This is a genomic window from Micrococcus lacusdianchii (assembly GCF_023155805.1).
Lineage (GTDB): Bacteria > Actinomycetota > Actinomycetes > Actinomycetales > Micrococcaceae > Micrococcus > Micrococcus lacusdianchii.
Map to the genome: position 1 here is coordinate 141,841 of NZ_JAKNUW010000002.1, position 57,671 is coordinate 199,511.

Here is a 57,671-nt window from a genome sequence, read left to right on the forward strand (position 1 = left end):
TCGCCGTCCTCGGCGATCCGCACGGTGGCGCCGGCCACGGGCAGGCCCACGGTGCCGATCCGGTGCGCGCCCGGGATGTTCACGGTGGCGGGGGCGGTGGTCTCCGTCAGGCCGTACCCCTCGACGATCGGCACGCCCATGCCGCGGAACACGTGCATGAGCTCGGGGGAGAGCGCCGAGGCGCCGGAGATGCAGTACCGGACCTGGCCGCCCAGGGCCTCGCGCACCTTGCGGTAGACCAGCCGGTCGAACAGCGCCCGACGCGCGGTGAGCGCCACGGAGGGGCCGGGCCCCTCCCCGTGCTCCCGGGCCTGCACGGCCTCGGACCACTCGACGGCCGTGGCCCGGGCGGCCCGGTAGATGCGGCCGGTGCCGGCCTTCTCGGCCTTGGCGGCAATCCCGGACTCGACCTTCTCGAACACGCGCGGCACGGCCAGCAGCCACGTGGGGCGGAAGGAGCCCAGGTCCTTGAGCAGGGTGGCGGTGGAGGGGGCGTGCGCCACCTGGAGGCGGCCGTAGAGGCAGATCACCTGCACCGCGTGAGCCAGCACGTGCGCCAGGGGCAGGAAGATCAGGGTGCGGGAGGGCTCCGCGTGGCCGTGGCCCACCACCTCGGCGGCGAACGTCAGGACGTTGATGCACGCGCCGACGAAGTTCCCATGGGTGATGATCGCGCCCTTGGGCTGACCGGTGGTGCCGGAGGTGTAGACGATCGAGGCGGGGTCGGCGAGGGTGGCGGCGGCCCGGGCGGCCTCCAGCTCCTCGTCCGGGACGTCCCGCCCCTCGCGGACCAGCTCGTCGAGGCCCTCGGGGGTCATGGGGAAGGTGTCCACCGTGCACGAGGCCAGCGCCGCCGCCTCGCGGGTGCGCGCGTCCAGGGCGGGGGTGCCGACGCCGGCCAGCACCGCGCCCGAGTCCCCGAGGATGTGCGCCACCTGGTGGGCGGAGGAGGTCTCGTAGATGGGCACGGACACCGCGCCGGCGAACCACACGGCCTGATCCAGGACCGCCCACTCGTAGCTGGTGGCCGCGAACAGGGCCACCCGGTCCCCGCGGTCCACGCCACGGGCCATCAGCCCCTTGGCCACGGCGCGCACCTGGTCCAGGAACGCGTCGAACCGGACGTCCAGCCAGGCGCCGGCTCCGTTGCGCAGCGCGTACACGGGGGCATCGGGGGCCTCGGCCGCGGAGGCGAGGATGAGGTCGGTGACGTTGGTCTCGGCCGGGGGCATGCCGACGGCGTCCGTGGACGCCTCGGTGGTGGGGGTCTCTTGGTGCACGGGGTCGAGCCTAGCGACCCCGGCGGGTGGGGTGCGGCATCTGCGTCAGATCCAGCTGTGGAACCACATCCGCAGGCTCCACCAGGAGGAGGGGATCTGCTCGCCGAGCCACACGGGCAGGAAGAACAGGGAGACGCCTGTGGCGACGGCGAGATAGGCGGCCACGAGCACGCCGCCCCGCCGCGGGCCGGGCCGGTGCCCGCGGCGCAGCAGCAGGGAGAGGGCCAGCACGATCATCAGGATCAGGAACGGCTCGTAGGCCACCGTGTAGAAGAAGAACATCGTGCGCTCGGGCCAGCGGAACCACACGACCTGGCCGGCCACGTAGGCGGCCAGCAGGGCGCCGGCGCGCCAGTCCCGGTGGCGCACCAGCACCGCCAGGCACACGAGCACCGCGATCAGGCCCGTCCACCAGAGGAAGGGGTTGGCGATGTCCGTGATGGCCGCGGAGCACGCCTGGGCGGCGTCCGTGGGGCAGCCGTTCTCCCCGGGCTCGCCGCCCTCGTAGTAGTAGCTCACGGGCCGGCCCATGAAGGGCCACGTCCAGGGGCTGGAGCCGTACTCGTGGGGGCTGGTGAGCCCCTCGTGGAAGCGGAAGGACTCCTGGTGGTAGTGGACCAGTGAGCGCAGCGGTCCGGGGATCAGGGCCTCGAGCGGGCCCTCGGGCGGGTTGTCCGCGTGCCACTGCCGGTAGTAGCCGTCCTCGGAGCGGAACCAGCCGGTCCATGAGGCCAGCCACACGGCCGTGCCGGTGCCCACCACCGCCACGAAGGCGGGCAGGCCGTCCTTCACGACGCCGGCGCGGAGCCAGTCCCGGATGCCCGCGGTGCGGCGGGCCTCCATGTCCCACAGCACGGTGAGCAGCCCGAACACGGCCATGAAGGCCAGGCCGGAGAGCTTCACGGCGCAGGCCGCGCCCAGCAGGGCGCCCGCCACGATCCGCCAGGGCCGCCACCCCAGCCACGGGCCGGAGGCGAGGGGGTCGGCGGAGCGGGTGCCGGCGTCGTGCGCGGAGACCTGCGTGGCCAGGCGCCGGGCCAGTACCCGCCGGCCGTGGTCCCGGTCCAGCAGGAGCGCTCCGAACGCGGCCAGGACGAACACGGACAGGAAGATGTCCAGCAGGCCGATCCGGGACATCACCAGGTGGTGGCCCTCCACGGCCAGCAGCAGACCGGCCAGGGCGCCGAGCGCCACGGAGCGGAACATCCGCTGCGCCACGAGCGTCACCAGGAGGACGGACACGGTGCCCGCCACCGCCGCGCTGAACCGCCAGCCCAGGCCGTTGTCCGGGCCGAACGCCAGCATGCCCAGTCCGATCAGCCACTTGCCCAGCGGCGGGTGGACCACATAGGCCGCCTCGTCCAGGGGCTGCGCCTCGCCGCGGGCGAAGGCGGCGTCCACGTCCTCGTCCCAGCGGCGCTCGTAGCCGGAGAGCAGCAGGGAGTAGGCGTCCTTGGGGTAGTAGGTCTCGTCGAAGATCAGCCGGTCCGGGAAGGACAGGTTGGTGAACCGCATGACGGCGGCCAGCACCGTGATCAGCAACGGCACCAGCCAGTGCGCGTGCGTGCGGACCGTGCGCTCCACGCCCAGTCGGGCACGCAGGGCGGCCTCGCCGAAGGGGTGCGCGGTCTCGGCCGCGGTCACGTCCCGGACGTCCGGGGAGGGGCGGGTGACGAGGGCGGAGGCGGACACGCGCCCATGCTACGGGCCGGGGCGGTGGGTCTCTTCAGGCGCCGAGTGGCAGTCGACTCCGCACTCCGGCGGGCAAGCGGTCGGCCACTGCGAGGATGCGCTCCTTGTGGGGGCGCAGCCGGTACTTCACCGCGCTCATGGCATCGGTGCGGATCTCTCGACGGCGACGCGCGGCTCCGGCGAGCGGGCTGCGGGTGCGCACGTGGTACTTGTCCAGCAGCGCCTCGGGGACCAGCTCCTGGCCGACGCCGAACCGGTCCGCGAATCGGGCCACGCCGAGCTCCTTGTCCGGGTAGCCCGTGAAGTGCATGACGAACGCGTCCGAGAGGTTGTGCTCGTAGTAGTGCCCTCGCGAGTTCAGCTCGTGGTGCCCGACGATCCGCACGAGGTCCTCATGGCCGCCGGTGCGGATGGCCCACCACATCTGGTCCTGGTCGCCGTTCGTGAACAGGCCGTCGCGGTCCTCATCCCACCAGGCGCGCACCGTGGCGAGGTCAGCCGTGGCCATGGCCTCCACCAACGCCCGCCCGACGCCCGAGTTGTGGATGAGCATGACGCCCGTGTTGATGCGGGACCAAAACCCGTTGGGCTCCAGGGGCCCCTCGGCAATGACCAGGTCCTGCCCGTCCTTCTCGGCCGCTGCCACCAGATCCGTGATGTTGCTGGCTTCGAAGTCCGTGAAGTAGGCGTCGTCGTCCATCCACACCAGCCACTCGTAGTGGGGGAGGAGGCGGCGGATGATGGAGACTTTGTAGTCGAACTTGGTGGCGATGTGCGGGTCGATCCCCGTCTCCACGCGGTAGTCCAGGCCGTGCTCGCGGGCGTAGATCGCATGGTTGACGTAGAAGCGGAGGCGGATCTCGTCACCGCCGGAGACGATGCCGATGCGAGGGACGGTGGTCATGGGGCGATCCTTCCACACGGTTGATTGAGACGTTCGGACTAGGGTCGGCCCATGAGCTTCACGGAGAAGGAGAAGGGTGCTGTTGGTCGTGAGGGATGCATCGTCCTGGCCGCCACGCCCATCGGCAACCTCGGCGACGCCACCGCGCGGCTGAGGGAGCTGCTGGCCACCGCGGACGTGATCGCCGCGGAGGACACCCGCACCACCCGCCGGCTCTGCCAGGCGCTCGGGGTGGTCCCGACCGGGCGCATGATGGCGCACCACGAGCACAATGAGGCCGCCTCCGCGCAGGGCCTGCTGGACCAGGTGCGGGCCGGCGCCACCGTGGTGATGGTCTCCGACGCCGGCATGCCCGCCGTCTCCGACCCCGGCCATCGCCTGGTGGCCGCGGCTGTGGAGGCCGGCCTGCCCGTCACGTGCGCGCCGGGCGCCAGCGCCGTGACCACCGCGCTCGCCCTGTCCGGACTCCCCACAGCCCGCTTCGCCTTCGACGGGTTCCTGCCCCGCAAGGACGGCGAGCGTCGCCGCCGCCTCGAGGAGATCCGCACCGAGGCGCGCACGGTGGTCTACTTCGAGTCCCCGCAGCGCACGGCGGCCGCGATCGCGGCCGTGGCCGAGGTGCTGGGCGAGGGGCGCCCGGCCTGCGTGGCCCGGGAGCTGACCAAGCTGCACGAGGAGGTCGTCCGTGGCACGGCCGGTGAGCTCGCCGCGTGGGCCGCCGAGCGGGAGGCGGGGGAGGGGATCCGCGGCGAGGTGGTCCTCCTGGTGGGTCCGGCCCGCGCGGAGGACGTCGTCCCGACGTCGGACGCGGACGTGGTGGCGGAGGTCGCCGCGCTCACGGAGTCCGGCACCCGGCTGAAGGAGGCGGTGGCGACGGTAGCCGCTGCGCACGGGCTGCGCAGCCGGGAGCTGTACCAGACCGTGCTCGACGCGCGGCGGGGGTGACACCCATCCCGCGGGCCGGACTGGCCGCTGACGTCGCCCATGCAAAGCAACCGCCTGCAACCGAAGGCTGCAGGCGGCGCGGCAAGTGGATAAGAAGCTGTATCTGCTCTCTCTATGCAGACATCCTGGGTGTGGACTGAAAAGTCCGGCCCAGTGCGGCCGAGGTGGAGGCTGACAAGCCAGTCCAAGGCCGTCCTCTGAGTGTACTACGCAGGTGCAGCAGGTGGGGAGAGGGGGCCCCGTCCTTGCGGCACGACTGCTCCTCGCAGCTCTCGGAGGGAGACCTCGTGAGACGTCTGGATCGAGAGATTGGGCTGCCTCACGTCGTCCAGCGTGGCGAGCCCGAAGGCGGCGGCCACATGCTTGGCCAATTGCCCCTTGGGGTTCTGCTTGGCGTTGAAGGCGGCGAGGCCACCGTCCGCGACCGTCTTCCGGTAGAAGAAGACGGCTGACGCGAGGAGGTCGGCGACCTGCAGGGGCGGGCAGGTCTGGGAGTCGAGACTCACACCCGTCAAGAAGCGCTTGTTCCCGAACCGCCCGTTCAGCTGATTGATGAGAGTTCCTCCGTAGTCGACCCCGGCAGGAACAGAGATGCCATCCGTCAGGACTGTGGCCAGCTCTCGGCGAGTCACCATCCCCCTCAGCAGACGGTCCGCGGCGAAGAGGTGGCCGCGCCACGTCTCGGAGCCCTCCCACGGGTCGAAATGACTCTTGTCCAGGACGAACACGCCGAACTCGCACCCTATGTCGACGGCCGCGGTCATCACATCGCGGAACACCACCACGTTGTTCTTGGTGGCACCGGCAAACTTGATCTCCTTCAGGTTGTTCCGGTGGTGCCGGTCCAAGACCTCGAGGATCTTCCTGCTGAGCTGATCCGGCCGATCCGTCTTGACTGCGGCGGTCACGAAGTGGGTGCCCAGGCTTCCCTTGGATCCCGCCTCGTCGACGAAGTAGACGGTGCCGCGCACGTCTGGCGGGAGAGTGATGTTCCTTCCCATGTGACCCTTCCACGAGTTCTGTGGGGTCCAGCGTAGGCCTCATGGCCACAGTCATTCGGTGGCTCGGCGAGGCTCGTTCACGAGGGCGGGCCCACTCGAGACCGCAGGCCCGCCCCTCGCTAGGATCCGGATCAGGTCCGGCGTCCACCCGCGCCGGAATACGGCGCCGCTGCGCCCCGTTCCTTGTTCATGGAGGGCGGCGTCGGAGCCGCCCCTCGCTCCACCGATTCGAAAGAGGTGCCCCATGACCGTGACCGACGAGCGCGAGAAGGCCCTGCTGGACTCCGTCCCCACCGGCCTGCTGATCGACGGCGAGTGGCGTGACGCCTCCTCGGGGAAGACCTTCGACGTGAAGGACCCGGCCACCGGCAAGGTCCTGGCGAGCCTCCAGGACGCGAACTCGGACGACGCGATGGCCGCGTTCGATGCGGCGTGCGCCGCGCAGGCGGACTGGGCCCGCACCCCCGCCAAGGAGCGCGCGGACATCCTGCGCCGCGCCTACGACATAATCAACGAGCGCGCCGAGGACTTCGCCCTGCTCATGACCCTCGAGATGGGCAAGCCCCTGGCCGAGGCCTGCGGCGAGGTCGCCTACGGCAACGGCTTCCTGCGCTGGTTCTCCGAGGAGGCCGTGCGCCACTACGGCCGCACGCTGATCATGCCCGAGGGTGCGCTGCGCATGCAGGTGCACCACAAGCCGGTGGGCCCCTGCCTGCTGATCACCCCCTGGAACTTCCCGCTGGCGATGGCCACCCGCAAGGTGGGCCCCGCCGTCGCCGCCGGCTGCACCATGGTGCTGAAGGCCGCGAAGCTCACCCCGCTGACCACGCAGCTCTTCGCGCAGGTCATGCAGGAGGCGGGCCTGCCGAAGGGTGTGCTGAACGTGGTGGCCGGCTCCTCCGCCTCGGCCATCTCCGGGCCGATCATGCAGGACACCCGGCTGCGCAAGGTCTCCTTCACGGGCTCCACCCCGGTGGGCGTGAAGCTCATGAAGGATGCCGCGGACAACGTCCTGCGCACCTCCATGGAGCTCGGCGGCAACGCCCCGCTGATCGTGTTCGAGGACGCGGACCTGGACAAGGCCGTGGAGGGCGCGTTCGCGGCCAAGCTGCGCAACATGGGCGAAGCCTGCACCGCAGCGAACCGCTTCCTGGTGCACGAGTCCGTGGTGGACGAGTTCACGCAGAAGTTCGTGGCCAAGCTGGAGGCCCTCAAGCCGCTGCGCGGCACGGACCCGGAGTCCACCCTCGGCCCGATCGTGGATGAGGGCGCCCGCGACGACATCCACGAGCTGGTCACCCGTGCCGTGGAGGCCGGCGGCGAGATCCTCACCGGCGGCGAGAAGATCGAGGGCGAGGGCTACTTCTACGCCCCCACCGCCCTGAAGGTGCAGAAGGGCAACCCGATCCTGCAGGAGGAGATCTTCGGTCCCGTGGCACCGATCGTCACCTTCTCCACGGAGCAGGAGGCCATCGAGATGGCCAACGACACCGTGTACGGCCTCGCCTCCTACGTGTTCACCGAGGACGCCGCCCGCATGTACCGCGTGGCCGAGCAGATCGACTTCGGCATCATGGGCGCCAACGTGGGCGTGGTCTCCAACCCGGCCGCGCCGTTCGGCGGCGTCAAGCAGTCCGGTCTGGGCCGCGAGGGCGGCGCCGAGGGCATCGAGGAGTACACCACGGTGCAGTACGTCGGCATCCCCGACCCCTTCGCCGGGCAGAAGGCCTGATCCCGCCGGGCGGCTCAGTGCCCGGTCCCGACGACGCCGGTCCCGTCACCTTGCGAGGCGACGGGGCCGGCGTCGTCCGTAGAGTGGGGGCCATGCCCGATCACGCGCCGACCCCCGATCCGTCCGTGCCCGAGGACTACCGGACCCCTCACGCACCCTCCGTCGCCAAGGACGGCGGTCCCCGGCGGGACACCCGCGAGGAGAAGACCGGGAAGAAGCGTCGCTTGGAGTACCCGCCGGCGCCCGAACCGCTGCCTGTGCCCGTGATGGACAACCACACGCACCTGGACTTCCGGGACGGGCTGGTCCACGTGGACGTGCACCAGGCCATGGACGCCGCCGAGGCTGTGGGCGTGGTGGGAGCGGTGCAGGTGGCATGCGATGTGGAGTCCGCCCGCTTCACCGTCCAGGCGATCGAGGCCGAGCCGCGCCTGCTCGGGGCCATCGCCCTGCACCCCAACGACGCCGCCCGCCTCACCGCCCGCGGGGAGTTCGAGGAGGCGTTCGCGGTGATCGAGGAGCTTGCCGCGCACCCTCGGGTGAGAGCGGTGGGAGAGACCGGGCTGGACTACTTCCGCACCCGTGAGGAGGAGGGCCATGCCGCGCAGCAGGAGTCCTTCCGGCGCCACATCCGCCTGGCCCGCGCGCTGGGCAAGGCGCTGCAGATACACGACCGGGACGCCCACGAGGACGTGGTCCGCATCCTCCTGGAGGAGAAGGCGGCAGGCGGCCTGCCCCCGCACGTGGTGTTCCACTGCTTCTCCGGCGGCCCCGACCTGGCCCGCACCTGCGCCGAGCACGGGTGGCATGCCTCCTTCGCCGGGCCGGTGACCTTCAAGGCCAACGACGGGCTCCGGGAAGCCCTCCGGCTGCTGCCGCAGGAGCTGATCCTGGTGGAGACGGACGCGCCGTTCCTCACGCCCCACCCGCACCGAGGCCGACCCAACGCGCCGTACCTCATCCCGCTCACCCTGCGCGCCATGGCGGAGGCCCGAGGGGAGGACGTGGCGGATCTGGCCGGTGCCGTCGCTGCGAGCACCCGCACGGTGTACGGGGAGTTCTGACGCCGGTCCTCGGAGCGGACCCCGCCCGTAGCGTGTCCGACCCGCCGGTAGACTCCCCGGCATGGTCCCGCCCCCCGACGCCGCCGCCACCGCGCCCCTGTTGAGCGCCGCCGACGTGCGCCGCCTCGCGGCCGAGCTGGACCTGCGCCCCACCAAGCAGTGGGGCCAGAACTTCGTGATCGACCCCAACACCATCCGCCGGATCGTGGCGGCCGCCGAGCTGGGGCCGGAGGAGCACGTCCTGGAGATCGGTCCCGGTCTGGGCTCGCTGACGCTGGGGCTGCTGGACGCCGCAGCCGCCGTCACGGCCGTGGAGATCGACCCGGTCACGGCCGCCCGTCTGCCCCGCACGGCGCAGGAGTTCCGGCCTGAGCGCGCCGCGGATCTGGCGGTCCTCCATGCGGACGCCCTCGCCCTGTCTGAAGAGCAGATCGACGGTGTCCGCCCGGCCGCGGCCGCCACCGGCCCCACCGCGCTGGTGGCCAATCTGCCCTACAACGTGGCCGTGCCCGTCCTGCTCCACGCCCTCGCGGAGCTGCCGGGCCTGCGCCACGGCCTGGTCATGGTGCAGGAGGAGGTCGCGGACCGGCTGGCCGCCCCACCCGGGTCCCGCACCTACGGGGTGCCCTCGGCGAAGGCCGCCTGGTACGCGGACGTCCGGAAGGCCGGCGTGATCGGCACCCAGGTGTTCTGGCCCGCCCCGCGCATCCACTCCGGCCTGGTGGCGTTCAGCCGCCGCGAACCTCCGCTGGGCTCGGTGGCACGGGCGGACGTGTTCGCCGCCGTGGACGCGGCCTTCGCCCAGCGGCGCAAGACGCTGCGCGCCGCCCTGGCCACGTGGGCGGGCTCACCCGCGCTCGCGGAGGAAGCGCTCGTGGCCGCAGGCGTGGACCCGAAGGCCCGGGGGGAGTCCCTGGACATCGCCGCGTTCGCGCGGATCGCGGCCCACCGCCCCGACGCAGACCGGCGGCAGGGGGCCTGCCCATGACCACGCCCGCCTCCGTGTCCGTCCGGCACGTGACCGCCACCGCCCCCGGCAAGGTCAACCTCTCCCTCCGGGTGGGGCCGCCGCGCCCGGACGGCTACCACCCGGTGGCCAGCGTGTACCTGGCCGTGAGCCTCCGGGAGACCGTCACCGCCACGGCCCGCCCGGACGGCCGGATCACCGTGTGCCCCAGCGCCCGCCAGGTCAGCCTGGTGGACACCGCGGACGTCCCGTGGGACGAGCGGAACATCGCCCACCGTGCGGCCGTGCACCTCCGCGCCCACCTGGGCCTGGACCCGGAGACCCACGGCGTGGACCTCGAGGTGGCCAAGCAGGTCCCCGTGGCCGGCGGCATGGGCGGCGGATCGGCGGACGCGGCCGCCGCCCTGATGGCCTGCGCCGCCCTGTGGGACACCGGCCTCACGCGTGCCCGCCTCGCGGAGATCGCCGAGCCCCTCGGGGCGGACGTGCCGTTCGCCGTGCTCGGCGGCGCCGCCGTCGGGCTCGGCACAGGCGCCCAGCTCACCCCCGTGGCGGCCCGCCGGCCGGTCCACCTGGTCCTCCTGCCCGCCGACGCCGGCCTCTCCACCCCCGTGGTGTTCCGCACCCTGGACGAGCTGCGGGCCGCCGGCCGCGCCCCCGACGGCCAGGAGATCCCCGCGGTGGACGAGGACGTGGTCCGCGCCCTCACCCGGGCGGATCCGCTGGCCCTGGCCACCGCCATGGAGAACGACCTCCAGGCCCCCGCGGTCGCGCTGTTCCCCGAGCTCTCCGACGTCATGGACGTGGCCATGGACGAGGGCGCGCTGCGCGCCATGGTCTCCGGCTCCGGCCCCACCCTGCTCCTGGCCGCCCACAGCGAGCAGGACGCCCTGCGGCTGGCCACGGCGGTGGAAGAGCGCACCGGCGTGGCGGCCCTGCCCGTGCACGGTCCCGTGCCCGGTGCCCACGTCCTCTGATCCGCCGGTCCCACCACGCCCCCGCCCTCCGCTCCTCCCGCTCGCCCCGCCCGTCTCGAAAGGCCCCTCCTCATGGCCCACCTGCTCGGCGCCGAGAACATCGGCATCTCCTTCGGCACCCGGACCGTCCTGGAGGGGCTGTCCCTCGGCGTGGACGAGGGGGATCGGATCGGCCTGGTGGGCCGGAACGGGGACGGCAAGTCCACCCTCATGCGCATCCTCGCCGGTCTGCAGGAGCCGGACACCGGCCGGGTGACCCGCCGCGGCGGCGTGCGGGTGGGCGTGCTGGACCAGCGGGACGTGCTGGACCCGGAGGACACGGTGCGCCGTGCCGTGGTGGGGGACGTGGACGACCACGTCTGGGCCTCGGATCCGAGGATCCGGGACGTGCTGGGCGGCCTGCTCTCCGGCATGGACCTCGAGCAGGAGGTCTCCGGCCTCTCCGGAGGCCAGCGCCGCCGCGTGGCGCTGGCCCGCCTCCTGGCGGGCGACGACGACGTCCTGTTCCTCGACGAGCCCACCAACCACCTGGACGTGGAGGGCGTGGCGTGGCTGGCGCGCCACCTGCAGCAGCGCTGGCGGCCCACGGACGGCGGCCTCGTGGTGGTCACGCACGACCGCTGGTTCCTCGACGCGGTCTGCACCCGCACGTGGGAGGTGCACGACGCCACCGTGGACCCGTTCGACGGCGGCTACGCGGCCTGGATCCTGGCCCGCGCCGAGCGCGCCCGCCAGGCGCAGGTCATGGAGCAGAAGCGCCAGCAGCTCATGAAGAAGGAGCTGGCCTGGCTGCGCCGCGGCGCCCCGGCCCGCACCTCGAAGCCGAAGTTCCGGATCGAGGCGGCCAACGCGATCATCGCGGACGTCCCCGAGCCGCGCGACACCGTCGCCCTGGCCAAGACCGCCACGGCCCGCCTGGGCAAGGACGTGATCGACCTCGAGGACGTGAGCCTCGCCCTGGGGGACAGGCAGATCCTCGACGACGTCACCCTGCGCCTGGCCCCGGGCGAGCGCCTCGGCGTGGTGGGCGTCAACGGCGCGGGGAAGTCCACGCTGCTGCGCCTGCTGGACGGCCGGCTCACCCCGGACTCGGGCCGCATGAAGCGCGGCAAGACGGTGGTCTCCGCCACCCTCACGCAGGACGTGAAGGAGATCGACGACGTCGCCCACCTGCGCGTGGCCGAGGTCATGGCACGGGAGGGCTCCGCGTTCCAGGTGGGGGACCGGGAGATGTCCCCGGGGCAGCTGCTGGAGATGCTCGGGTTCGGGACCTCCCGGCAGTGGACCCAGGTGTCCGAGCTCTCCGGCGGTGAGCGCCGGCGCCTCCAGCTGCTGCGGCTGCTGGTGGGGGAGCCCAACGTCCTCATGCTGGACGAGCCCACCAACGACCTGGACACGGACACCCTCGCGGCGGTCGAGGACGTCCTGGACGGCTGGCCGGGCACCCTGATCGTCGTCTCCCACGACCGCTACCTGCTCGAGCGCGTCACGGACCACCAGGTGGCCCTGCTCGGGGACGGGAAGGTCCGGGGCCTGCCCGGCGGCGTGGAGCAGTACCTCGAGCTGCGCGCCGCCATGGACGCCGGCACCGGCGCGGCCCCGCGGCCGCCGCGCGGCCGCAACGATGTGGAGGGCACCTGCCGGGGCATGGGCGGCGGGGTCGAGGACGCCCCGGAGGTGTCCGAGGCGGAGCGCCGGCAGGCCCGGAAGGACATGGCGCGCCTGGAGCGTCAGATGGAGCGTCTGCGGGAACGCCGTGAGGGTCTCGAGACCCGCATGGCCGAGCTGGGCCAGGCGCAGCGGTTCGACGATCTGGGCCGGGTCAACGCCGAGCTGGCGGAGGTGGACGCCGAGCTGGAGGGTCTCGAGGAGGAGTGGCTCGCGGCCGCCGAGATCGACGCATGACCGGCGGCCCGACCCGGGATGGGACCCCGCACCCCGGGAGCGGAAGCGGTGAGGGACACGTAATGTGGACATCACATGGGCGCGGAGGGGACCGCCCAGGACCATGAGGAGTGAGATGACCCAGGACGTCACCACGAACCCGACCCGGCGGCACCGCCGAGGGTCGTCCGTGCGCGCCCGCATCCTGGGCCGCCCGTGGGAGCAGGGACTGCCCCGGCTCGTCCTGCTGACGGACGTGCTCGCGGTGCTGCTGGCCACGTTCCTCTCCGCCGAGCTGCGGTTCGGCGGCTTCTCGATCGCCCAGATCCCCGGCCTGGAGTTCGTGGACTACGGCCTGATCAGCGTGGTGCTCAGCGCCGCGTGGGTGATCGCCCTCGGGGTGGACGGCTCCCGGGACATCCGCATCCTCGGGGTGGGGTCGGAGGAGTACAAGCGGGTCCTGCGGGGCACGCTCTACCTGTTCGGCTTCGTGGCCATCCTGTCCTACGCGGTCGCCTTCGAGGTGGCGCGCGGCTACATCGGGCTGGCGCTCCCGCTCGGCGTGGTGCTGATCGTGCTGGGGCGGTTCCTGGTGCGCGGCTGGGTGGCCCGCCGCCGGCACCGCGGGGACTTCCGCCGCCGGCTGCTGCTCGTGGGCGGCCCGAAGGCCGTGAAGTACATCCACGAGTCCCTCGAGTCGGAGGCGGGCGCCGGCTACGAGCCCGTGGCCGCCGTGCTGCCGGGCTACCGGCCCCGCGAGGAGGGCTGGCTCTCCGTGCCCGTCGCCACGGACGTGGAGACCGTCCAGGAGCTCGCCGCCCACGTGGACCGCATGGACATCGAGGCCGTGGTGATCACCTCCGGGCACCCCTTTGTCCCGGAGGAGGTCCGGCGCCTCGGCTGGGACCTGCAGGAGCGGGGGGTCTCGCTGATCATGGCTCCGGCGCTGGTGGACGTGGCAGGCCCCCGTCTGCACACGCAGCCCCTGGCCGGTCTGCCGCTGCTACACCTGTCCACCCCTCGCCTGTCCCGGTCCAAGGCGTTCCTCAAGCGCAGCTTCGACCTCGTCTCCGCCGGGATCGGGATCGTGCTGATCTCCCCGCTGCTGCTGGCCGTGGCGGTCGCCGTGAAGACCACCAGCCCCGGGCCCGTCCTGTTCAAGCAGGAGCGCATCGGCCTGCACGGCGAGCCCTTCACCATGCTCAAGTTCCGCTCCATGGTGGTGGATGCGGAGGAGATCAAGGCCCAGCTCGTCTCGGATCGCGGGGAGGACGACGTCCTGTTCAAGATGAAGGACGACCCCCGCGTGACGAAGGTGGGCTCCTTCATCCGCCGCACGAGCATCGACGAGCTGCCCCAGCTCGTCAACGTGCTGCGCGGGGACATGTCCCTGGTGGGCCCGCGTCCGCACCTGCCCCACGAGGTGGCCCAGTACGGCGAGTACGTGCACCGCCGGTTCCTGGTCCAGCCCGGCATCACGGGGCTGTGGCAGGTCTCCGGGCGGTCGGACCTCTCCTGGGAGGACGCCGTGCGCCTGGACCTGTACTACGTGGAGAACTGGTCCCTCCTGGGGGACCTCGTGATCCTCGGCCGCACCGTGAAGGCCGTGGCCGCCTCGGACGGCGCCTACTGACGGTCTCGGCCGTGTGGGAGGATGGACCGTCGCCGAGCCCGCGCCCGGGCTCGCGGCGCTCCGCCCTGGTGTAACGGCAGCACGCCGGCCTTTGGAGCCGTGCAGTCTAGGTTCGAATCCTAGGGGCGGAACGGACACGCCCTCCCGTGTGCCCTCCGCCCGCTTCCCCAGACCGCCCAGGAGCCCGCCCATGACGCAGCCCACCGCCCGTCCCTCCGCCGTGATCGTGCTGGCCGCCGGCCAGGGCACCCGCATGAAGTCCACGACGCCGAAGATCATGCACGCGATCGGCGGGCGCTCCCTGGTGGGCCACGCGCTGGCCGCCGCGTGGTCCCTGGACCCGGAGCACCTCGTGGCCGTGGTGCGGCACGAGCGGGACCGGGTGGCCGAGCACATCGAGGCCGTGGCGCAGGACCTGGGCATCACCTGCCTGGCGATCGCGGACCAGGACGAGGTGCCGGGCACCGGCCGTGCCGTGGAGCTGGGCCTCGCCGCGCTCCCGGAGGACCTGGAGGGCACCGTGGTGGTGACCTACGGCGACGTGCCGCTGCTGACCCCGCAGACCCTGGCCGGCCTGGTGGCCGCGCACGAGGCGGACGGCAACGCCGTCACCGTGCTCACCGCCACCCTCGAGGACGCCACCGGCTACGGCCGGATCGTGCGGGACGCCGAGGGCCTCGTGGAGCGCATCATGGAGCACAAGGACGCCCTGGCCCACGCCGCGTCCACGGGCGACTCCTCCTTCGTGGAGATCGCCGAGGTCAACTCCGGCATCTACGCCTTCGACGCCGCCCTGCTGCGCCGCACCCTGCCGCAGCTGTCCACGGACAACGTGCAGGGGGAGAAGTACCTCACCGACGTGCTGGGCATGGCCCGCGCCGAGGGCGGCCGGGTGGCCTCCGTGGGCACCGCGGACGTGTGGGAGGTCGAGGGCGCCAACGACCGCCGTCAGCTCTCCGACCTGGGCCGCCAGCTCAACGACCGCGTCCTGCGCGGCTGGATGAAGGAGGGCGTGACCGTCGTCGACCCCGCCTCCACGTGGGTGGACGTCACCGTGACCCTCGCCTCGGACGTCACCCTCAAGCCCGGCACCCAGCTGCACGGGTCCACCGAGGTGGCCACGGGCGCCGCGATCGGCCCGGACTCCACGCTGACGGACACCACGGTGGGGGAGGGCGCCGTCGTGAAGCGCACGGACGCCACGGAGGCCGTGATCGGCGCCGGTGCCACCGTGGGCCCCTTCACCTACCTGCGCCCGGGCACCGTGCTCGGCGAGGAGGGCAAGATCGGCGCGTTCTACGAGACCAAGAAGGTCACCATCGGCCGCGGCGCGAAGCTCTCCCACCTGGGCTACGCCGGGGACGCGGAGATCGGCGAGTACGCCAACATCGGCTGCGGCAACATCACCGCCAACTACGACGGCGTGGACAAGCACCGCACCGTGATCGGCTCCCACGTGCGCACCGGATCGAACACCGTGTTCATCGCTCCGGTGACCGTGGGCGACGGCGCGTACACCGGGGCCGGCGCCACCGTGCGCGAGGACGTGCCGGCCGGGGCGCTGGCCCTGAACGCCGTGGACCAGCGGAACGTGGACGGCTGGGTGGTCTCCCGTCGGGCGGGCACCGCCTCCGCCGACGCCGCGCGCGCGGCCGGCGCCGTGGGGCGGGACGAGGCGCCCGGCCGGGCCGAGGGCGACGAGCGGGCCTGATCCCGCACCTAGGATGGAACGCGGTGCCGGACGGCGCCGCGCACACGAGCAGGGAACTGAGGACAGGGGACGTCATGACGGAACTGAGCCGGAGCGAGGACAAGCGACTGGTGCTGGCGGCCGGGCGGGCCCACCCGGAGCTGGCGCAGGAGATCGCGGAGTGCCTCGGCACCGAGCTGCTGCCCATGAGCGCGTACGACTTCGCCAACGGGGAGATCTACGTGCGCTCGGGGGAGTCGGTGCGCGGCAAGGACGTGTTCGTCATCCAGTCCCACCCGGCGCCGCTGAACAACCACCTCATGGAGCAGCTGATCATGGTGGACTCCATGAAGCGTGCCTCCGCCCGCCGGATCACCGTGGTGTCCCCGTTCTACCCGTACGCGCGCCAGGACAAGAAGGGCCGGGGCCGCGAGCCCATCTCCGCCCGCCTGGTGGCGGACCTGTACCACACCGCCGGTGCCTCTCGCATCATGTCCGTGGACCTGCACACCGCGCAGATCCAGGGCTTCTTCGACGGCCCGGTGGACCACCTCTTCGCCATCCCGCTGCTCGCCGACTACATCCGGGGCCGCGTGGAGGGGGAGCAGGTCACCGTGGTGTCCCCGGACACCGGCCGCGTCCGCGTGGCCGAGCAGTGGGCGGACCGCCTGGGCGGCGTGCCGCTGGCGTTCGTGCACAAGTCCCGTGACCTCACCACGCCGAACAAGGCCGAGTCCAAGACCGTGGTGGGCGACATCGAGGGCCGCGTCTGCGTGCTGATCGACGACATGATCGACACCGGTGGCACCATCTCCGGCGCCGTGCGCATCCTCAAGGAGGCCGGCGCCAAGGACGTCATCATCGCCGCCACCCACGCGGTGTTCTCGGATCCGGCCGCGCAGCGCCTCGGCGACTCGGGCGCCCGTGAGGTGGTGGTGACGAACACCCTGCCCATCCCGGAGGAGAAGCGGTTCGACAACCTCACGGTGCTCTCGATCGCCCCGCTGATCGCCCGCGCCATCCGTGAGGTGTTCGAGGACGGCTCGGTGACCAGCCTCTTCGACGGGGACGCCTGAGCCATGGCGCACACCCCGGCCGCGCGCGGCGAGGCGGACACCCCGGCGTCGTCCTCGGCCACCGCCGCTGCTGAGCGTCCCGGGCCCCGGCTGCCGTTCTGGGCCTCGGTGCTGCTCAACGTGGTGATCGCCCTGACCGTGGTGGCCGTGGTCCAGGCGTTCTGGGTCAAGGTCTACTCCGTGCCCTCCGGGTCCATGGAGGAGACCCTCCAGGTGGGGGACCGCATCCTGGTGAACCGCACCGCCTACCCGGACGGCATGGCCGAGTCCCAGAACGTGGTGGTGTTCGCCGCCAACGAGGACTGGGCCATGGACATGGGCCCGGAGGGAGCACTGGAGAACGCGGTGCGCACCTTCGGGGACGTCACCGGGATCGGCCGCTCGCACGAGCAGGCGCTGGTCAAGCGCGTGGTCGGCACCGAGGGGCAGACCGTGGAGTGCTGCTCGGCCGAAGGTGCGGTGCTCGTGGACGGCCAGCCGCTGGACGAGCCGTACATCCATCGGGACCTGCCGTTCGTGCCGGGTCAGCTGGACTGCGAGTCCACGCAGGCCCGCTCCCCGCGGTGCTTCGGGCCCGTCACGGTACCGGAGCGGTCCATGCTGGTGCTGGGGGACCACCGCTCCAACTCGGCGGACTCCGTGATCGACTGCCGCGGCGTGCCCGCCGAGACGGCCGGGGACTGCGCCCGGTTCGTCCGCGACGAGGACGTGGTGGGCGAGGTGTTCTTCACCCTGTGGCCGCCGAGCAGCTGGGGCACGCCATGAGCAGGCCCCCGCGCGGGGGTCACGGCGAGGCGAGCACACCCGCCGCGCGCATGGAGCGCACGGACTCCTCCAGGATGGCCGAGGCATCGGCCCGGACGTCGCCCTCTGCGGTGAGCTCGGCGAGCAGCCCCGCCATGGTGCGGGGCTCGTCCAGGAGCAGCCACACCGAGGGTCCCAGGCCGTCCAGGATCACGAGCTGGTGATCCATCAGGAGAGCGAGGCGGCCGTCCTCCAGTTGGATCCCGCACACAGCCGCGCGGCGTCTCACGACCATCTCGGCATCGGTCTCCGCCGTCGAGGCGGCGCTCGCCGGCGGTGTGGCCGCCAGCTCGGCCTCCTCCAGTGCGTCCCACGCAGGATCGACAGGCCGCGGCTCCTCCGCCAGCAGCATGTCCACGACCGGCTTCAGGTCCGCGGCCTCGGCGTAGACGAGCCGGCGGGCACCGCCGAGCCGGTCCAGCGTCCGGCACAGGGCGACGAGGCCGCGTCGCAGCTGGACCAAGGACGAGGTCTGGGGCACCAGATGCGTCAGCGCGTCGGCGAGGGACATCGGCTCGGAGTGCGCCGTCACCTCCGTTCCGGCATCCCGTACCCGGTCCAGGACGGCCACGCAGCGCAGGGTCGCCTCCCTGGTGGGGCCCAGCCCCAGCTCATCCGGACCCACCTGGCGTTTGGGCCGACGGCCGTCCGGCCCGAGCAGGGAGAGCGGCTTGGGGAACGGGACGATCGTCAGGTCGCCCGGATCGACGATGGCTGCCTCATCCGTCAGGTACGCGTATTCGGGGCCGAGGGTGCGGGTCGCCGTGGTCTTGCCCGTTCCGGAGGCGGCGGACAGCACGACGGCGGCGCCCGTCTCGGGATTCGCCAGGCAGGCAGCGTGGAACATCAGGTGGGTGCCGCGGCAGGACTCGATGGCACGGGCAGTGGCCCGATGGACGAGCTCCTCGTGGAACTGGTCCCACGTCATGGAGGCCAGAGCCGCCCGGTCCTGGTCCGACCTCTCGCCGTCGCATCGGATCGGCCTGCACCGCGACCACGCGTGGACGAACGAGGTCGCCTCTTCCTCCTCGAGTCCGGAGACGACGAGGTCGCCCGACCCCGCCGTGATGGCCACGGAGATCGCGCCCTTCTCGCGTAGACGGGTGAGGTGCTGCGTAGTCATCGGGACTCCTTGTGCGGGATGGTGCTCTCAGGCAACTCTAGGGACTGGAGCGGATCACCGGCGGCCCGGGCCCACCAGAGGCATCCCCTTCTCCGCCGCCGGACGGCAGGTGATATGATGCGGACGATGCCCAGGCGAGGGAGTGCACGCTCCGTGATCGACGAGGCCGCCGCGTCCGTGTGAGCCCTGCTCCGCGCGCGGCTCTCCAGACCCTTCCTGGCCACACCCGCTGCCCCGCCCGGGGAGGCGGCCGAGAGAACCAGAGGAGGACCAGATGTCTGACAAGATCAAGCTCCGCGTGACCCGCCGCACCGACTTCGGCAAGGGCGCCGCCCGCCAGGCCCGCCGTGCCGGCATGATCCCCGCGGTGGTGTACGGCCACGGCGTCGACCCCATCCACCTGCTGCTGCCGGCCCGGGAGACCACCCTGGCCGTCCGCAATCCCAACGCGCTGCTCACCGTGGTGACCGAGGCCGGCGAGGAGCACATGGTGCTCCCCAAGGACATCCAGCGCCACCCGCTCAAGCAGACCGTCGAGCACCTGGACCTCATCGAGGTCCGCCGCGGCGAGAAGGTCGTCGTGGACGTCCCGGTCGAGGTGGAGGGCGAGGTGTCCACCGAGGTGGACACCACCTACGTGCTGGACTACCCCACCGTGCCGCTCGAGGCCGAGGCCACCCACCTGCCCGAGTCCGTCACCATCTCCATCGAGGGCCGTGGCCCGGGCGAGCACGTGTACGCCACAGACGTGCAGCTGCCCGCCGGCACCGTCCTGCAGCTCGAGGACGAGATCGTCATCGCCACCGTCTCCGAGGTCGTGGAGCAGGACCTGGGCGACACCTCCACCCAGGAGGAGCAGGCCGCCGAGGGTGAGGAGACCGAGGGTGCCGAGGGCGAGGACTCCGGCGAGGCCGAGGGCTCCGAGGACTGATCGGCCATGGCGGGGACCACGCTCGTCGTCGGGCTCGGGAACCCCGGGCCGGAGTACGAGCGCACCCGCCACAACATCGGCCAGATGGTCGTGGGTGAACTCGCCTCCCGCATGGGGGGCGGGTTCACCCGCCACAAGGCCGGCGCCGTGGTGGCCACGGGCCGCCTCGGCATCGGCGGGCCGCGGGTGGTCCTGGCGATGTCCACGGGCTACATGAACACCTCCGGCCGCCCCGTCTCCGCGCTGGCGAAGTTCTACGACGTCGGTCCGCAGGACCTCGTGGTGGTCCACGACGAGCTGGACATCCCGTTCGACACCCTTCGGCTCAAGCGTGGCGGGGGAGAGGGCGGCCACAACGGGCTCAAGTCCATCACCGCCTCCCTGGGCACCAAGGACTACTTCCGCGTGCGCGCTGGCATCGGGCGCCCGCCGGGCCGCATGGACGTGGCCGACTTCGTGCTCAAGCCCTTCACGAAGGCCGAGCAGGAGCTGCTGCCCCTCCACGTGGACCGCGCCGCGGACGCGGTGGAGGTCCTCGTCGCGGACGGCCTCGAGGCGGCCCAGCAGCGCTTCAACTCCTGACGCCCGGGCGCGCAGGCCTCACGCGGGCCACACCGCCCGCGTCAGCGCCAGGGCGATCGTCTCCAGGGTCGGCGCCATGCGCCGCACCATCTCCCCGTAGCCCTCCTCGGGGCCGCGGAAGGGGTCTGCGATACACCTGACGCATGTGCTCCTCCGTGGCGCACAGGATCAGGTCGGCCGCGGCGATCGCCGCCGCGCTCATCCGCTCCGGCCGGTGCTCCCGCAGGCCGTGCACCCCCACGGCCTCGGCCTCCGCCACCAGGGCGGGCGGGACGCGCAACTTCAAGTTCGGTCGGGTCCCCACGCTCGCCGTCTCCGTGCGGCACGGGCGGCCTCGCGGGCCCGCCGCTCCCGGCGGGAGGTCGGCGGGCCGGCGTCGCCGGCGGCGGTCAGGGTCAGGCCCGGCCCCCGCGCTCGATCCACGCGGAGACCTCGCGGCCGGCGCGCGCCACGACCTTGCCCACCATCGGCTCGGCCTTCTGGGCGACCTTGGAGCCCACCAGCGGGATCTTCACCTGCAGGTCGCCGTCCACGGCGTACTCCGTGCCGGCCGGCACGGCGGCCAGGCGCAGGTTCCCCTCCGCGGTGGCCTTGGCGGCGGGCACGGTGATGGTGGTGGTGCCGGTGCGGGAGCCGTCCGTGGCGGCGGCCGACCAGCGCTCGACCTGCTCGATCCGGGCGTTGCCGCCCACGATCTTGCGGGCCATCTCGGGCAGGCGGTCCGTGGGGCCCTGCCGGACGATGGTGAGGGTCACCTCGCCGTCGCCCTCGCCGGTGCGGGAGAAGCTCTCCAGGGAGCCGCCGAGGGACTCGGCCACGGAGCGGTGGAAGTCCTCGGAGAAGAGGGCCTCGGCCACGGCGGTCGGGGGGTGCGGGATGGTCTGCTGGGCGCTGAAGGCCATGGTCACTCCTGAAGGGGACGGGCGGCACGGCGCAGGCTCGCGACGCGCCGTGCCCGAGGGCGGCGCCGGGCGTCGCGGGCGACGCGGGCCGGCCCCGGGGCACGGATCCCCAGCCTATATGCTGGAGGGCGGCCCGCCGCCGGGCCGCACCCGGGGATCGCCGGCACCGGCCCTGCCGGTCCGGGGCACCGCCCGTCGTCCGCTTCCGAAAGGCGCGTGAACCATGTCCGCACTCTGGGCCGTGGCCCTCATCATGCTCCTGAGCGGGACGGCGAAGCTCCGTTCCGGCGAGGACGTGCAGGCCACGTTCACCCGGCTCAGGGTGCCCCGCCCGTTCTCGGCCCCCGCCCTGGCGCGCGCGTTCCCCTGGCTCGAGCTGCTGCTCGCCGCCGCCCTCCTGCAGCCCTTCACCCTGCTGCGTCCCGTCGTCGGCCTGGTGGCCGTGGCCCTCTTCGCCGCCTTCCTCGCGCTCGTGGTCCGGGCCCAGGACGACGGCGTCTCGTGCGGCTGCTTCGGCGAGGCCTCGGCCGCCCCGATCTCCCGCACCACGGTGGTCCGCAACATCGTCTTCCTGGCCCTCGCCGTCCTGGCCCTGGCCGAGGGGATCGTCTCGCCGGCGGTGCACGGCGCGGGCCTGGCCTGGCAGCCGCTCACCGCCTTCGGCGCCGGGGCGTGGGCGTGGGCCCTGCTCGTGTCCGTGCTGCTCGCGACCGCCGCGTTCCTGGCCGGGCGCGAGTCCGTCCCGGCCGCACCCGACGCCGCCCCGGCGACGCCCACGCCCGAGGCCCCGGCCGCCGTCGACCCGGCCGACGGCGCCGAACCCGAACGCCACCCGTTCCCGGATGCCGTCGTGGTCGCGGACGGTGAGTACACAGGCCTGCACCGGCTGGTCGCGGACGGGGCCGTGGTGGCCCTGCGCCTGTCCACGGGGTGCGGCTCCTGCGCGCGGGTGATCGAGCGGCTGGACGAGTTCAAGGACGCGCTCGGGCCGGTCCGGCTGCGGGTCCTCATGCCCCAGCACGCCCCCGGCGCCGAGGGGGCGATCCACAGCGGCGCCGTCGACGCGTCGCTCGTGCTCGCCGACCCGGCCGGCGCCGCCTCGCAGGCCCTCGGCCTGCACTCGTTCCCCACCGCGGTGCTGCTCGGCACGGACCGGCTCACCGCCGGCGGCCCGGTGGGCGGCGTCGACGACGTCCTCGCCTTCCTCGAAGAGATCCGGGAGATCATGACCACCGAACTGCCCGCCGCCACGGACGGCTCCACCGCCACCCCGGAGGTCCGCGCATGAGCGCCCCCGAGACCACCCCCGTCCTCGCCCCGCTGCTGCCGCGCCTGCGCGCCGAACGCGCGCTCGAGGCGGCCGCCGCCTCCGCCGCTCGGCCGCTCGAGGCCCGGGGCGTCGAACTGGAGATCGGCCTGCCTGACGGTGCCCGCGCGCCCCTGCTGACCGTCCTCGCCGAGGCGCTGGCCGAGGGCCACGGCGAGCGCGCCGCCGTCCTCGTGGTCACCGCGACCACCCGCGAGGCCGAGGACCTCGTGACCGACCTGGCCGCCTGGGCCCCCGCCGGTGCCGCTGCGCTGTTCCCGTCCTGGGAGACGCTGCCCCACGAGCGACTGTCCCCGCGCTCGGACACCGTGGGTGCGCGCCTGGCCGTGCTGCGCCGCCTCGCCCACCCGGAGGAGCACGCGGAGGGTCCGCTGCGCATCGTCGTCGCCCCCGTGCGCGCCGTGCTGCAGCCCCTCGTGGCCGGGCTCGGCGAGCTGAGCCCGGTGACCCTGCGGACGGGGGAGGAGCGGGACTTCGACGGTGTGGTGGCCGCGCTCGCGGACGCCGCCTACTCGCGCGTGGACATGGTCAGCCGGCGCGGCGAGTTCGCCGTGCGCGGCGGGCTGATCGACGTGTTCCCGCCCACCGAGGACTACCCCGTGCGCATCGAGTTCTTCGGCGACGAGGTGGAGCAGATGCGCTGGTTCTCCGTGGCGGACCAGCGCTCCCTCGAGGACACCACGGAGGACGGCTCGGGCCACCCCTCCGAGCTGTACGCGCCCCCGTGCCGCGAGCTGCTCATCACAGACCACGTGCGCCGGCGCGCGAAGGAGCTGATCCCGGCCATGCCCGCCGCCGCGGACATGCTGGACCGGATCGCCGAGGGCGTGGCCGTGGAGGGCATGGAGTCCCTCTCCCCGCTGCTGGCCGAGGCCATGACGTCGCTGCCCCGCATGCTGCCCGCAGGCTCGCTGACCGTCCTCGTGGAGCCTGAGCGCCTGCGCGGCCGCGCCGACGACCTGCTGGCCACCAACGAGGAGTTCCTCCAGGCCGCGTGGGCCGGCGCCGCGCAGGGCGCGGTCGCCCCGGTGGACGTGGCCGGGGCGGACCAGTCCGCCGCGGGCGGCTTCCTCACGGTGGCCGAACTCCGCGCGGCCGCGCTCGAGCAGGACCAGGGGTTCTGGTCCGTCACCGCGCTGGTCTCGGACGCTGAGCTGCTGCCCGACGCCGCCACCCTGCGCGCCACCCTCGGCGTCCCGCAGGCCTTCTCGGGCGACATCGAGGCCATGGTCGCGCACACCCGCGTCCGGCTCGCGGAAGGGTGGCATGCCGTGGTCCTCACCGACGGCCCCGGCTCCGCCCGCCGTCTCGCCGAGCTCACCACGGAGGCCGGCCTCACGGCCTCCGTGGTGGACGGGCCCCTGCCCGCGGACCTCGCCCCGGGGCGGGTCTCCATCGCGACGGCGCCCGTCGGCTCCGGCTTCACGATCCCGGACGCGCAGATCGCCCTGATCACGGAGCACGACCTCTTCGGCCGGCACCGCACCGCGGGCACGCGCGCCCCCGGGGCGCGGCTGGCCCGGAAGCGGCGCAACGCCGTCGACCCGCTGACCCTGCAGCCCGGCGACCACGTGGTGCACTCCCAGCACGGCATCGCCCGCTTCGTGGAGCTGCAGCGTCGCAAGGTCACCGGCGGCCCGCGCACCGCCCCCGGCGCCGAGGAGTCCTACCGCGAGTACCTCGTGCTGGAGTACGCGCCCTCGAAGCGCGGCGCCCCCGGCGACCGGCTGTTCGTGCCCACCGACCAGCTCGACCTGATCTCCTCCTACGTGGGCGGGGAGACGCCGTCGCTGTCCAAGATGGGCGGCTCGGACTGGGCGCAGACCAAGTCCAAGGCCAAGCGCGCCACCCGCGAGATCGCCGGCGAGCTCATCCGCCTGTACTCGGCCCGCATGGCCTCGCGCGGCCACGCGTTCGCTCCGGACACCCCGTGGCAGGGCGAGCTGGAGGAGGCGTTCCCGTTCATCGAGACGCCGGACCAGCTGACCACCATCGAGGACGTCAAGAAGGACATGGAGGCGGCCGTCCCCATGGACCGGCTCGTCTCCGGCGACGTCGGCTTCGGCAAGACCGAGGTGGCCGTGCGCGCCGCGTTCAAGGCGGTGCAGGACGGCAAGCAGGTGGCCGTGCTCGTCCCGACGACGCTGCTCGCCCGCCAGCACCACCAGACGTTCTCCGACCGGTTCGCCGGCTTCCCCGTCAAGGTGGCCGCGCTCTCCCGGTTCCAGACCGCCAAGGAGTCCAAGGAGGTCGTCGAGGGGCTCGCGCACGGCGAGGTGGACGTGGTGATCGGCACCCACCGGCTGCTCTCCGACCAGGTGCAGTTCAAGGACCTGGGCCTGGTGGTCGTGGACGAGGAGCAGCGCTTCGGCGTCGAGCACAAGGAGGCGCTGAAGAAGATGCGCACCAACGTGGACGTGCTCGCCATGTCCGCCACGCCCATCCCGCGCACCCTCGAGATGTCCCTCACCGGCATCCGCGAGACCTCCACGCTGGCCACCGCCCCGGAGGAGCGCCACCCCGTGCTCACCTCGGTGGGCCCGTACTCGGACCAGCAGGTCACCGCGGCCATCCGCCGCGAGCTGATGCGCGAGGGCCAGGTGTTCTACGTGCACAACCGCGTCACCACCATCGACAAGGTGGCCAAGCGCATCGCCGAGCTGGTGCCGGAGGCGCGGATCGCCGTCGCCCACGGCAAGATGAGCGAGGCCCGGCTCGAGCAGATCATGGTGGACTTCTGGGAGCGGAAGTTCGACGTGCTCGTCTCCACCACGATCATCGAGACCGGCCTGGACATCGCCAACGCCAACACCCTGATCGTGGAGGACGCCCACCGCTACGGCCTCTCGCAGCTGCACCAGCTGCGCGGCCGCGTGGGCCGTGGCCGCGAGCGGGCGTACGCGTACTTCCTGTACGACCCGCAGAAGCCCCTCGGCGAGGTGGCCCTCGAGCGCCTCAAGGCCGTGGCCACCCACAACGAGCTCGGCGCGGGTATGCAGCTGGCCATGAAGGACCTTGAGATCCGCGGCGCCGGCAACCTGCTGGGCGGGGAGCAGTCCGGCCACATCGCCGGCGTGGGCTTCGACCTCTACCTGCGGATGGTGGGTGAGGCCGTGGCCGACTTCAAGGGCGAGGAGGACACCGCGCCCGCCGAGGTGAAGGTGGAGCTGCCGGTCAACGCCCACCTGCCGCACGACTACGTGCCGGGGGAGCGGCTGCGCCTGGAGATGTACCGCAACCTCGCCCAGGCCGCGGACGACGCCGCCGTGGACGCCGTGGTGGAGGAGCTCAAGGACCGGTACGGCCCGCTGCCGGAGCCGGTGGAGGCGCTCGTCGCCGTCGCCCGGTTCCGCAACCGGGCCCGGGCCGCGGGCGTCACCGAGGTGATGCTGCTGGGGCAGAACGTGAAGTTCGGCCCCGCCGCGGACCTGCCGGAGTCCCGCCAGATGCGCCTGACCCGCATGTACAAGGGCGCCCAGCTCAAGCCGGCCCTGAACGGCGTCCTCATCCCGCGTCCCAAGACCAAGCCGGTCATGGGTCAGGATCTCGTGGACGTCCCGCTGCTCGAGTGGGCGCAGCAGGTGGTGCAGGCGATCTTCGCCCCCGAGAAGCCGGCGGCGGGCTGCCAGGGGTGAGCGGGGGCCTCGGGCCGGGGAGTCCATGTCGGCTGACGGGGCGGGAGTCCCGACCGCCTGCGGGGTTCCGCCGTCAGGCGCCCGGTGCGTCGATCGCCCGCACCAGCGTGGCGACCACCGCCGAGAGAGCGGGCTCGAGCGCCTGCACCATGTGCCCGTACCCCTCCGCCGGGCCGCGGAACGGGTCCGGGAGGTCCGCCTCGGCCCGGGGGAGGCCACGCCCTGCGGCGCGGCCCGCCCGCAGAGCATCCTTCACGGCGGAGGCGCCCCCGCTCGGGGCGACGTCGGCTCCGCTGAGAAGGGCGCCGGCGTCCAGCAGGGTGGCCGAGCGGTGCAGCAGCGCGGGGGCCTCGCGGAACACCGCGTCCAGGTGCGCACCCGTCGCCGCCAGCACGAGGTTCTGCCCGCTCAGGCTCCGGGCGCTGAGCGGACGCGGCCGGTGCGCGGCCAGTCGCGCCCGCAGCTCCTCGTCCGGCGCCAGGTCCAGCAGCTCCTGCGGGACACGCAGAGCCTGGTTCGGAGCGACCCCGGCGCTGGAGACCTCCACCCGGCCGGGCCCCACCGAGTCGTCCAGCCGGGTCTGCAGCACATGATGCGCCCACGCTGAGCGGCAGATGTTGCCCGTGCACACCGTGAGGATCCGGAACACGCCGTCCTCGGGCGCAGCGGCCATGGACGGGCCGGCGGCGAACGGGGAGCGGATCGGGGGACGTGAGAACCAGGTCATGGACGGTCTCCTGCGAGGGGCGGGCTGAGGGGGAACCACTGCTGCGGCACGCCCGCCAGCGGACGGGACAGTGGGGTGGCCAGCAGGGCCAGGCCCACGGCCCAGCTCAGGCCGAGGGCCACCGTGAACTTCACCAGGTCGTCCTCCACGCCCAGGCGCATGAGCTCCATGAGCACGAGGCCGTGGAGGAGCACCACCACGGTGCCGGTGCGGGTCAGGGCGGTGATGCCCGAGCGGAGGGCGTGTCCCGTGCCGGTGCGCCGGGCCAGCGTGCGCAGCTGGCGCTCCACGAACGCCCCGAACACCAGCACCATGCCCGCGGACATCACCACCCCCACCACGGGGGTGAGCAGGAACGTGCCGAACCCGCCGAACTTGATGTTGTGCGGGGGCAGGCCCAGACGCACGGCCAGCAGACCCGCCAGGACCAGCGTGGTGCCCAACGCCGCCCGGTGGCGGCGCAGGCGGGGCACCACGTGTCGGCGGAAGGCCTCCCCGCAGAGGACGTAGAGGAGGCAGGGCAGGGCCAGGCCCACGCCGAGCGGTGTGCGGGCCAGCCCGGACTCGGGGATCACGTGGGCGAGCACCAGGCCCGTCAGGGCCACGGCCCACGCGATCCAGGAGGGCAGGCGCTCCAGCAGGCGCCGCAGCACGGTGACGACGAACAGCACGGAGATGAACCAGAACGCCCACCACGGCGGGGGCTGGTCCGCGCCGCCGTACCAGCCCGAGAGGAGCAGGGCGCGCAGGTGCTCGCCGTCGAGCTGGTCCCGCCGGTTCCACTGCAGCACCACCGCGCTCATCAGCACGGACCACAGGAGGTAGGGGACCATCAGGGCGCGGAAGCGGGCGCGCACGTCCGGGAGGACGGGGCGGCGCCGGGTCCAGAACCAACCGGTGAGGAAGAAGAACAGCGGCATCCGCCAGATCTCGAGGTACCGGCTGAACGCCAGGTCCGCGAGGTAGGCGTGGCCCAGCACCACGGCGGCGATGGACACCAGACGAAGGGCGTCCACTCCGGTGTTGCGAGTGGACGCCCTTCGCCGTGCGGCGCTCGGCCGCGGTGCGCCCGCGGGGCGCGGGGCTGTCGAGACGCTCAGTGGTGCAGGCGACCGGCCGCGTGAGAGGAGCCCACCTCGACGGGGTGCTGGGTGTGGATGGCCACGGTGTCCACGGTGTCGCTGCGGCCCAGGACGGCCTTCGGGAGGGCCATGGCCAGCGTGGCGAGCGCCAGGGCGATCAGACCGGGGAGCCACACGTTGTCGAAGGTCCACCAGCCCATGGCGTAGATCGCGCCCACGAGGGACCCGAAGGCCACCAGCCAGGCGATCAGGGAGCCCCACACGCCGCCGTGGTTCGAGTGGTCGATGGCCTTGCCGTTGCGGATCACGTCAATCTCCTCTGTGCGGGAAGCGTCCGGCGGTGCGAGCCGGCGTCAGTCGTCTCCCAGGATAGCAAGGGCGGAGCTGGCGCCGATGCGGGTGGCGCCGGCCTGGATCATGGTCAGCGCGTCCTGCCGGCTGCGCACCCCGCCGGAGGCCTTCACGCCGATCTCCGGGCCCACCGTGGCGCGCATCAGGGCCACGTGCTCGGCGGTGGCGCCGGCGGTGGAGAAGCCGGTGGAGGTCTTCACGAAGTCGGCCCCGGCGGCGACGGCCGCCTCGCAGGCCAGGACGATCGCGTTGTCGTCCAGCAGCGCCGTCTCCACGATCACCTTGACCAGGGCGCCGCCCTCGCCGGCCGGGCCCGAGGCGTGCGCGGCCTGGACCACGGCGTCGATGTCCTCCTCGAGGCGGGCGCGGTCCCCGGCGCGGGCCGCGGCGACGTCGATGACCATGTCCACCTCGTCCGCCCCGTCCGCGATGGCCTGGGTGGTCTCGAACGCCTTCACGGCCGAGGAGCTCGCCCCGAGCGGGAAGCCGATCACGGTGCAGGTCAGCACGTCCGAGCCCTCCAGGGCCGCGTGCACCTCGCGCACCCAGCGGGGGTTCACGCACACGCTCTTGACGTGTGCCTCGCGCGCCTCGGCGACGACCTTGAGGATGTCCTCGCGGGAGGCCTCCGGCTTGAGGAGGGTGTGGTCGATGTACCGGGCGAGCTCGGCGGTGGAGGGCTGCGGTGCGGAGTCGGTCATGCGCTCCAGCCTAGTGGGCCGGGCGGCGTCGGGGCCCCGGTCTCAGCCGGCGACGAGCGCGGCCACCTCCGCCTCCAGGCGCGCCAGGCGCTCGGCGGCCACGGCCGGGTCCGCGTCCCGGGTGCCCAGGTAGCACTTGAGCTTGGGCTCGGTGCCGGAGGGCCGGACCAGCACGCGGGTGCCGGAGTCCGTGGCGAACAGCAGCGCGTCCGTGGCCGGCAGCGCGGCGGAGCCGGCGGCCAGGTCCCGGCGCACGGTCACCGGCTCCCCGGCCAGGGTGGCCGGGCCGGCGGCCCGCAGCGCCGCCATGGTGTCCGTGATGATCGACAGGTCCGCCACGCGCACGGCCACCTGCGCGCTGGGCATGGCGCCCGTGACGGCGTCCGCGTCCGCGAGGGCGTCCAGCAGGGTGCGGCCCTGCGCGGCCAGGCGCGCGGCGAGCTCCGCGGCGACCAGGGCCGCGGTGATCCCGTCCTTGTCCCGCACCAGGTCCGGCGCCACGCAGTAGCCCAGGGCCTCCTCGTAGCCGAAGCCCAGGTGCGGGGCGCGGGAGATCCACTTGAAGCCGGTGAGTGTGAGGTGGTGCTCGACGCCGGCCGCCTCCGCCAGCGCCGCCAGCTGCGGGGCGGAGACCACGGAGTTGGCCGCGGAGCGGCCCTGCGCGGCCAGCCGCGGCAGCAGGTGCGCGCCCAGCAGCGTGCCCACCGCGTCCCCGGAGAGCATGCGCCAGGCGGGCGCGGCGGCGTCGTCGGGGGAGGGGACGGGCACGGCCAGGGCGAGGCGGTCGGCGTCGGGGTCGTTGGCGATCACCAGGTCCGCGCGGACCTCCGCGGCGAGGGCGAGGGCGAGGTCGATCGCCCCGGGCTCCTCCGGGTTGGGGAAGGCCACCGTGGGGAACGCCGGGTCCGGCTCGGCCTGCTCGGGGACCACGTGCACGTCCGTGAAGCCGGCCGCGGCGAGCAGCCCCGGCAGGACCTCCCCGCCCACCCCGTGCAGGGGGGTGTAGACGATCCGCAGGTCGCGGGCGGGGTCCGCCTCGTCGTCGAGCACGGACAGCGCCGCCTCGCGGTAGGCGTCCACGAGGTCCTCACCGGCGGTCTCCCAGCCGGCCTCGGCCATCGGGATGTCCGCGGTCCAGTCGTCGTGGCGGATCTGCGCGGCGATCTGCGCGTCCGCGGGGGAGACGATCTGCGCGCCGCGCCCGGCCTCGTCCGTCATCCGGCCGCCGAGGTAGACCTTGTAGCCGTTGTCCGTGGGCGGGTTGTGGGACGCGGTCACCATGACGCCGGCGTCCGCGTGCAGGTGGCGCACCGCGAAGGCCAGCACGGGCGTGGGCAGCGGGCGGGGCAGGAGCACGACCTGCGCGCCCGCGGCGGTGAGCACGGCGGCGGTGTCCCGGGCGAAGTCGGCGGAGCCGCGGCGGGCGTCGTAGCCCACCGCCACGAGCGGGGCGGCGGCGTCCGCCCTTAGCTCCGTCCACAGGTGCCGGCCCAGGCCGGCGGCGGTGCGGCGCACCACGAGCCGGTTCATGCGGGACTCGCCGGGCCCCTCCTCCGCGCGCAGCCCGGCCGTGCCGAACGCCAGCGGGCCGGCGAACCGGGACGCCACCGACGCGCGGGCCGCCTCCGCCGCCGGGCCCTCGCCGCCGGCGGCGGCCAGCTCCGCCTCCAGCACGGCGCGGTGGGCGGGGTCCGGGTCCTCGCGGGACCACCGCCGCGCGAGGTCCAGCACCTGCGGGTCGAGGGCGAGGGTCGGGCTCATGGGACTGCTCCTGGGACGGGGGCGGACGCGGGGAGGGGGCGGCGGGGCGGCGGCGACGTCGTGCGGGGTGCCCGTCGGCGTCGTCAGCCGTGGTCAGAGGCGGGCGATGACGTCCGCGAGGAGGCGGGAGATGCGGGGTCCGGCGGCCTGCCCGGCCTCCACGACCTCCTGGTGGGACAGCGGCGTCTCCTGGATGCCGGCGCCGTGGTTGGTCACCAGGGACATCCCGAACACCTCGAGGCCGGCGTGGCGGGCGGCGATCGCGTCCAGGGCGGTGGACATGCCCACCAGGTCGCCGCCGAGGGCCTTGGCCATGCGCACCTCGGCGGGCGTCTCGTACTGCGGGCCGGAGAACTGCACGTACAGGCCCTCGGTGAGGGAGGGGTCGATCTCGCGGGCGATGTCCCGGATGCGCGGGGAGTACAGGTCCGTGAGGTCCACGAACGTGGCACCGACCAGGGGAGTCGCGCCGGTGAGGTTGAGGTGGTCGGCGATCAGCACGGGGGTGCCCGGGGCGATCTCCGGGTCCAGCCCGCCGCAGCCGTTGGTCAGCACCACGGTGCGCGCGCCCGCCGCGGCGGCGGTGCGGACCGTGTGCGCCACGGCCTGGGCGTCCCGGGACTCGTAGAAGTGGGTGCGGGAGCCGAACACCAGGGCGCGCGTGTCGTCCGGCAGCTCCACGGAGCGGATGACGGCGTTGTGGCCGGGGACCTTCGGGGCGTGGAAGCCCGGCACGTCCGCCAAATCCACGCGGGCCCGCTCGGTGCCGATCAGCTCGGCCGCCTCGCCCCAGCCGGAGCCCAGGACGACGGCGATCCGGTGCTCCGCCACGCCCGTGGCCTCCGCGACCACCGCGGCGGCGGCGCGGGCCTCGGCGAATCCGGGGTGGTCCCCGCGCAGGGGCGAGGAGTCGGCATCGGACACGGCCATGGAGGTGCTCTGTTCGTTCACGCCGTCAGTGTAGGCGTGCGGCGCCGCTGGGACTTCGCGCGCCCAGCCGACACAATGGGGGGTGTGACTGACGAGAACACCACCTTCCTCCCGTCCCTGACCATCATCGGCGGCGGCCCCGGAGGCTACGAGGCCGCCATGGTGGCCGCGAAGCTCGGCGCCTCGGTGACCGTGATCGAGCGCAAGGGCCTGGGCGGTGCCGCCGTCCTGACGGACGTGGTGCCCTCCAAGACCCTGATCGCCACCGCCGACTCCATGCGCCGCGTGGACCTGGCCCGCGACCTCGGCGTGGACCTCGGCGGCGCCGAGCCGAAGGCCTCCATGGCAGAGGTGGACCGCCGGATCCTCGAGATCGCCGGCCAGCAGTCCCGGGACATCCACCGCGCCCTCGAGAGGCGCGGCGTGCGCGTGATCCTCGGCGAGGCCACCGTGACCGGCCCCCACACCGTGGCCGTCCGCTCCCACGACGACGCCGAGGGTGCCGAGCCCGAGACCATCACCTCGGACGCCATTCTCTTGGCCGTGGGCGCCAGTCCCCGCGAGCTGCCCTCCGCCCGGCCGGACGGCGAGCGCATCTTCAACTGGAAGCAGGTCTACGCTCTCCAGGAGCTGCCCGAGCACCTGATCGTGGTGGGCTCCGGCGTCACCGGCGCCGAGTTCGCCTCGGCATACAACCGCCTGGGGGCGCAGGTGACCCTGGTGTCCTCGCGGGACCACGTGCTTCCGGGCGAGGACGCCGACGCCGCAGAGCTTCTCGAGCACGTCTTCCAGAAGAACGGCCTGGACGTGGCCGCCCGGTGCCGCGCCGAGTCCGTGGAGCGCACCGAGGACGGCGTGCGCGTGCACCTGTCCGGCGACGGCGCCGCCGACCGTGCCTACATCGACGGCTCGCACGCCCTCGTGGCCGTGGGCGGCGTGCCCAACACCACCGGCCTGGGCCTGGAGGAGGCCGGCGTCGAGCTGACCGACTCCGGCCATGTCAAGGTGGACGGCGTCTCCCGCACCACCGTGCCCAGCATCTACGCGGCCGGCGACTGCACCGGCCAGCTCGCCCTGGCCTCCGTGGCTGCCATGCAGGGGCGCATCGCCGTCGCCCACCTGCTCGGTGATGCCCTCAAGCCGCTGCGCCCGCACCTGCTGGCCTCCAACATCTTCACCTCCCCGGAGATCGCCACCGTGGGAGTCACCCAGGAGCAGGTGGACTCCGGCCGCTACCAGGCGGACGTCATCCGGCTGGACTTCGCCACCAACCCGCGCGCCAAGATGCAGGGCGTGAAGGAGGGCTTCGTGAAGATCTTCGCCCGTCAGGGCTCCGGCACCGTGATCGGCGGCGTGGTGGTGGCCCCCCGCGCCTCCGAGCTGATCTACGCGGTGGCCCTGGCGGTGACCCACAAGCTCCACGTGGACGACCTCGCGGACACCTTCACCGTCTACCCGTCCATGTCCGGGTCGATCGCCGAGGCCGCCCGCCGGCTGCACGTGCGTCTCTGACCCAGAGACGACTTTCGGTCGTGAGATAGGGCCTATCTCACGACCGAAAGCGTCCATTCCCCCGATGTCACGTTCGAAAGTGCGGGCGGGGGCCCGGGCGGTGGCCGGCCGGGGTCAGCGCGCGGCGCGGCGCTCGCGGGCCGAGGTGACGGTGTCGAGGTCCGTGTGTCGGGTCTCGGGGGAGAGCGCCAGTGCGATGACGGTGATCGCCGACGCGGCGGCCAGGTAGTAGCCGACGTAGGAGACGTCGAACTCCTGCACCAGCCAGGCGGCGATGAACGGGGTCAGCGCGGCGCCGAGGATCGAGGACACGTTGTAGGCGATGCCGGAGCCGGTGTAGCGCGTGTTCGTGGGGAACAGCTCGGGCAGCACCGCGGACATCGGCCCGAAGGTCAGGCCCATGAGCGTCATGCCCGTGGCCAGGAACGCCAGCATCAGCGGCACGTTCAGCTCCGCGCCCACGCCCATGTTCTCCGGCGAGAGCCACAGGCCGAACGAGAGGCCGAACAGCACCATGAGCACCGAGATCACGATCAGGGTGGGGCGGCGGCCGAAGCGGTCCGCCAGCAGGCCGGAGACCGGCACGAACGCCGCGAAGAACAGGATGCCGACCAGCTGCAGCACGAGGAACTCGGCGTAGGGGACGCCCAGGAAGCCGTTGGCCGGCTTGCCGATCGCGTAGGAGAGGATCCACGTGGTCATCAGGTAGAAGAGCACGTAGGTGGCGTACATGACGAAGGTGCCCAGGATCAGCTCCCACCAGTTGCGGCGGAACACCTCGCCCAGCGGCGCCTTCACGCGCTGGTCACGGTCGAGGGCGCGCTGGAAGACCGGGGTCTCCTCGAGCTTGACGCGGACGTAGAGGCCCACGGCCACCATCACGATCGAGAGCAGGAACGGCAGGCGCCACACCCACGTGAGGAACGGGCCGTCGAGCACCGGGCTCGTGGAGTCGTGGTCGAAGCCGAGCACGAGCGTGAGGAACAGGCCGTTGGCCAGCAGGAAGCCGATCGGCGCGCCGAGCTGCGGCCACATGGCCGCCTGCGCGCGCTTGCCGTCCTTGGCGTACTCGGTGGCCAGGAGGGCGGCGCCGGACCACTCGCCGCCGAGCCCCAGGCCCTGGAAGAAGCGCAGCAGCGTCAGCATGGCCGGCGCCCACAGGCCGATCTGGAAGTACGTGGGCAGCAGGCCGATGAGGAACGTCGCGATGCCCATGGTCAGCAGCGAGCCGATGAGCGTGGTCTTGCGGCCCACGCGATCGCCCAGGTGGCCGAAGACGACGGCGCCCAGCGGCCGGGCGACGAACGCCGCGCCGAAGGTGGCCATGGAGGCCAGCAGGGCCGTGTTGTCGTCACCGCCCGCGAAGAAGATCAGCGGGAACACCGAGACGGCGGCCGTGGCGTAGATGTAGAAGTCGTAGAACTCGATCGAGGTGCCGATCAGCGAGGCCACGATCACGCGGAAGCGGGGCACGTCTCCGGCAGAGGAGGCCGCCGCGGGAGAGGCGGAGGGGGAGTGGGACATGCGACCTCCTGGGGGCGAGTGGACACCGCAGGCGCCGGATGCGACCACGATGTGAGACAGAGCGACCGCCAGTGTAGGAGCGTTGCCGGTGAGGGGGGTCTCGTCGTCTCCAGGCGTCCACGATGTGAGAAGGACGAGGGGTGTTCCCCACCGACCCGTGCGCGCGGGGATCCGGGCAGGACAGCGCCCCGGCGACGTTCCAGCGGTGCAGGACCGCTGGAACGTCGCCGGGGCGTTGTGTTCCGGGGCGCTGGGCCTCCGGGGCTCAGTCCTTCGACGCCTCCGCGTCCGCGATCCTGGCGATCACGGCGCCCGCCGAGACGGTCTCGCCCGGCTCCACGGACAGTCCCGAGATCACGCCCGCCTTGTGGGCCGTGAGCGGCTGCTCCATCTTCATGGCCTCCATGACCACGATCAGGTCGCCTTCGGCCACGTTCTCGCCGTTCTGCGCGGCCACCTTCACCACGGTGCCCTGCATGGGTGCAGTGAGTGCGTCCGTGCTTGCGGCGGCCGGAGCGGCGCCGGCCCTCCGCCCGCCACGGGGACGACGCCGGCCCGCGCCGGCCCGCGCGGCTGCACCCTGGAGCTGATGCATGGCCGCGCCCCACGTGGGCAGGGTGACGTCCACCCGCTTGCCGTTGACCTCGACGGTCACGGTGTGCCGTGGCTCGCGCGCCGCCGGATCGGCCGGGGTCACCGGGGTCGGGGCGATCTCATGGGCGAACTCGGTCTCGATCCAGCGGGTGTGCACCGAGAACGGCTCCTCGGAGTCCTGCAGCTCGGGGGCGAACGCCGGGTCGGCCACCACGGCACGGTGGAACGGCAGCACGGTGGGCATGCCGGCGATCTCGGCCTCCGCGAGCGCACGGGCCGCGCGCTGCAGGGCCTGGCGGCGGGTGGCGCCGGTGACGATCAGCTTGGCCACCATGGAGTCGAACGCGCCGGAGACGGTCTCACCCTCCACCACGCCGGCGTCCACGCGGACGCCGGGGCCCGAGGGCATCCGGAACATGGTCAGGGTGCCGGGGGCGGGCAGGAAGTTCCGGCCCGGATCCTCCCCGTTGAGACGGAACTCGAACGAGTGGCCGCGCACCTCGGGGTCCCCGTAGCCGAGGGCCTCGCCGCGCGCGAGCCGGAACTGCTCGCGCACCAGGTCGATGCCCGTGACCTCCTCGGTCACCGGGTGCTCCACCTGGAGGCGGGTGTTGACCTCGAGGAAGGACAGCGTGCCGTCCTGGCCCACGAGGAACTCGCAGGTGCCGGCGCCCACGTAGCCGGCGGCCTTCAGGAGGGCCCTCGAGGACTCGACCAGGCGCGCGTTCTGCTCGTCCGTCAGGAAGGGGGCGGGGGCCTCCTCCACGAGCTTCTGGTTGCGGCGCTGCAGGGAGCAGTCACGCGTGGACACGACGACGACGTCGCCGTGGGCGTCCGCGAGGCACTGGGTCTCCACATGGCGGGGGCGGTCCAGGAACCGCTCCACGAAGCACTCGCCGCGGCCGAATGCGGCGACGGCCTCACGCACCGCCGACTCGTACAGCTCGGGGATCTCCTCGCGGGTGCGGGCGACCTTGATGCCGCGGCCGCCGCCGCCGTAGGCGGCCTTGATGGCCACGGGCAGGCCGAACTCGTCCGCGAAGGCCACGACCTCGTCCGTGCCGTTGACGGGGGACGTGGTGCCGGGGGCCAGCGGGGCGCCGACCTCGGCCGCGATGCGGCGGGCGGAGACCTTGTCCCCGAGGGCGTCGATCGCCTCCGGCGGCGGGCCGATCCACACCAGGCCGGCCGCCTCCACGGCGCGGGCGAAGTCCGCGTTCTCGGACAGGAAGCCGTAGCCCGGGTGCACGGCGTCCGCGCCGGAGCGCTCGGCGGCGTCGAGGATCTTCTCCATCACCAGGTAGGAGTCCGCGGCAGTCTGCCCGCCGAGGGCCACGGCCTCATCCGCGAGCTTCACGTGCAGCGCGTCCCGGTCCGGCTCGGCGTACACGGCCACGGAGGTCAGGCCCTCATCCTGGCAGGCCCGCACCACGCGCACGGCGATCTCGCCGCGGTTGGCGATCAGCACCCGGGAGAAGCGCCGGGCCGCCCCGTCGGTGGAGGCGGGGGTGGCCTGGGGGCCGCTGCTGATGCTCATGGGTCGGGGCTCCTGAAGAGGGGGGCGGGGGGCGGCCGCCGGGGCCCGCCCATCGCGCCGTTCGGCCGACGGGGGACGGGCCGCCCGCACGGCACCGATGCTCCTCTGCACTGTACTGCGGTGGTGGACCCCCGCACAGGCATTCACGGGGTTCGGCGATGCTCACGCGACCAGGTTGGAGGTATCCCACAAGTCGGCGAACCGCAGCCCCAGCTCCGCGCACTGCACGCGCAGCACCGCCACGGACAGCCCGATCACCGCGTTCGGGTCCCCGTCCACCCACTCCACGAGCGCCGCGCCGGCACCGTCGATCGTGAACGCCCCGGCGCACAGCAGGGGCTCCCCGGTGGCCACGTAGGCGCGCACGGTGTCCTCGTCCACGTCGGCGAAGCGCACGTCCGCGCCCACGCAGGTGGACGTCTCCGCGTGCGGCACCGCGCCCTCGTCGCCGGGCATGAGCAGCCCCGCCCACTGGCCCGTGTGGAGCCGGCCGGTGCGCCCGGCCTGGGCGCGCCAGCGCTCGAGGGCCACCTCGGGCTCGTACGGCTTGCCGTGGGCCACGCCGTCCAGCTCGAACACGGAGTCGCAGCCGACCACCAGGGTGGGGCCGTCCACGCCCTCCGCGGCCGCCCGCTCGGCCACGTTCAGGCCCTTGGCCTGGGCCAGCAGCAGGGCCAGTTCGCCCGGGGTCGCCTCGGGGCGCGCCGCCCCCAGGGCTTCTTCGTCCACGTCGGACACCAGGACGCGGAAGGGGAGGCGGGCGCGCCGCAGGATCTCGGCGCGGCCCGGCGAGGCCGAGCCGAGCACCAGGGCGAGGCGTCCGAGGCAGGGGCGGGCGCCGTCGTCGGCAGGGGTCATGCGAGCGCCTCGCGCAGGGTGTCCAGGCCCATCGATCCCAGACGGAGCGCGCGTGTGTGGAAGGCCTTGAGGTCGAAGTCCTCGCCCTCGCGCGCCTCGCGCTCGGCCCGGATCTGCTCCCAGATCCGCTGGCCCACCTTGTACGCCGGCGCCTGGCCCGGCCAGCCGAGGTAGCGGGTGAACTCGAACCGGCGCTGGCCCTCGGAGAGGATCAGGTGCTTCGAGAGGAAGTCGTAGCCCCGCTCCGGGGTCCACGCGCCGCCGCCCTCCGAGGCGGGCATGTCGAAGCTGCAGTGGTAGCCGATGTCGAACACCACGCGGGCCGCGCGCATGCGCTGCATGTCCAGCATGCCCAGGTGGTCCCCGGCGTCCTCGAGGAAGCCGAACTCGTCCATCAGCCGCTCGGCGTAGAGCGCCCAGCCCTCGCCGTGGCCGGAGGTCCAGCAGAAGCTGCGGCGCCACAGGTTCAGCTCGTCCCGGGCCAGCATGGCCGTGGCGATCTGCAGGTGATGGCCGGGAACGCCCTCGTGGTACACCGTGGTGGTCTCGGCCCACGTGGTGAACTCGTCCTCGCCCGCCGGCACGGACCACCACATGCGGCCCGGGCGGGAGAAGTCCTCGGAGGGGCCGGTGTAGTAGATGCCTCCCTCCTGGGTGGGGGCGATCATGCACTCCACCCGGTCCATGGGGGCAGGGATCTCGAAGTGCTCCTTCATGGCCTCCAGCGCCTGGTCGGAGAGCCCCTGCATCCACTCCCGCAGCGCCTGCGTGCCCTTCAGCCTCCGGGCCGGGTCCGCGTCGAGGAGCGCGCGGGCCTCCTCGATCGTGGCGCCGGGCCGGATCCGCTCCGCGTCCGCCTCCTGAGCCGCAATGATCCGGGCCAGCTCCTCCTGGCCCCAGCGGTACGTCTCCTCGAGGTCCACCTCGGCGCCCAGGAACACGCGGGAGGCCAGGCGGTAGGCCTCGATCCCGACGGCGTCCTCCTGCGGGGCGTGCGGGCGCAGCTCCTTGCGCAGCGTGGCGGCGAAGTCCCGGTAGGCCTGCGCGCCGGCCTCGGCGCCCGCCCGGATGCGCGCGGCCAGCGCGGGGGTCACGGCCTCTGCCGCGCAGGCCCGCTCCACGAGCCCGGGGAAGAACCCGCCGGGAGCCCCGTGCGCCTCCGCCTGCTCCACCACGATGTCCACCTGACGCACGGCGGCCACGTGCCCGGCGTCGCGGGCGGCGAGCAGGGACTCGGTGTAGCCGGCCAGGGCCGCGGGCAGGTTCTCCAGCCGGCCGGCGATGTGCTCCCACTGCTGTGCCGTGTCCGTAGGCATCAGGTCGAGGACCGAGCGGATGCCCTGGGCGGGGGAGGCGATGTTGTTCAGCTCCACGCGCCCGGTGGCGTGGATCTCCCGCTCGAGGCCCAGCCGCTCGCGCAGGGCCGCGACGGTGACGCGGTCCGCCTCGTCCTCGGGCTCGAGGCCGTCCAGCTCGGCCAGGGTGCGGGAGTTGAGCTCGTCCAGGGCGCGGAGCCCGGCGGGGGAGAAGTCGCCGTATTCGGTCTCCCCGCCTGCGAAGCCCATGGCGGTGGCCTCCTCGGGACGCAGACGGAGCAGCTCGGCGACGTGGCGCTCGGCCAGGGCGTCGATGGCGGTGGGGGTGCGGGCTCCGGCGGGCGCGGGTGTGGTCTGGGTCATGTCACAAACTCTAGGTGGTTTCGACTGCCGCTTGGGTGTGGTGCCATGTCCCAGGCCTGCTCAGGCGGCCATCCGCGGCACGGCGGAGAGGCCCCTCCGAATCGCCGGGGCCGGGGGGCTAGGCTCATCGGTGGCGATGACGTTCCACGAACGACATCCATCCTCAAGGAATTCTTCGGTCACGACGTCGACAGGCGAGGTATGAGCTGGACAAAGGAGATTATCGGCCGGAGCGCGGTCGCACGCCGGGCAGTGGACATCGCGGTCGTGCGTGCTTCCCAGTCCATCGACTGGCACCGTCGCCGTCAGGCCGTCCACAACGAGGGGACTTCCACCCGTGGCCCCGTCAGCGTCGTCGTTCCCGCCGCCTTCGGGTCGTTCGGAGATGAGGCGCTCGCCTTCGGCGCCGATGCCCTGCTCGCCCGGGATGGGCGTCGGATGCTCGGGGTGGTCGCGGGTGATCCCGCACCGTGGCATCGGTCCGGCCTGCCCGACGTCATGTCCGAGGACGACTTCGTGGGCCCATGGCGACTGGGTATGGACCAGGGGGCGGTCGAGGCTCTGGTCCCTGGTGGGGAAGTATGGGTCCTGGGAGCGGACTACGCAGACGGCGTCTATGGACTCAGAAGCCTTGCCACGAGGGTCTCTCTGCTGAATATGGCGGCGCGGTCCGGCCTCCGTGCGGCCCTCATCAATTTCTCCTTCCGCGAAGAGCCTCGTGCGGGCGCCGTCTCCCTTCTCCAAAGTCTTGATCGGCGCGTCTTCATCTCGCTTCGGGACGACGTCTCAGCGGAGCACTTTCGAGCAGCCACAGGCATGACGGCGAGTTCGTATCCTGACCTCGCGATGTTCCTGCGACCCAGGGCTACCGAACAATCGGAGAGGCTCGCCCAGTGGCGCCGCGGCCATGGTCGGCCGACCATGGCGGTGGTGGGCAATGCCCACTTGGCTACTCACTTCGGGGGCTCCATCCCCGAGCTGGCGGAGGCATTCGCTGCTTTCTGCCGCGAAGCGATCAGTCGAGGGTGGGCCATCTCCCTCGTCTCGCACGACGTGCGGGATGAGCCGGGGGACAACCTCCTCCTCGAAGCCATCCGGACCCATCTCCACGAAGCGGACGACTCAGTCCGGTTGACGATTCCCTCCACTGCCGCGTCTGCGAAGGCTGCGCTCGGACAGTCCGATCTCTGCGTGACGGCGCGCATGCACCCTGCTGTTGCAACCCTGAGTCAGGGAGTGCCCACCTTCGGTCTGGAATACGTCGGCAAATTCACCGGCCAGTTCGCGTGGTACGGGGCCGAGCAGCATCTTGCACCGTGGACGGAGATCGTGGAGCGCCCGGTTGACCTCGCCCGTCGCGTGGTGTCACAGGACTGGGACCGCGAACGTCGACGGCTGAGCGGCCGAGCTGAAGCACTCCGTTCCTCGGATCCCACATGGCTGCGGACCGCATGACCATCGGACGGCGCGATCATCTGCTGAACGCTGTCGCATCCCTCCTCGTCCCGGCGGCCTCTTTGCTGTCGGCGCCCTTGTTGGCGCGGGCCCTGGGCCCGACGGCCCGTGGGGAGTTCACCGTCGAGCAGAGTCTCATCCTCACGGCATCGTCGCTGTTCGGCCTCGGTATCAGCGACATCGTCGCGACTCGGTGGCAGGCATTCAGTGCACGTCACCGGCTCAGACTGGCCTATCTGAACGTGGGAAGCGCCCTGGTCTTCTCCGGCGCCGGCCTGGTCTACTTGGCTTTGGCAGTCTCTCCGTCTGTCCTCGTCATGGGTCTGTGTCTTATCGCAGGAGGCGTGTTCGCGGCGGCCCTGGCCGAGCGGGGCATCGCCCTCTCTCGTGATGATCTGAGAGGGGTGGCAGCGGAGAAGCTCCTGGTCGTCACTTCTCGTCTCGCTCTGACGGTGATGGCCTTCGCATTCGGCGTGCTCGATCTCACGGTGGCCCTGGTCACCCTGGTTCTGCCCCAGTGTGTGGGACTGGCATATCTACGGGTACGACGTTGGCAGGCGCAGAAGGCTGCGTCCTTCCGGCCCTGCACGGCCGGCCTGGGGGGCAGACTCGACTGGTGGACCGTCCTGGGTGGCAGCGGTGGAGTCCTGCTGGTGAACGGCATCCCCCTCGTCGCTCTGGCCGCGATCGGCCCCACTGAGGTGGGGTACTTCTCGGTGTGCATCCTCATCGCCGAGGTGTTCACTCTCGTCGCCAAGCCGTTCCGTGACGCGACGTTCACATCGCCGTACGCGAGTGACTGGTCGAAGCTGAGGCGCCTGACCTGGTCCACTCTGGCCGTCCTGGTGGGGATCGGCCTGCTGGCGAGCGCCGTCATGTGGTTTGCGGTGCCGCTGGTCTTCGGCTCGGACTTCGCTCCGGCAGTTCCTGCGGCCTACGTGATGATCATCGCCGGCGTCTTGAAGGGCTGGGGCTACCAGCTGAATGGCGCTCTCACCGTGAAGGGCGATCACCGAGTGCGTGCGGTCAGCACCTACTCGGCTGTGGTCGTGAATGTCCTCCTTCTCTTCTTGTTCGCAGCCGGCGGTGCAGCAGGGGCGGCCCTCGCCTGCACCCTGGCTTATGCCGTGATGGCCGGATGGTCAGCTGTGTCGCTCTTCGTTTCGTCCCCGAAGAAGCCCGAAGACACAACCCCCTGAGGCTGGCCCAGCGGCAAGGACATCGAAGACGCTCACCCGGTGCGGCGCGAAGCCCGCCCCATGGACACCAGGACGGGGGGACAGTCGATGAGGTAGCGACGGGCCAGACGCCTCGGGTTCTGCAGGAGGCGATGTACCCATTCCAGGCCGGCGGACTGCACGAGGGGGTGCGCCCTGGACGTCTCTCCCACGAACATGGCCAAGCCCCCGCCGATGTTGATGTAGAACGGGCCGGGCAGATGGGCCTCCAGCTCCATGCCGAAGATGTCCCCGAACGGAGGAGTGACAGCCAGGAGGACGATGTCTGCACCCCCGGCTGTCGTGATCTCGCCGGCGATGCGCTCTGGGGCCCACTCGTTCTTACGGCCCGTGTTCGTATAGGTCACCTGCGCGCCACGCGCCCGGATCGCCTCCGCGAAGGCCGCCACGGTGTCGGGTGACCCACCGATGACGGCGATCCGACGACCGGGGAGGCGGGGGTCGTGGACCAGGTTCTCCACAAAGGTGGCCCCGGTGACGCGGGCGGTCGCGACGCCGAGGCCGCGTTCGCAGAACACCTGGACGGGCCACCCATCAGCCGTGACACGCGCAGCTGAGCGCATCGCCGCGGCGAAACGCCGATTGTGCCCCAGCAAGTGGAGGTGATGAAGATTCACTGTCTGTACTCGGCCCGCGCCCGCGAACGCCACGTCCAACAGCTGGGCGTCGCTCGGGATGATGCGCTCTGCCAGGTCATCCCGTGCGAAGTTATCCAGGATCGCGGAGGACAGGGGAAGGACGGTCGGCTCGCTGGCCTCCGCCCTCGGCTCATGCCATTCCACATCCGTGTGCTGCAGAGCCCCCTGGCGGACCTCTCCCATCCTGGCCAGCCGCGTGCCGGCCAGACGGGCGGTGAGCCCGGCGACCATCTCGTCCGGGGTGTCGGCCGTGATCACCCACTCCACCGGCACGCCCGCGTCCTCAGCCAGCTGCGATGGCACGATGACCTCGACACCGTGCTCGATTGCCTCGAGCATCTTGACGCTGACACCGGAAGTGGATCCATAACGGGGGACGACGACCACGCCCACGCGATCGTAGAACTCGTCCCGAGAGCCGACACGGCCCATTCCCACGACGCCGCTGCGCGGATCGTCGTACTTCTCGGAGCCACTGCCTGCGAGGACGACGCCGACCGGACGGCCAGACGCTTCCCGGACCCGGGGCACGATGGAGGTGAGGAGCTGATCGACCGCCTCTGCGTTCGGGGGCCAGGACATCTTGCCAAGAAGACCGACCGTCCGGGTCTCCGAGCGAGCCCGCCGTTCACCTCGGGATGCGAGCGGCAGGTGCTCCGCGTAGATTCCCCACTCGCGCAGTCTCACGACGTCGGTCTTCGAGAGGGCGTAGACGCGCCGGGGAGTCGAGAGCAGACGCTCTTCGACGCTCCGGAGCCGAGACGAGTTCCTCAGGACGCGCAGCAACGCAGGGTCGTGGTGACGCGACAGCTCCCAGTCGACATTGTGGGCGAAGTGCATATCGGGAGTCAGACCGGCTCGCTCGGCGAGGAGCAGGGCAGGGAACTGACTTGTGGCCACCAGGTCGAACGACTTGGCTGCCGCGTGGATTCGCTCTCTCACCCTCCCCGACTTCGGGCTCCAGACGAACTTGGCCTCCTGGTACGGCTCGCCCAACAGCACCATCCGGGTCAGCGTAGCCGCCAGCTTCCCTTTGTGACTGCGGACCTCAAGCGGGAGGTCGTCTTGCGATGCAGGATCCGCCACGGTCATGACTGTCACATCGAACGACTCTCGGAGTCTCGCCAGAATCCTGCGGTCCACCCAGCTCGCGCCGCCCAGATCCTGCGCCTGGGGACTGTAGGTCGTGATGAAAAGCAGGCGGAGCGGCATAAGAATCCTCAGGCTGAAGTGCGTCGGCCGCCTCATCCGCGGCGAAGAACCCGCTCATCGTATCCTGCACGGCGCGCGGCGCACGGCACGCGCAGCCGCGTACGGCCGAGGACGTCAAACCTGGTTGCAGTAGGGTGGACTGCATGTCAGGTTGCGCGACTGTACCAGCGCGGTCATGTGACACCACACAGTGTAAGTGAGGGGCTCCCATATCCGCGCAAGCCGATCGCGGCGATAATTCGAAATTATTTTTGTTTTCGACCCGGAGTAAATTAAGGAGGGGCGTGGAGCGAGTTCGATTATGGGAGCTGTCTCTCATTGTCGCATGCGCGGCGGTCTCCAGCATTGCGACGGTTCATGAGCCCAGGATTGTCCTTTTACTTATTTTGATTCTCGGCCTTATGGGGATTTATGTAGCAACGCGCGCCGCGCTTACTTCGCTTCTCTTTCTTTCTCTGTCGGTGGGAGGTGCAACCCTTTCTAGTCTTACAGGTGTGGCCAGCGGTTCGACCCTGCTCAGCGCCCTGGTGTTAGGGTGCATTCTCTGTATTGGAATGGCCATGGGGTTTCGCAGGCCTCCCCCTTCGGCGGTATTAGCGGTTTCCGTATTTGTACTATGGGGTTTAATTTGGGCTGTTTTGCCTGACAGGATAGACCGATCTCTAATCGATTGGTTGGGCTCGACGGTTGGCTATGCCGTCCCTTGGCTTCTTTTATGCATCAATTGGAAAAAAATACCGACGCGGTTTGTAGCTGTTCTGATTGCAGTCGCACCGCTCCTTGCCGTTCTCGTCGGCTTTGGGTTGGACATTGCCGGCATCAAGGACCTAACTGACGTGGATGCCATCGGTACCAGTCGATTGGCTGGTGGGCTCCCTGCTGCATATTTGGGATCTTTGGCTGGATTTGGCATGATTGCAGCAATGTGGCTATGGTTGCGCCGGAAGGGGCCGGGCATCCTGTTGCTCGTTCTTGACGGCCTGGTTCTGGCAAGCACCCTGGCACGTGGCCCCTTACTGGTTGCATCGCTGGTGGTTCTTACGCTTATTGTGTTTGCCAAGCGTACGCGAACTAGGATCGCGTTTATTACCCGTTTCGCCATCTTGGCGCTATTCACCGCCGGCTTAGCCACTGCTTTGCCGGGAGTGATGGCTCGAACGCAAGGCCAGGATGACTACCAAGGTGGTCTGTCCGGTCGAGAATTGGCTTGGGACTACTTCTGGCGGACGCATCAGGAAAGGCCGGTATTCGGGTATGGCCCCGGGGCCCATGCGACCCTGTCTCAGGAGTCCGACGTGGCCCTGGTGCGTGAGTATTTCGTCGCCCCGCATAATACCTACTTGCAGCTACTTGTTGACTTTGGATTTGTCGGAACCGCAGCTATCGTTGTTGCGATTATTTGGCTGTTTGCTGCAGTCGCGAGGCGACAGGAGCGCACGGAGCGAGTCCTGTTGTACTCAATGGGTTTTGCACTAGCTATATACGCATACTTCGATAACGTCCTATCTGTTCCTCAGGTCTATGTTCCTGTCTTTACACTCATTGGGATATTGCGGGTCGCCGGTGCGGGGAATGGAGGTCCAGCGAGTGGGGTCAACCGTTACAGTCCGCTGCTCCAGAATAGTCCTCCAGATTATTCAGGGTCTAGACCGCGGATTCAGCCTCATGCCTGACCCCTGCTATGCGTCGGGATAATATTTTGAACTTAGGTCCGATGCCTGACGGCGTCACCGGCCGCATCGCTAGCCGGTGGAGGTAATCGGACTGCGTCCAACCGGAGCCCCGGGACAGAGGAGCACTGGAGTCGGCGGGCTGCCCAAGAGGGGAGCGACGGTGATGATTCATGACCACGACCTTCGGTGCAAAGTGGTCCGGCAGTGGGCCGGGATTCTTATGGCCTAGAGCACCTAGGATGGTGTCGACGGACGTGGGCAACCGGCTTTAGGTCCGCTCTTGACCGACTTGATTTGGAGGTAGGCGTTGACCCGTAGAGACATGTCACTCGACATTGCCAAAAGCATTGCCATCATCGCGATTGTTGCCGGGCATGTTTGGCGAGGCTTGGCCTCTGCGGGTCTCCTGGACGGGGATTCGATCTTATTCAATGTAGTCGACCGCTCCCTCTACATGTTCCATCTCTCCGTGTTCGCCTTTACGGCAGGCCTGTTCGTACAGCGGGGCATGAACAGAGCCGGCGCATGGCGGTACGCCATGAAGCGGGATGCCGAGTTCTTGTGGATCTATGTGCTCTGGTCCTTCATCAGCGGCGGGACGAAGCTAGCCCTCTCGTCCGCGGTCAACCACCCGACGTCGGTGCCCGAAATCCTGACGCTATGGATCCCCTCAGAGCAGTACTGGTTCTTCGGCTGGATAGCCCTAATGATGATCCTGTCCGCCCTAGTCCAGCCCTGGCGGTCCACCGCCCGCGCCATTTCCTCGCTCACGCTCGTCACCCTCGGGTCTTTGGTCATGTGGGGCATCGGGGGCACGGTGATCGGGACACAGGGTCTGGGACTCGCGTTCTTCTTCTGGGTAGCCCTGATCGTCCGGGGGGACCGCCTCCTGGGAATCCTCAAGGGAATGAGCCTGCCTGTCGCCGTCCTCGTGGCGGTCTTCTCCACGGTCGTCATGCTGGCCCTCGTGAGCCTCACCGGTGCGACGACCCCCACGGAAGGCGCTGCCGGACGCACTGCCGTAAATGTCCTGCTCGGTGTCCTCGCTGCGACCGCGGGTGTCGTCGCCGTCCTCCTCTGGTCGAGTGTGCTGGCTCGCGCCGATCGGAGGGCAGAGGTTTTCCAGTACATCGGCCAGCGGTCCATGGCGGTCTTCATTGCGCACGTCCTCTTCATGGCGGCGGCGCGGATCGTGCTCCTGCGTCTGGGAGTCGACCAGGTCGGACTCCATCTGCTGATCGGCGTCGTCATCGGTGTCGGGGGACCCCTCATGCTGTTGTGGCTCAGCCAGCTGCTGCGAGTCCAGTGGCTGTTCAGTGCTCCTCAGTGGCTCACAAGGCGGGTCTGAACCTAGCCGCCGTTCGTCCCGGAGCACTACGAGTTGCAGGAACCCTAGGACCGGCCGGGTCAGAGTTGCCCCGAGAGGACTCATTCTCCCCGCGCGCGGGATGACCGGCGGATCACCTGATAGGTCCGCAGGAGCGTAGGAAGGTGCACGACGGTCCGGACCAGCCGCCTGGTTCTCGCGGCGAACACCTCGCGGCGGGGTGCCTCGATAAGAGTGAGATTCCTTTCCGACAGGACGTGCCGGGATGGGTGCACGGCGTTCAGCAGGAGCGCGGGCTTCCGCCTCCAGGGAGCGCGGACCACCCCGTCCAGCCACAGCAGCGCCGGCTGGTCCAGATGTTGATAGAGGAGCCAGGTGCGATCGGGCACACGGGTGTCGAGCGTGAGCAGCCCTCGTCCGTGCCGCTTCACGAACGGGGCGACCTGTGGGCCGCAGTCGAACTCGGCGATCCGGCGGTCGAGCGTCCGCATCGCGTCATCATCCAGGGCGTCGGCCAGGACGCCCAAGCGCGGGTCGGAGCCACCATGCGGGCCGGACCGAAGGATGTTCAGGAGCAGGATCAGGGCGTGGTCGACGCGATCCGGGACGTCCACACGCCAGTGCGCGAGCTCCACATGGTCATGTCGCGCCCAGAGGGAGTTGAACACCTCTCCGGGCAGGGGGGCGACCCCCGGGATGTGATGATGGATGTCGATGTCAACCGGCCAGTGCTCATGAACGAGTGTCACTGCATGTTTTAATGCGACTCCCTCCATGCCCGAGGGTCGGGTGGACCATCCCGTGCCCAGCAGTGACCTCTCCAGCCGGTGGGCATCCTCTTCCGTCAGGAAGGCATCGATGTCGGTGGAGATGCGGCGCCCACGAAGTCCCTGATGATGAGCTGCCGGACCTTTCAGGAAGAGGACCCGGAGCTCGAGCTCATCGCAGTGGCGCTGGATCAGGGCATGGGCGAGGTCGACTGCGACGTCGAGGGGGAGTGGAGCGGGCGGCGGTCTCATACCGGAGAAATCGGCAGCTGACATGGTCACTGCTCGCGCGTTGGCGTGGGGTCCTCGCGGCCGTAGTAGGTCTGACCGTAGTACTGGTAGGAGGCCGCCTCAGCGCCCCTAGCGGGGACGCGGTTGAGGATAACACCGAGAATGTCGCCGTCGATGTTCTGTACGTTCGAGATCGCCTTGTCCAATTCGTCGACGGTGGGCCGGCCGGCGCTGACAACGAGGACGCACCCGTCGAACCGACGAGCAAGGATCGCGCCGTCCGTCACGGGGAGGAGCGGTGGAGCATCGATCAGAACCAGCGCGTTGTCGGCAAGACCGCGGACCATGTCATGGAAGCGGTCAGAGCCGAGGATCTCTGACGGGTTGGGGGGAATCCGCCCCGCCCCGATGAAGGACAGATTCGGCAGGCCGACGACGGTCTGGGCGACCTCCTCGACCGTGGCCTGCCCGAGCATCACGTCTGTGACACCCACGCCTCCCACCAGGCCGAGGGTCTCCGAGAGGACCGGCCGACGGAGGTCGGCATCAATAAGGACGACATCTCGACCTGCTTGAGCTAGGGTCACGGCCAGATTCGCCACGATGGACGACTTGCCCTCGCCGGGGTGAGCCGATGTCACCGTGATCACTTGAGGGGCGTCGTCAGGGCGCAGGAAGTCGATGTTGGTGCGGAGCTCCTTGAAGGCCTCCGTGGTCCGGAACGTGGCACGGTTGTGTGTCTCCGCCTGCTGGTCGACAAAGATTCGGGCCCGCGCACCCGCTGTGTCCTTCTTGGACCGCTCCACCTGGGGGATCGTGCCCAGGATGGACAGTCCGTAGCGTTCTTCGATCATGGCCGAAGAGCGGATCCGGTTGTCCAGGAGGTGGCGAGCCAGTGCGTAGCCGAGTCCGATGAGCAGGCCTGTCCCGGCACCCAGGGCCAGGACGAGAGGGATGTTCGGCCACGACGGAGAGGCGGGCAGGTTGGCATCCGCGAGGATCTCGACCGAGATGATGGATGAGCCAGGTGCCGTGTCGCTGGACTCGAGGTCCTGCACTCGTTCGGCCAGGGCCTGGGTCCAGGCCTGGGACAGCTCCTGCGCGCGCTGCGCGGTCGATTCCTCCGCGCTGATCTCGAGGAGGGCGCCGTTGCGAGTGCTCTCCACCCCCGTAGCCTCCAGGGCGTCCTCCACCGACAGTGAGAAGGACAGCTCTTGAACCACCGACTCTGCGAGCGCCCGCGAATCACCCAGCTCGGCGTACTGCTGCGCCTTGGACTTCGCCAAGTTGTCCGCGGTCAGTGCCACTCCGATGTTCTCACCCGCTCCGATGGAGACCACCGCCGACGTCGTGGACGTGTAGCGAGGCGTCTGAACGGCGGCCCAGAGCGCTGTGACCAGGACACCCACCAGAGGGGCGACCAGCAGAGCGGGCCAGTAGCGCCGGACGAACCGTAGAACATCCCTAAGAGAGACCGAAGAGTCAGGAGCAGCGTCCAAGTGGGGCGGTACGGTCACGGGTATTCCTCGGCATTCGTCAACGGATCGAGAGTGGGGGACGGCCTCGTGTTGGCACTTCTCGCGCATCTTGCCGACCCGCCAGGGGCTACGCGAAACACCCTACCCGTGTGGCCGAGGAAACCTCAGACGCCGGGGTGGGAATGGTCAGTCACCCGAGGGGCTGACGATGTCCACCAGTCCGTGGGACAAGAGCGCCTGAACTTGGTTGAGAATGAGGGCGCGTCCATGGTCGGGGTCCGCTGTTTCGTCCAAGAGGGCGGCGTGCACCTGTTCGATCGTGCGCGGCTGCTGCAGCTCCTCCCACACCCAGAGAGTGGGGGCTGCGAGGCGGATCGGCGCTCCGAGGCCGTTCGCCACGTAGACCACACCTTCCGCTCCGGCAACCCACGGATGCGCCCTGACAACGTAACGACGACCCTCCACACCTCCGTTCCATTCCCCGCCATCCACCGTCTCCGTACGTCCAGCGTTTCCGGAGGGCCTAGTGCTATTGCTCATCTCCACCCCACGGCTCGGCGCCACTGGTCCTGGCCGGGCCGGGCCCACAGGCCCAGGTCGCCGCGGCGCACGAGGGTGCGGTCCGGGCGGGGCATGCGGCCCTGCCTGCCCGTCTCGGGGACCGCCGCCCCGCTCTGGGCGCGCATCTGCGCCAGCACTGCGGTGAGGGCGGCCGTCTCCTCGGGCTCGAGCTGGGCGCCGTCGAGGCGGACGGGATCGGGCTCCTCCTGCTCCCCGCCCGGGCGCGGGGTGTGCTGCGCGGCGCTCACAGCGGCATGTTCCCGTGCTTCTTGGCGGGGCGTGCCTCGCGCTTGTGGTGGGTGGCCCGCAGTGCGCGCACGAGCTGCGCGCGGGTCTGGCGCGGCGGGACCACCGCGTCCACGTAGCCCAGGTCCGCGGCCTGGTAGGGGTTGAGCAGCTCCGCCTCGTAGTCCGCCACGAGCTGCGCGCGGCGGGCCTCCACGTCCTCGCCCGCCTCCGCGGCGGCCTGCAGCTCCCGGCGGTACAGGATGTTGACCGCGCCCTGCGGGCCCATCACGCCGATCTGCGCCGACGGCCACGCCAGGTTCAGGTCAGCGCCGAGCTTCTTGGAGCCCATCACGATGTACGCGCCGCCGAACGCCTTGCGGGTGATCACGGTGAGCTTCGGCACCGAGGCCTCCGCGTACGCGTAGATGAGCTTGGCGCCGCGGCGGATGATGCCGTTGAACTCCTGGTCCGTGCCGGGCAGGAAGCCGGGGACGTCCACGAGGGTGAGGATCGGGATGTTGAAGGCGTCGCAGAACCGCACGAACCGTGCGGCCTTCTCCGCGGCGGCGATGTCCAGCGTCCCGGCGAGCTGCTGCGGCTGGTTCGCCACCACGCCCACGCTCATCCCATCCATGCGGGCCAGGCCGGTGATCACGTTGGGGGCGTACATCTCCTGCAGCTGCAGCAGCAGGCCGTCGTCCACCAGTGCGGTGACGACCTCGAGCATGTCGTACGGCTGGTTCGCCGAGTCCGGGACGATCGTGTCCAGCGCCTCGTCCTCCGCGGTGACCTCGAGGGACGCCGGCTCGAAGGCCGGCGCCTCCGCGAGGTTGTTGGAGGGCAGGAACTCCAGCAGATCCTGCACGTAGGCGATCGCGTCCTCCTCCGACGTCGCCATGTAGTGCGCCGTGCCGGAGGTGGCGTTGTGGCTGCGTGCCCCGCCGAGGGTCTCCATGTCCACGTCCTCGCCCGTGACGGTCTTGATCACGTCCGGCCCGGTGATGAACATGTGCGAGGTCTGGTCCACCATCACCACGACGTCCGTCAGCGCCGGCGAGTACGCCGCGCCGCCCGCGGACGGGCCCATGATCAGCGAGATCTGCGGGACCATCCCGGAGGCCAGGACGTTGTTCCGGAAGATGTCCGCGAACTGCGCCAGGGAGGCCACCCCCTCCTGGATGCGCGCGCCGCCGCCGTCGAGGATGCCGATCACGGGGCAGCCGTTGCGCGCGGCGAACTCCTGGACCTTCACGATCTTCTGGCCGTTGCGCTCGGACAGCGAGCCGCCGAACACGGTGAAGTCCTGGGAGTAGACGGCCACCTGGCGGCCGTCCACCGTGCCGAAGCCGGCGACGACGCCGTCGCCGGCCGGGTGCTTGGCGTCCATGCCGAAGGCCGTGGTGCGGTGCGTGGAGAGGGCGTCCAGCTCTACGAACGAGCCCTCGTCCAGCAGCAGCTCCACTCGCTCGCGGGCGGTGTGCTTGCCGCGGGAGTGCTGGCGCTGCACGGCGGCCTCACCCCCGGGGGCCGCCGTGGCCTCGAGCCGGCGCTGCAGATCGGCCAGCCGGCCGGCGGTGGTGCTGAGGTCGGGGTCGGTCACGCGGGACTCCTCGGGGCGGGGGCGGCGGACAGGCCCGGGCGGGCCCGCCGCGGGGCTCTGATGCGGCGGTCGGGTGCGGCCGTCAGTCTACGCGCGCGGCCCGACGGCGCGCGGGGCGGGCGGGCAGGACGTCCTCGCCCCGGGCCATGACCTCCTGCTGCTCGGCGATCTCCTTGGCGAGGAAGTGGTTGAGCGCCGTCCGGATGGCGGCGATGGCCGCCAGGCGCCCGATCATGTCCCACGTCGGCCACGGCGCCCACCGTCACGGCGGCCGCTCCCAGCGACTCCACCACCAGGATCACGACGCCGATCACGGCCTGGACGGTCTCCTCCACGGGGCACCTGCTTCCGCTCGTCCAACCCCCGCGCGGACACCCGGGGACGGCCCGAGGATACGCGTGCGCCGCAGGGTCCGGAGGGGTGGCCGGGCGGCGCGGTCCGACGTCGGCTATACCTGAAGGAATGGGACGACTCACATGGCTGGACACGGTGGACTCCACACAGGACGCCCTGCTGCGCCTGCTGAACGGGCCGGCGGGCCCGTCCAGGACGGAGGGCACGACGCCGGCCCCCGCCCACGGTGACGCGCTCGCCACGGCGGACCAGCGCTCGGGGCGCGGCCGCCACGGCCGGGTCTGGGCGGCCCCGCCCGGGAGCTCCCTGGCGCTGTCCGTGCTGCTGCGCCCGGCCGGGCCCTCCGGCCCGCTGGCCCCGGCCCACTGGAGCTGGCTCTCCCTCGTGGCGGCGTCGGCGGTGGCCGGGCTCCTGGCGGAGCGGGGCGCCCCGACGCATGTGAAGTGGCCCAACGACGTCCTCGCCGAGGACGGCCGCAAGCTGTGCGGCGTGCTGGCCACCGTGGCCCCGGGCGGCGGCGTCGTGGTGGGCACGGGCGTGAACCTGGCCTTCCCGGCCGGGCCCCCGGCCGCCACCGCCACCGCACTCGCCGACTGGGTCCCGGCCGCCGCCGTGCCCTCGCCGCAGGCCCTCGCGGAGGAGCTGCTCGCCGCCGTCGTGACCGCCGCGGACGCGTTCGCCGCGGCACTGGACGGCGTGGCCGACCCCGTGGACGGGACCCACCTCGCCGTGGTCCCCGTGGCGGCCCGGCTGAGCACGCCCGGTCGGTCCGTGCGGGCCGAGCTGCCGGACGGCACGGCGCTCGAGGGGGAGGCCGTGGGACTGGGCCCCGGAGGGGTCCTGCGGGTCAGGACCGCCGCCGGGGGCCGTGAGACACTGGAGACCGAGATCAGCGCCGGCGACGTGGTCCACCTGAGGGGTGACGTGCGCCGGGGCCGGTGACGCCCGGCGGGCGCCCGGCATGGACAGTCCGGAGGTGGGCGAGGATGCGGCTGGAGCCCGGCGAGCAGGTGGTGGTGCGCACGCGCCGCCATCCCCGCGCGCTCCTCGGCGCCGCCTCCGCCCTGGTGGCCACCGCCTTCCTGCTCGGCCTGGCGCGGGGCGTACTGGCCCGCCCGGACCTGCCCGGCGTCGTGGACCGGGCCGCCCCGTGGCTGGACACCCTCCTGTGGGCCGCGGCCGCGCTGGCCGTCCTGCTGGGCACGCTCCGTCCCCTGCTGCGCTGGCTGACGGGCCGCACCGTGCTCACCACCGCACGCCTGATCCGCCGCACGGGCCTCGGCGGCGGTCCGGACGGCGCCATGCCGCTGGTGGCCATCGCGGACGTGGAGCGCCGCGGCCGCGGCGCGGGCGCCGGCGACCTGCTGGTCCTGTTCCAGGACCCGATCCGGCAGGTGTACTGGCGCCTCACCGATGTCCCCGAGGCCGCCCGCTTCGAGGAGCTGCTCGCCGAGGCCACCCGCCGGGCCCGGACCGTCTCCCGGCCTGCCGCCGACCTGGGGGGAGGACCCCGATGACCCGCCACCGCCCCGACCCGGCGACCCCCGCCACCGCGCCCCTGCCCGTGGTGCCCTCGCCGGACGGCCCCCGCGCCGCCGCCGGGCGTCCCCGCCGCACGCCCGCCCCCGTCACCCAGCCCGGCTGGACGAGCGCCATGCGCACCCTCGACGCGGGCCTCGTGGTGGGACCGCGCGCCATCTCCCGCCGGGAGGCGGCCCGCCGCCTCGGCGTCACCGCCGGCGCCGCCCGCCGCATCTCCCGGGCCCTGGGCTACCCGGACGTGCCGGATGAGGAGACCGTGTTCTCCGAGGAGGACCTGGATGCCTTCGACGCCGTCCTCCAGCTGGTCCGCGAGGGCATCCTCAACGAGGACACGGCCGTGTCCCTGGCCCGCTCCGTGGGCCAGATGACGGACCGCATGGTGGTCTGGCAGATCGAGGCGCTGGTGGAGGACCAGATCTCCTCGGAGGGCCGGACGGACCCGGAGGCCCGCCGCGCCGCCGTCGACCTCCTGCCGGAGATCATCAGCCCGCTCGAGAAGGTGATGCAGGTGGTGTACCGCCGCCAGCTCAACAACGCCGTGCAGCGCCTGACGGTGCGCGTGGAGGCGGGGCTGGCGGCGTCCGAGCAGGGCCGGGACGGCTCCGAGGACGACGCGCCGCTCCCGCTCGCCCGTGCGGTGGGGTTCGCGGACATGGTCTCCTACACCACTCTGTCCCGGACCATGGGCGAGCGGACGCTGGCCCGCATGGTGCAGCGGTTCGAGTCCAAGGCCGCGGAGATCATCGCGGCCGGCGGCGGCTGGCTCGTGAAGACGGTCGGGGACGAGGTGCTGTTCAACGCGGAGACCCCGGAGGCCGGAGCGGAGATCGCGCTGGCGCTCTCCGACGCCATGGCGGCGGACAGGGAGCTGCCCTCGGCCCGGGTGTCCCTGGCGTGGGGGCGCGTGCTCTCCCGCCTGGGGGACATCTACGGGCCCACCGTGAACCTGGCCTCCCGGCTGACGTCCCTGGCGGATCCGGGTACCGTGCTCGTGGACGCCATGACCGCGGCCGCCCTCTCCGAGGACGAGCGCTTCGTGCTCGTCCCGCAGCCGCCGCGGATCGTCCGGGGGTTCGGAGAGGTCCGCCCCTCCCTCCTCATGAACGGCTCGGCGCAGCCCCTGATCACCGACTGAACCCGAGGTTCCATGAGCGAGCAGCCGACCACCGGCGCGGGCACGTCCGCGCAGCCCGAGGCGGTGGCGGTGACCCACGTGGGAGCCGTCCGGGAGCTGAACGAGGACTCCTGGGCCGTCGTCGGCGATCCGCTGCTGCTGGCCGCCGTGGCGGACGGCATGGGCGGTCACGAGGCCGGAGAGGTGGCCTCGGCCGCCGCGGTCGAGCTGCTCGAGCGGCGTGCGCCGGAGGTCCTCGCCCCGGGCACGGCGCACACGCCCCAGGAGTTCGGGGCCCTGGTCCACGAGGCCAACGCGGCCGTGATCGAGGCCGGCGGGGGCCGCTCCGGCACCACCCTCACCGCCCTGGCCTGCCTGGACGCGGAGCGCGGCCGCTGGGCGATCGCCAACGTGGGCGACTCGCGCGCCTACCTGCGTCCCGTGGGCGCTCCCGTGCTCCAGCAGCTGACCGTGGACCACTCCGCGGTGCAGATGATGGTGGCGGCCGGCGAGCTGACGCCGGCGGAGGCACGCGTGCACCCGCGCCGCAACGTCATCACCCGCGCCCTGGGCTCGAGCCACGCCCTCACGGTGGACGTGGCCGAGATCGACCTCGCCCCCGGGGACCGCGTCCTGCTGTGCAGCGACGGCCTGACCGGCGAGCTCCTGGACGAGGAGATCCGCGAGATCCTCGACGACGCCGGATCGCTCTCCGCGGCCGCCGAGCGTCTCGTGGGGGCCGCGCTGTGGCGTGGCGGCCGGGACAACGTCACCGTGGTGCTGATCGGCTTCCCCGGGCCCTGATGCCGTGACCGGGGCCGCCGCTAGGCTGACCCGGTGAGCACCGCAGACCGCGCCCCGGCCGAGGGCCCCGACGACCACGTCCCCACCCAGGAGCAGATCCCCGAGCAGGGCCTGCGCGAGCGCTACGACGCGCTCGTGGAGCAGGTGCGTGCCGCGCGCGTGGCCTACTACCAGCACGACGCCCCCGAGCTCTCCGACGCCGAGTACGACCGGCTCTACCGCGAGCTCGAGGACATCGAGTCGCTGCACCCCGAGCTGGTGTCGAACGACTCGCCCACCCAGGAGGTCGGCGGCGAGGCCTCCGAGGCGTTCGCCCCCGTCACCCATGGCGCACGCATGTACTCGCTCGAGGACCTGTTCTCCCCGGAGGAGCTCGAGGCCTGGTTCCTGCGGGCCGCCGGCGCGCTGACCGAGGTGCGCCCGGGGCGGGTCCCGCGGTGGCTCGTGGAGGTCAAGATCGACGGGCTCGCGGTGGCCCTGCGGTACCGCGGCGGGCGCCTGGTGCAGGCGGCCACCCGCGGCGACGGCGTCACGGGCGAGGATGTGACCCGCAACGTCATGACCATCCAGGACGTGCCCCAGCGGCTGTCCGGGGAGGGCTGGCCCGAGGAGTTCGAGGTGCGCGGCGAGGTGTTCATGCCCTCGCAGGCGTTCGCCGAGCTCAACGAGCGGCGCGCGGAGGAGGGACTGCCGCCCTTCGCGAACCCGCGCAACGCCGCCGCCGGCGCGCTGCGCCAGAAGGACCCGGCCGTCACCGCGCAGCGTCCCCTGAGCATGTTCGTCCACGGCATCGGCTCGGTGGAGGCGTTCGGGCTGGACTCGCAGGAGGAGGCCTACGCGGCGCTGGCCGGCTGGGGTCTGCCCGTGAGCCCCTACACCCGCGTGGTGGCGGGCGCGGACGAGGCGGCGCTGGCCGACGTCGTCGCGGTGATCGAGGAGTACGGCCAGAAAAGGCACCGCCTGGTCCACGAGATCGACGGGATCGTGCTGAAGGCGGACGCGTTCGCCGACCAGCGCTACCTGGGGCACACCTCCCGCGTACCGCGCTGGGCCGCGGCGTACAAGTACCCGCCGGAGGAGGTGCACACCCGGCTGCTGGACATCACGGTCTCGGTGGGCCGCACCGGCCGCGTCACCCCGTTCGCCATCATGGAGCCCGCCCGAGTGGCCGGGTCCACCGTGGGCATGGCCACCCTCCACAACCAGGACGTGGTCAAGGCCAAGGACGTGCTGATCGGGGACATCGTGGTGCTGCGCAAAGCCGGGGACATCATCCCGGAGGTGGTGGGCCCGGTGCTGCCGATGCGCGAGAGGCTGCGGGCCGAGGGCGTGGAGCTGCGCGAGTTCGTCATGCCGTCCGAGTGCCCCTCCTGTGACACCCCGTTGGCCCCGGCCAAGGAGGGGGACGTGGACCTGCGCTGCCCCAACGCGCGCAGCTGCCCCGCCCAGCTGGCCGGGCGGGTGGAGCACCTGGCCGGCCGAGGCGCGTTCGACGTCGAGGCGCTCGGCGAGGAGGCCGCCCGCTGGCTGGTGAACGGCCCCGGTCCGGATCCGGCGGAGAACGAGGGGCGCGTGGTGCCCGAGGGTGCCGGGCCGATCACGGCCGAGGCCCAGCTGTTCGACCTGGCCTCCGGCACGCCCGAGGAGATCACGGGCCCACGCGGGGAGGACGGGCTGACGGACGCCCAGCGCGCACTCGGCGAGGTCCGTGTGTGGCGCGAGGGCCGGACCAAGGTGGGCGGGCGGATGGTCCCGTCCGGCGCCTGGACCCTCAAGCCCTACTTCTTCACCGCGGGCACCGCGAAGCGGCCCTCGGCGCCCACGGCGAACACGCAGCGCCTGTTCGACGAGCTGGAGAAGGCGAAGTCCCAGCCGCTGTGGCGGGTGCTCGTGGCGCTGTCCATCCGGCATGTCGGCCCGACGGCGGCCCGCTCCCTGGCCACCGCGTTCGGCTCCATGACGGCCCTGCGGGCGGCGGCCGAGGGCGGCGAACGGGAGCGGCTCGCGGAGATCGACGGCGTGGGGCCGACCATCGCCGACGCGC

47 protein-coding genes and 1 tRNA gene (2 of these 48 only partly in view) are annotated in these 57,671 nt (G+C 71.8%); 25 read left to right on the forward strand and 23 right to left on the reverse strand.

Annotated elements, in window-relative coordinates:
* From MA879_RS02025 to MA879_RS02035, 3 genes are all read right to left on the reverse strand, one after another.
* Positions 1-1,232 carry the 5' portion of an AMP-dependent synthetase/ligase gene (locus tag MA879_RS02025; protein ID WP_282447511.1) on the reverse strand. 559 nt of this gene lie to the left of the window's left edge, so 1,232 of the gene's 1,791 nt are visible here — the first part of the coding sequence; the start codon lies at positions 1,230-1,232; its stop codon lies off the left edge, out of view.
* Positions 1,233-1,325: 93 nt separating this feature from the next.
* Positions 1,326-2,972, reverse strand: a complete 1,647-nt coding sequence (locus tag MA879_RS02030; protein WP_248122953.1) for a dolichyl-phosphate-mannose--protein mannosyltransferase — start codon at positions 2,970-2,972, stop codon at positions 1,326-1,328.
* 34 nt (positions 2,973-3,006) lie between these two features.
* Positions 3,007-3,876 (reverse strand): glycosyltransferase family protein, encoded by an 870-nt coding sequence (locus tag MA879_RS02035; protein ID WP_248122954.1) that lies wholly within the window; start codon positions 3,874-3,876, stop codon positions 3,007-3,009.
* A 51-nt stretch (positions 3,877-3,927) separates the two neighbouring features.
* On the opposite strand from MA879_RS02035, the gene rsmI reads away from it, so the two are divergent.
* A complete protein-coding gene (rsmI, locus tag MA879_RS02040; protein WP_248122956.1) occupies positions 3,928-4,821 on the forward strand; it encodes a 16S rRNA (cytidine(1402)-2'-O)-methyltransferase in 894 nt (297 codons plus the stop codon).
* A 206-nt stretch (positions 4,822-5,027) separates the two neighbouring features.
* On the opposite strand, the gene MA879_RS02045 is transcribed toward rsmI, so the two are convergent.
* Positions 5,028-5,822, reverse strand: a complete 795-nt coding sequence (locus MA879_RS02045) for a DUF3800 domain-containing protein (RefSeq protein WP_248122958.1) — start codon at positions 5,820-5,822, stop codon at positions 5,028-5,030.
* A gap of 244 nt (positions 5,823-6,066) precedes the next feature.
* On the opposite strand from MA879_RS02045, the gene MA879_RS02050 reads away from it, so the two are divergent.
* The 10 genes from MA879_RS02050 (at position 6,067) to lepB (ending at position 17,610) form a co-directional block, all read left to right on the forward strand.
* Positions 6,067-7,554, forward strand: a complete 1,488-nt coding sequence (locus MA879_RS02050; RefSeq protein ID WP_248122960.1) for an NAD-dependent succinate-semialdehyde dehydrogenase — start codon at positions 6,067-6,069, stop codon at positions 7,552-7,554.
* 92 nt (positions 7,555-7,646) lie between these two features.
* Positions 7,647-8,618, forward strand: coding sequence for a TatD family hydrolase (locus MA879_RS02055; RefSeq protein WP_248122962.1), 972 nt, complete (start codon positions 7,647-7,649; stop codon positions 8,616-8,618).
* 61 nt (positions 8,619-8,679) lie between these two features.
* The gene (rsmA, locus tag MA879_RS02060; RefSeq protein ID WP_248122965.1) at positions 8,680-9,606 is read left to right on the forward strand and encodes a 16S rRNA (adenine(1518)-N(6)/adenine(1519)-N(6))-dimethyltransferase RsmA; all 927 of its coding nucleotides are present in this window, start codon (positions 8,680-8,682) and stop codon (positions 9,604-9,606) included.
* The gene (locus MA879_RS02065) at positions 9,603-10,562 is read left to right on the forward strand and encodes a 4-(cytidine 5'-diphospho)-2-C-methyl-D-erythritol kinase (RefSeq protein ID WP_248122974.1); all 960 of its coding nucleotides are present in this window, start codon (positions 9,603-9,605) and stop codon (positions 10,560-10,562) included. Before rsmA ends, MA879_RS02065 begins: the two co-directional genes overlap by 4 nt.
* Before the next feature lie 72 nt (positions 10,563-10,634).
* A complete protein-coding gene (locus MA879_RS02070; protein ID WP_248122976.1) occupies positions 10,635-12,467 on the forward strand; it encodes an ABC-F family ATP-binding cassette domain-containing protein in 1,833 nt (610 codons plus the stop codon).
* A gap of 115 nt (positions 12,468-12,582) precedes the next feature.
* A complete protein-coding gene (locus MA879_RS02075; RefSeq protein WP_248122978.1) occupies positions 12,583-14,079 on the forward strand; it encodes a sugar transferase in 1,497 nt (498 codons plus the stop codon).
* A 59-nt stretch (positions 14,080-14,138) separates the two neighbouring features.
* Positions 14,139-14,210 (forward strand) — tRNA-Gln (locus MA879_RS02080).
* A 59-nt stretch (positions 14,211-14,269) separates the two neighbouring features.
* Entirely contained in the window at positions 14,270-15,790 is a 1,521-nt protein-coding gene (gene glmU / locus MA879_RS02085; RefSeq protein ID WP_248122980.1) for a bifunctional UDP-N-acetylglucosamine diphosphorylase/glucosamine-1-phosphate N-acetyltransferase GlmU, read from the forward strand.
* 74 nt (positions 15,791-15,864) lie between these two features.
* Entirely contained in the window at positions 15,865-16,845 is a 981-nt protein-coding gene (locus tag MA879_RS02090) for a ribose-phosphate diphosphokinase (RefSeq protein ID WP_248122982.1), read from the forward strand.
* 3 nt (positions 16,846-16,848) lie between these two features.
* A complete protein-coding gene (gene lepB, locus MA879_RS02095; protein ID WP_248122984.1) occupies positions 16,849-17,610 on the forward strand; it encodes a signal peptidase I in 762 nt (253 codons plus the stop codon).
* Positions 17,611-17,629: 19 nt separating this feature from the next.
* Here lepB and MA879_RS02100 read toward each other — a convergent pair whose 3' ends face one another.
* The gene (locus MA879_RS02100; RefSeq protein WP_248122985.1) at positions 17,630-18,772 is read right to left on the reverse strand and encodes a hypothetical protein; all 1,143 of its coding nucleotides are present in this window, start codon (positions 18,770-18,772) and stop codon (positions 17,630-17,632) included.
* A 274-nt stretch (positions 18,773-19,046) separates the two neighbouring features.
* Here MA879_RS02100 and MA879_RS02105 point away from each other — a divergent pair, with 274 nt between their 5' ends.
* Both MA879_RS02105 and pth read left to right on the forward strand, forming a co-directional pair.
* Positions 19,047-19,703, forward strand: coding sequence for a 50S ribosomal protein L25/general stress protein Ctc (locus tag MA879_RS02105; protein WP_248122987.1), 657 nt, complete (start codon positions 19,047-19,049; stop codon positions 19,701-19,703).
* A gap of 6 nt (positions 19,704-19,709) precedes the next feature.
* The gene (gene pth / locus MA879_RS02110; RefSeq protein WP_248122989.1) at positions 19,710-20,285 is read left to right on the forward strand and encodes an aminoacyl-tRNA hydrolase; all 576 of its coding nucleotides are present in this window, start codon (positions 19,710-19,712) and stop codon (positions 20,283-20,285) included.
* Positions 20,286-20,680: 395 nt separating this feature from the next.
* Here pth and MA879_RS02115 read toward each other — a convergent pair whose 3' ends face one another.
* Positions 20,681-21,187: a DUF2505 domain-containing protein gene (locus MA879_RS02115; protein ID WP_248122991.1), complete on the reverse strand. Its 507-nt coding sequence runs from the start codon at positions 21,185-21,187 to the stop codon at positions 20,681-20,683.
* Between the two features lie 223 nt (positions 21,188-21,410).
* Here MA879_RS02115 and MA879_RS02120 point away from each other — a divergent pair, with 223 nt between their 5' ends.
* Positions 21,411-22,475 carry a MauE/DoxX family redox-associated membrane protein gene (locus MA879_RS02120; protein ID WP_248122993.1) on the forward strand — a complete coding sequence of 355 codons (1,065 nt, stop codon included), beginning with the start codon at positions 21,411-21,413 and terminating at the stop codon, positions 22,473-22,475.
* Entirely contained in the window at positions 22,472-26,149 is a 3,678-nt protein-coding gene (gene mfd / locus MA879_RS02125; protein WP_248122995.1) for a transcription-repair coupling factor, read from the forward strand. The genes MA879_RS02120 and mfd overlap by 4 nt, the downstream gene beginning before the upstream one ends.
* Before the next feature lie 73 nt (positions 26,150-26,222).
* On the opposite strand, the gene MA879_RS02130 is transcribed toward mfd, so the two are convergent.
* The 6 genes from MA879_RS02130 to MA879_RS02155 form a co-directional block, all read right to left on the reverse strand.
* The gene (locus tag MA879_RS02130) at positions 26,223-26,876 is read right to left on the reverse strand and encodes an arsenate-mycothiol transferase ArsC (protein ID WP_282447490.1); all 654 of its coding nucleotides are present in this window, start codon (positions 26,874-26,876) and stop codon (positions 26,223-26,225) included.
* Positions 26,873-27,892, reverse strand: coding sequence for an acyltransferase family protein (locus MA879_RS02135; protein ID WP_335342026.1), 1,020 nt, complete (start codon positions 27,890-27,892; stop codon positions 26,873-26,875). The genes MA879_RS02130 and MA879_RS02135 overlap by 4 nt, the downstream gene beginning before the upstream one ends.
* Positions 27,893-27,972: 80 nt before the next feature.
* Positions 27,973-28,266: a hypothetical protein gene (locus MA879_RS02140; protein WP_248122998.1), complete on the reverse strand. Its 294-nt coding sequence runs from the start codon at positions 28,264-28,266 to the stop codon at positions 27,973-27,975.
* Positions 28,267-28,311: 45 nt separating this feature from the next.
* Entirely contained in the window at positions 28,312-29,010 is a 699-nt protein-coding gene (gene deoC, locus MA879_RS02145) for a deoxyribose-phosphate aldolase (RefSeq protein ID WP_248122999.1), read from the reverse strand.
* 42 nt (positions 29,011-29,052) lie between these two features.
* Entirely contained in the window at positions 29,053-30,771 is a 1,719-nt protein-coding gene (locus MA879_RS02150) for a phospho-sugar mutase (protein WP_248123001.1), read from the reverse strand.
* 93 nt (positions 30,772-30,864) lie between these two features.
* On the reverse strand, positions 30,865-31,701 hold the full coding sequence (locus MA879_RS02155) for a purine-nucleoside phosphorylase (protein WP_248123101.1): 837 nt from the start codon (positions 31,699-31,701) through the stop codon (positions 30,865-30,867).
* Positions 31,702-31,776: 75 nt separating this feature from the next.
* Between MA879_RS02155 and MA879_RS02160 the strand changes: the two genes are divergently transcribed.
* A complete protein-coding gene (locus MA879_RS02160) occupies positions 31,777-33,213 on the forward strand; it encodes an NAD(P)H-quinone dehydrogenase (protein ID WP_248123002.1) in 1,437 nt (478 codons plus the stop codon).
* Positions 33,214-33,327: 114 nt separating this feature from the next.
* Here MA879_RS02160 and MA879_RS02165 read toward each other — a convergent pair whose 3' ends face one another.
* From MA879_RS02165 to MA879_RS02180, 4 genes are all read right to left on the reverse strand, one after another.
* Positions 33,328-34,737, reverse strand: a complete 1,410-nt coding sequence (locus MA879_RS02165; RefSeq protein ID WP_248123004.1) for an MFS transporter — start codon at positions 34,735-34,737, stop codon at positions 33,328-33,330.
* Positions 34,738-35,002: 265 nt separating this feature from the next.
* Complete coding sequence (locus MA879_RS02170) at positions 35,003-36,868, reverse strand: acetyl/propionyl/methylcrotonyl-CoA carboxylase subunit alpha (protein ID WP_248123006.1); 1,866 nt, start codon at positions 36,866-36,868, stop codon at positions 35,003-35,005.
* Positions 36,869-37,030: 162 nt separating this feature from the next.
* Positions 37,031-37,726 carry a Maf family protein gene (locus MA879_RS02175; RefSeq protein WP_248123008.1) on the reverse strand — a complete coding sequence of 232 codons (696 nt, stop codon included), beginning with the start codon at positions 37,724-37,726 and terminating at the stop codon, positions 37,031-37,033.
* Positions 37,723-39,405 (reverse strand): DUF885 domain-containing protein, encoded by a 1,683-nt coding sequence (locus MA879_RS02180; protein ID WP_248123009.1) that lies wholly within the window; start codon positions 39,403-39,405, stop codon positions 37,723-37,725. The genes MA879_RS02175 and MA879_RS02180 overlap by 4 nt, the downstream gene beginning before the upstream one ends.
* A gap of 201 nt (positions 39,406-39,606) precedes the next feature.
* Between MA879_RS02180 and MA879_RS02185 the strand changes: the two genes are divergently transcribed.
* Positions 39,607-40,860, forward strand: coding sequence for a polysaccharide pyruvyl transferase family protein (locus MA879_RS02185; protein ID WP_248123011.1), 1,254 nt, complete (start codon positions 39,607-39,609; stop codon positions 40,858-40,860).
* Positions 40,842-42,059, forward strand: a complete 1,218-nt coding sequence (locus tag MA879_RS02190; RefSeq protein WP_248123012.1) for a lipopolysaccharide biosynthesis protein — start codon at positions 40,842-40,844, stop codon at positions 42,057-42,059. The genes MA879_RS02185 and MA879_RS02190 overlap by 19 nt, the downstream gene beginning before the upstream one ends.
* Before the next feature lie 32 nt (positions 42,060-42,091).
* Here MA879_RS02190 and MA879_RS02195 read toward each other — a convergent pair whose 3' ends face one another.
* The gene (locus MA879_RS02195; RefSeq protein ID WP_248123017.1) at positions 42,092-43,948 is read right to left on the reverse strand and encodes a WecB/TagA/CpsF family glycosyltransferase; all 1,857 of its coding nucleotides are present in this window, start codon (positions 43,946-43,948) and stop codon (positions 42,092-42,094) included.
* A gap of 284 nt (positions 43,949-44,232) precedes the next feature.
* Between MA879_RS02195 and MA879_RS12510 the strand changes: the two genes are divergently transcribed.
* Positions 44,233-45,621 (forward strand): O-antigen ligase family protein, encoded by a 1,389-nt coding sequence (locus MA879_RS12510; protein ID WP_248123019.1) that lies wholly within the window; start codon positions 44,233-44,235, stop codon positions 45,619-45,621.
* A 322-nt stretch (positions 45,622-45,943) separates the two neighbouring features.
* Entirely contained in the window at positions 45,944-46,969 is a 1,026-nt protein-coding gene (locus tag MA879_RS02205) for an acyltransferase family protein (protein WP_248123020.1), read from the forward strand.
* A gap of 80 nt (positions 46,970-47,049) precedes the next feature.
* Here the strand turns inward: MA879_RS02205 and MA879_RS02210 are convergent, their stop codons facing one another.
* The 6 genes from MA879_RS02210 to MA879_RS02235 form a co-directional block, all read right to left on the reverse strand.
* Positions 47,050-47,991, reverse strand: a complete 942-nt coding sequence (locus MA879_RS02210) for a nucleotidyltransferase family protein (RefSeq protein ID WP_248123022.1) — start codon at positions 47,989-47,991, stop codon at positions 47,050-47,052.
* A gap of 2 nt (positions 47,992-47,993) precedes the next feature.
* Positions 47,994-49,253 carry a polysaccharide biosynthesis tyrosine autokinase gene (locus MA879_RS02215; RefSeq protein WP_248123023.1) on the reverse strand — a complete coding sequence of 420 codons (1,260 nt, stop codon included), beginning with the start codon at positions 49,251-49,253 and terminating at the stop codon, positions 47,994-47,996.
* A gap of 357 nt (positions 49,254-49,610) precedes the next feature.
* The gene (locus MA879_RS02220) at positions 49,611-49,772 is read right to left on the reverse strand and encodes a hypothetical protein (RefSeq protein ID WP_248123025.1); all 162 of its coding nucleotides are present in this window, start codon (positions 49,770-49,772) and stop codon (positions 49,611-49,613) included.
* Between the two features lie 188 nt (positions 49,773-49,960).
* On the reverse strand, positions 49,961-50,233 hold the full coding sequence (locus tag MA879_RS02225) for a hypothetical protein (RefSeq protein WP_248123026.1): 273 nt from the start codon (positions 50,231-50,233) through the stop codon (positions 49,961-49,963).
* Positions 50,230-51,813: an acyl-CoA carboxylase subunit beta gene (locus tag MA879_RS02230; protein ID WP_248123028.1), complete on the reverse strand. Its 1,584-nt coding sequence runs from the start codon at positions 51,811-51,813 to the stop codon at positions 50,230-50,232. Before MA879_RS02230 ends, MA879_RS02225 begins: the two co-directional genes overlap by 4 nt.
* An 82-nt stretch (positions 51,814-51,895) precedes the next feature.
* Positions 51,896-52,048, reverse strand: coding sequence for a DUF1622 domain-containing protein (locus tag MA879_RS02235; RefSeq protein WP_248123029.1), 153 nt, complete (start codon positions 52,046-52,048; stop codon positions 51,896-51,898).
* Between the two features lie 227 nt (positions 52,049-52,275).
* Between MA879_RS02235 and MA879_RS02240 the strand changes: the two genes are divergently transcribed.
* The 5 genes in view from MA879_RS02240 to ligA are tightly spaced (at most 44 nt apart) and all read left to right on the forward strand, a layout consistent with a single transcriptional unit that may run on beyond the window.
* On the forward strand, positions 52,276-53,109 hold the full coding sequence (locus MA879_RS02240; protein WP_248123031.1) for a biotin--[acetyl-CoA-carboxylase] ligase: 834 nt from the start codon (positions 52,276-52,278) through the stop codon (positions 53,107-53,109).
* A 44-nt stretch (positions 53,110-53,153) separates the two neighbouring features.
* Entirely contained in the window at positions 53,154-53,684 is a 531-nt protein-coding gene (locus tag MA879_RS02245; protein WP_248123032.1) for a PH domain-containing protein, read from the forward strand.
* Positions 53,681-54,844 (forward strand): adenylate/guanylate cyclase domain-containing protein, encoded by a 1,164-nt coding sequence (locus tag MA879_RS02250; protein WP_248123034.1) that lies wholly within the window; start codon positions 53,681-53,683, stop codon positions 54,842-54,844. Before MA879_RS02245 ends, MA879_RS02250 begins: the two co-directional genes overlap by 4 nt.
* 12 nt (positions 54,845-54,856) lie before the next feature.
* Positions 54,857-55,627: a PP2C family protein-serine/threonine phosphatase gene (locus MA879_RS02255; RefSeq protein WP_248123035.1), complete on the forward strand. Its 771-nt coding sequence runs from the start codon at positions 54,857-54,859 to the stop codon at positions 55,625-55,627.
* A gap of 33 nt (positions 55,628-55,660) precedes the next feature.
* On the forward strand, positions 55,661-57,671 hold the 5' portion of the coding sequence (ligA, locus tag MA879_RS02260; protein WP_418001205.1) for an NAD-dependent DNA ligase LigA. It continues 425 nt past the right edge of the window; the window shows 2,011 of its 2,436 coding nt (coding positions 1-2,011); its start codon is at positions 55,661-55,663; the stop codon falls past the right edge of the window.

Bases quoted from the DNA above. Each gene is read 5' to 3' on its own strand.
- MA879_RS02035 (WP_248122954.1), bottom strand. From the start codon at position 3,876: ATGACCACCGTCCCTCGCATCGGCATCGTCTCCGGCGGTGACGAGATC.
- rsmI (WP_248122956.1), top strand. From the start codon at position 3,928: ATGAGCTTCACGGAGAAGGAGAAGGGTGCTGTTGGTCGTGAGGGATGC.
- MA879_RS02045 (WP_248122958.1), bottom strand. From the start codon at position 5,822: ATGGGAAGGAACATCACTCTCCCGCCAGACGTGCGCGGCACCGTCTAC.
- MA879_RS02050 (WP_248122960.1), top strand. From the start codon at position 6,067: ATGACCGTGACCGACGAGCGCGAGAAGGCCCTGCTGGACTCCGTCCCC.
- MA879_RS02055 (WP_248122962.1), top strand. From the start codon at position 7,647: ATGCCCGATCACGCGCCGACCCCCGATCCGTCCGTGCCCGAGGACTAC.
- rsmA (WP_248122965.1), top strand. From the start codon at position 8,680: ATGGTCCCGCCCCCCGACGCCGCCGCCACCGCGCCCCTGTTGAGCGCC.
- MA879_RS02065 (WP_248122974.1), top strand. From the start codon at position 9,603: ATGACCACGCCCGCCTCCGTGTCCGTCCGGCACGTGACCGCCACCGCC.
- MA879_RS02070 (WP_248122976.1), top strand. From the start codon at position 10,635: ATGGCCCACCTGCTCGGCGCCGAGAACATCGGCATCTCCTTCGGCACC.
- MA879_RS02075 (WP_248122978.1), top strand. From the start codon at position 12,583: ATGACCCAGGACGTCACCACGAACCCGACCCGGCGGCACCGCCGAGGG.
- glmU (WP_248122980.1), top strand. From the start codon at position 14,270: ATGACGCAGCCCACCGCCCGTCCCTCCGCCGTGATCGTGCTGGCCGCC.
- MA879_RS02090 (WP_248122982.1), top strand. From the start codon at position 15,865: ATGACGGAACTGAGCCGGAGCGAGGACAAGCGACTGGTGCTGGCGGCC.
- lepB (WP_248122984.1), top strand. From the start codon at position 16,849: ATGGCGCACACCCCGGCCGCGCGCGGCGAGGCGGACACCCCGGCGTCG.
- MA879_RS02100 (WP_248122985.1), bottom strand. From the start codon at position 18,772: ATGACTACGCAGCACCTCACCCGTCTACGCGAGAAGGGCGCGATCTCC.
- MA879_RS02105 (WP_248122987.1), top strand. From the start codon at position 19,047: ATGTCTGACAAGATCAAGCTCCGCGTGACCCGCCGCACCGACTTCGGC.
- pth (WP_248122989.1), top strand. From the start codon at position 19,710: ATGGCGGGGACCACGCTCGTCGTCGGGCTCGGGAACCCCGGGCCGGAG.
- MA879_RS02115 (WP_248122991.1), bottom strand. From the start codon at position 21,187: ATGGCCTTCAGCGCCCAGCAGACCATCCCGCACCCCCCGACCGCCGTG.
- MA879_RS02120 (WP_248122993.1), top strand. From the start codon at position 21,411: ATGTCCGCACTCTGGGCCGTGGCCCTCATCATGCTCCTGAGCGGGACG.
- mfd (WP_248122995.1), top strand. From the start codon at position 22,472: ATGAGCGCCCCCGAGACCACCCCCGTCCTCGCCCCGCTGCTGCCGCGC.
- MA879_RS02130 (WP_282447490.1), bottom strand. From the start codon at position 26,876: ATGACCTGGTTCTCACGTCCCCCGATCCGCTCCCCGTTCGCCGCCGGC.
- deoC (WP_248122999.1), bottom strand. From the start codon at position 29,010: ATGACCGACTCCGCACCGCAGCCCTCCACCGCCGAGCTCGCCCGGTAC.
- MA879_RS02150 (WP_248123001.1), bottom strand. From the start codon at position 30,771: ATGAGCCCGACCCTCGCCCTCGACCCGCAGGTGCTGGACCTCGCGCGG.
- MA879_RS02155 (WP_248123101.1), bottom strand. From the start codon at position 31,701: ATGGCCGTGTCCGATGCCGACTCCTCGCCCCTGCGCGGGGACCACCCC.
- MA879_RS02160 (WP_248123002.1), top strand. From the start codon at position 31,777: ATGGGGGGTGTGACTGACGAGAACACCACCTTCCTCCCGTCCCTGACC.
- MA879_RS02165 (WP_248123004.1), bottom strand. From the start codon at position 34,737: ATGTCCCACTCCCCCTCCGCCTCTCCCGCGGCGGCCTCCTCTGCCGGA.
- MA879_RS02170 (WP_248123006.1), bottom strand. From the start codon at position 36,868: ATGAGCATCAGCAGCGGCCCCCAGGCCACCCCCGCCTCCACCGACGGG.
- MA879_RS02175 (WP_248123008.1), bottom strand. From the start codon at position 37,726: ATGACCCCTGCCGACGACGGCGCCCGCCCCTGCCTCGGACGCCTCGCC.
- MA879_RS02180 (WP_248123009.1), bottom strand. From the start codon at position 39,405: ATGACCCAGACCACACCCGCGCCCGCCGGAGCCCGCACCCCCACCGCC.
- MA879_RS02185 (WP_248123011.1), top strand. From the start codon at position 39,607: ATGAGCTGGACAAAGGAGATTATCGGCCGGAGCGCGGTCGCACGCCGG.
- MA879_RS02190 (WP_248123012.1), top strand. From the start codon at position 40,842: ATGGCTGCGGACCGCATGACCATCGGACGGCGCGATCATCTGCTGAAC.
- MA879_RS02195 (WP_248123017.1), bottom strand. From the start codon at position 43,948: ATGCCGCTCCGCCTGCTTTTCATCACGACCTACAGTCCCCAGGCGCAG.
- MA879_RS02205 (WP_248123020.1), top strand. From the start codon at position 45,944: ATGTCACTCGACATTGCCAAAAGCATTGCCATCATCGCGATTGTTGCC.
- MA879_RS02210 (WP_248123022.1), bottom strand. From the start codon at position 47,991: ATGTCAGCTGCCGATTTCTCCGGTATGAGACCGCCGCCCGCTCCACTC.
- MA879_RS02235 (WP_248123029.1), bottom strand. From the start codon at position 52,048: ATGATCGGGCGCCTGGCGGCCATCGCCGCCATCCGGACGGCGCTCAAC.
- MA879_RS02240 (WP_248123031.1), top strand. From the start codon at position 52,276: ATGGGACGACTCACATGGCTGGACACGGTGGACTCCACACAGGACGCC.
- MA879_RS02245 (WP_248123032.1), top strand. From the start codon at position 53,154: ATGCGGCTGGAGCCCGGCGAGCAGGTGGTGGTGCGCACGCGCCGCCAT.
- MA879_RS02250 (WP_248123034.1), top strand. From the start codon at position 53,681: ATGACCCGCCACCGCCCCGACCCGGCGACCCCCGCCACCGCGCCCCTG.
- MA879_RS02255 (WP_248123035.1), top strand. From the start codon at position 54,857: ATGAGCGAGCAGCCGACCACCGGCGCGGGCACGTCCGCGCAGCCCGAG.